General features: G+C 64.0%; 54 protein-coding genes, 1 tRNA gene and 1 riboswitch (1 of these 56 cut by a window edge). Of the genes, 41 read left to right on the forward strand and 14 right to left on the reverse strand.

All coding sequences use genetic code 11. The annotated features are described in order from the left end of the window. From DH08_RS20015 to DH08_RS20120, 22 genes are all read left to right on the forward strand, one after another. Nucleotides 1–71, forward strand: the 3' end of a protein-coding gene (locus DH08_RS20015; RefSeq protein ID WP_192180958.1) for an NADH-quinone oxidoreductase subunit C. The gene continues 535 nt to the left of window position 1, outside the view; the window shows 71 of its 606 coding nt (coding positions 536–606); its start codon lies off the left edge, out of view; its stop codon occupies nt 69–71. Nucleotides 72–80: 9 nt separating this feature from the next. Beyond that, nucleotides 81–1,271, forward strand: coding sequence for an NADH-quinone oxidoreductase subunit D (locus DH08_RS20020; protein WP_192180959.1), 1,191 nt, complete (start codon nt 81–83; stop codon nt 1,269–1,271). Further along, a complete protein-coding gene (locus DH08_RS20025) occupies nt 1,272–2,549 on the forward strand; it encodes an NADH-quinone oxidoreductase subunit E (protein WP_192180960.1) in 1,278 nt (425 codons plus the stop codon). Between the two features lie 10 nt (nt 2,550–2,559). After that, nucleotides 2,560–3,864: an NADH-quinone oxidoreductase subunit NuoF gene (gene nuoF, locus DH08_RS20030; protein ID WP_192180961.1), complete on the forward strand. Its 1,305-nt coding sequence runs from the start codon at nt 2,560–2,562 to the stop codon at nt 3,862–3,864. 75 nt (nt 3,865–3,939) lie between these two features. Continuing rightward, a complete protein-coding gene (locus DH08_RS20035) occupies nt 3,940–4,653 on the forward strand; it encodes an NADH-quinone oxidoreductase subunit E (RefSeq protein WP_192180962.1) in 714 nt (237 codons plus the stop codon). Between the two features lie 3 nt (nt 4,654–4,656). Next, on the forward strand, nt 4,657–4,968 hold the full coding sequence (locus DH08_RS20040) for a pentapeptide repeat-containing protein (protein WP_192180963.1): 312 nt from the start codon (nt 4,657–4,659) through the stop codon (nt 4,966–4,968). After that, nucleotides 4,968–7,049, forward strand: coding sequence for an NADH-quinone oxidoreductase subunit NuoG (gene nuoG, locus DH08_RS20045; RefSeq protein WP_192180964.1), 2,082 nt, complete (start codon nt 4,968–4,970; stop codon nt 7,047–7,049). The genes DH08_RS20040 and nuoG overlap by 1 nt, the downstream gene beginning before the upstream one ends. A gap of 2 nt (nt 7,050–7,051) precedes the next feature. Then, nucleotides 7,052–8,095 carry an NADH-quinone oxidoreductase subunit NuoH gene (nuoH, locus tag DH08_RS20050; protein WP_192180965.1) on the forward strand — a complete coding sequence of 348 codons (1,044 nt, stop codon included), beginning with the start codon at nt 7,052–7,054 and terminating at the stop codon, nt 8,093–8,095. Beyond that, nucleotides 8,095–8,586 carry an NADH-quinone oxidoreductase subunit NuoI gene (gene nuoI, locus DH08_RS20055; protein ID WP_192180966.1) on the forward strand — a complete coding sequence of 164 codons (492 nt, stop codon included), beginning with the start codon at nt 8,095–8,097 and terminating at the stop codon, nt 8,584–8,586. The genes nuoH and nuoI overlap by 1 nt, the downstream gene beginning before the upstream one ends. Nucleotides 8,587–8,708: 122 nt before the next feature. Continuing rightward, the gene (locus tag DH08_RS20060; protein WP_192180967.1) at nt 8,709–9,329 is read left to right on the forward strand and encodes an NADH-quinone oxidoreductase subunit J; all 621 of its coding nucleotides are present in this window, start codon (nt 8,709–8,711) and stop codon (nt 9,327–9,329) included. A 1-nt stretch (nt 9,330) separates the two neighbouring features. Then, nucleotides 9,331–9,639: an NADH-quinone oxidoreductase subunit NuoK gene (gene nuoK / locus DH08_RS20065; protein ID WP_192180968.1), complete on the forward strand. Its 309-nt coding sequence runs from the start codon at nt 9,331–9,333 to the stop codon at nt 9,637–9,639. Nucleotides 9,640–9,650: 11 nt separating this feature from the next. Then, a complete protein-coding gene (gene nuoL / locus DH08_RS20070) occupies nt 9,651–11,624 on the forward strand; it encodes an NADH-quinone oxidoreductase subunit L (protein ID WP_192180969.1) in 1,974 nt (657 codons plus the stop codon). Then, the gene (locus DH08_RS20075) at nt 11,624–13,129 is read left to right on the forward strand and encodes an NADH-quinone oxidoreductase subunit M (RefSeq protein WP_006203235.1); all 1,506 of its coding nucleotides are present in this window, start codon (nt 11,624–11,626) and stop codon (nt 13,127–13,129) included. Before nuoL ends, DH08_RS20075 begins: the two co-directional genes overlap by 1 nt. A gap of 19 nt (nt 13,130–13,148) precedes the next feature. Next, entirely contained in the window at nt 13,149–14,585 is a 1,437-nt protein-coding gene (gene nuoN, locus DH08_RS20080; protein ID WP_192180970.1) for an NADH-quinone oxidoreductase subunit NuoN, read from the forward strand. 4 nt (nt 14,586–14,589) lie between these two features. Further along, nucleotides 14,590–15,411 (forward strand): biotin--[acetyl-CoA-carboxylase] ligase, encoded by an 822-nt coding sequence (locus DH08_RS20085; protein ID WP_192180971.1) that lies wholly within the window; start codon nt 14,590–14,592, stop codon nt 15,409–15,411. 20 nt (nt 15,412–15,431) lie between these two features. Continuing rightward, nucleotides 15,432–17,102 carry a ribonuclease J gene (locus DH08_RS20090; protein WP_192180972.1) on the forward strand — a complete coding sequence of 557 codons (1,671 nt, stop codon included), beginning with the start codon at nt 15,432–15,434 and terminating at the stop codon, nt 17,100–17,102. 147 nt (nt 17,103–17,249) lie between these two features. Then, nucleotides 17,250–17,654: a methylmalonyl-CoA epimerase gene (mce, locus tag DH08_RS20095; protein ID WP_192180973.1), complete on the forward strand. Its 405-nt coding sequence runs from the start codon at nt 17,250–17,252 to the stop codon at nt 17,652–17,654. Then, nucleotides 17,651–17,935 (forward strand): DUF1467 family protein, encoded by a 285-nt coding sequence (locus DH08_RS20100; protein WP_192180974.1) that lies wholly within the window; start codon nt 17,651–17,653, stop codon nt 17,933–17,935. Before mce ends, DH08_RS20100 begins: the two co-directional genes overlap by 4 nt. Nucleotides 17,936–18,587: 652 nt before the next feature. Continuing rightward, on the forward strand, nt 18,588–19,916 hold the full coding sequence (proS, locus tag DH08_RS20105; RefSeq protein WP_192180975.1) for a proline--tRNA ligase: 1,329 nt from the start codon (nt 18,588–18,590) through the stop codon (nt 19,914–19,916). Beyond that, entirely contained in the window at nt 19,913–21,199 is a 1,287-nt protein-coding gene (locus DH08_RS20110) for a lipoprotein-releasing ABC transporter permease subunit (protein WP_192180976.1), read from the forward strand. Before proS ends, DH08_RS20110 begins: the two co-directional genes overlap by 4 nt. Continuing rightward, a complete protein-coding gene (locus tag DH08_RS20115) occupies nt 21,196–21,879 on the forward strand; it encodes an ABC transporter ATP-binding protein (RefSeq protein WP_192180977.1) in 684 nt (227 codons plus the stop codon). Before DH08_RS20110 ends, DH08_RS20115 begins: the two co-directional genes overlap by 4 nt. 507 nt (nt 21,880–22,386) lie before the next feature. Continuing rightward, nucleotides 22,387–23,637, forward strand: a complete 1,251-nt coding sequence (locus tag DH08_RS20120) for a site-2 protease family protein (protein ID WP_192180978.1) — start codon at nt 22,387–22,389, stop codon at nt 23,635–23,637. Between the two features lie 107 nt (nt 23,638–23,744). On the opposite strand, the gene lipB is transcribed toward DH08_RS20120, so the two are convergent. After that, complete coding sequence (gene lipB / locus DH08_RS20125; RefSeq protein WP_192180979.1) at nt 23,745–24,488, reverse strand: lipoyl(octanoyl) transferase LipB; 744 nt, start codon at nt 24,486–24,488, stop codon at nt 23,745–23,747. Nucleotides 24,489–24,756: 268 nt separating this feature from the next. Between lipB and DH08_RS20130 the strand changes: the two genes are divergently transcribed. Next, nucleotides 24,757–24,841 (forward strand) — tRNA-Leu (locus DH08_RS20130). Nucleotides 24,842–25,130: 289 nt separating this feature from the next. On the opposite strand, the gene DH08_RS20135 is transcribed toward DH08_RS20130, so the two are convergent. The 6 genes from DH08_RS20135 to DH08_RS20160 all read right to left on the reverse strand — a co-directional run bounded on the left by DH08_RS20135 (nt 25,131) and on the right by DH08_RS20160 (nt 32,981). After that, nucleotides 25,131–27,815: a phosphoenolpyruvate carboxylase gene (locus tag DH08_RS20135; protein WP_192180980.1), complete on the reverse strand. Its 2,685-nt coding sequence runs from the start codon at nt 27,813–27,815 to the stop codon at nt 25,131–25,133. A gap of 103 nt (nt 27,816–27,918) precedes the next feature. After that, complete coding sequence (sucD, locus tag DH08_RS20140) at nt 27,919–28,818, reverse strand: succinate--CoA ligase subunit alpha (RefSeq protein ID WP_192180981.1); 900 nt, start codon at nt 28,816–28,818, stop codon at nt 27,919–27,921. A gap of 14 nt (nt 28,819–28,832) precedes the next feature. Beyond that, a complete protein-coding gene (locus DH08_RS20145; RefSeq protein ID WP_192180982.1) occupies nt 28,833–30,020 on the reverse strand; it encodes a malate--CoA ligase subunit beta in 1,188 nt (395 codons plus the stop codon). 18 nt (nt 30,021–30,038) lie between these two features. Further along, nucleotides 30,039–31,001 (reverse strand): HpcH/HpaI aldolase/citrate lyase family protein, encoded by a 963-nt coding sequence (locus DH08_RS20150; RefSeq protein WP_192180983.1) that lies wholly within the window; start codon nt 30,999–31,001, stop codon nt 30,039–30,041. 14 nt (nt 31,002–31,015) lie between these two features. Further along, the gene (locus tag DH08_RS20155; RefSeq protein WP_192180984.1) at nt 31,016–32,206 is read right to left on the reverse strand and encodes an aminotransferase class V-fold PLP-dependent enzyme; all 1,191 of its coding nucleotides are present in this window, start codon (nt 32,204–32,206) and stop codon (nt 31,016–31,018) included. A gap of 112 nt (nt 32,207–32,318) precedes the next feature. After that, nucleotides 32,319–32,981, reverse strand: a complete 663-nt coding sequence (locus DH08_RS20160) for a LuxR C-terminal-related transcriptional regulator (protein WP_192180985.1) — start codon at nt 32,979–32,981, stop codon at nt 32,319–32,321. Nucleotides 32,982–33,260: 279 nt separating this feature from the next. On the opposite strand from DH08_RS20160, the gene DH08_RS20165 reads away from it, so the two are divergent. The 3 genes from DH08_RS20165 to DH08_RS20175 all read left to right on the forward strand — a co-directional run bounded on the left by DH08_RS20165 (nt 33,261) and on the right by DH08_RS20175 (nt 36,449). Beyond that, entirely contained in the window at nt 33,261–34,274 is a 1,014-nt protein-coding gene (locus tag DH08_RS20165; RefSeq protein ID WP_246800933.1) for a phosphatase PAP2 family protein, read from the forward strand. A gap of 221 nt (nt 34,275–34,495) precedes the next feature. Beyond that, nucleotides 34,496–35,917, forward strand: coding sequence for a magnesium transporter (gene mgtE / locus DH08_RS20170; protein ID WP_192180986.1), 1,422 nt, complete (start codon nt 34,496–34,498; stop codon nt 35,915–35,917). A gap of 145 nt (nt 35,918–36,062) precedes the next feature. Beyond that, nucleotides 36,063–36,449 carry a MerR family transcriptional regulator gene (locus DH08_RS20175; protein ID WP_006203215.1) on the forward strand — a complete coding sequence of 129 codons (387 nt, stop codon included), beginning with the start codon at nt 36,063–36,065 and terminating at the stop codon, nt 36,447–36,449. A 48-nt stretch (nt 36,450–36,497) separates the two neighbouring features. Here DH08_RS20175 and DH08_RS20180 read toward each other — a convergent pair whose 3' ends face one another. Further along, a complete protein-coding gene (locus DH08_RS20180; protein ID WP_192180987.1) occupies nt 36,498–36,974 on the reverse strand; it encodes a methyltransferase family protein in 477 nt (158 codons plus the stop codon). Next, the gene (locus DH08_RS20185; protein WP_192180988.1) at nt 36,971–37,975 is read right to left on the reverse strand and encodes an acetyltransferase domain-containing protein; all 1,005 of its coding nucleotides are present in this window, start codon (nt 37,973–37,975) and stop codon (nt 36,971–36,973) included. Before DH08_RS20185 ends, DH08_RS20180 begins: the two co-directional genes overlap by 4 nt. A gap of 260 nt (nt 37,976–38,235) precedes the next feature. Between DH08_RS20185 and DH08_RS20190 the strand changes: the two genes are divergently transcribed. Continuing rightward, nucleotides 38,236–39,435, forward strand: a complete 1,200-nt coding sequence (locus tag DH08_RS20190) for an MFS transporter (RefSeq protein ID WP_192180989.1) — start codon at nt 38,236–38,238, stop codon at nt 39,433–39,435. Here DH08_RS20190 and DH08_RS20195 read toward each other — a convergent pair. Beyond that, the gene (locus DH08_RS20195; protein ID WP_192180990.1) at nt 39,427–40,611 is read right to left on the reverse strand and encodes an aromatic ring-hydroxylating oxygenase subunit alpha; all 1,185 of its coding nucleotides are present in this window, start codon (nt 40,609–40,611) and stop codon (nt 39,427–39,429) included. The genes DH08_RS20190 and DH08_RS20195 overlap by 9 nt on opposite strands. A gap of 144 nt (nt 40,612–40,755) precedes the next feature. On the opposite strand from DH08_RS20195, the gene DH08_RS20200 reads away from it, so the two are divergent. The 5 genes from DH08_RS20200 (at nt 40,756) to cobO (ending at nt 43,841) form a co-directional block, all read left to right on the forward strand. Further along, nucleotides 40,756–41,448 carry a gamma-glutamylcyclotransferase gene (locus DH08_RS20200; RefSeq protein WP_192180991.1) on the forward strand — a complete coding sequence of 231 codons (693 nt, stop codon included), beginning with the start codon at nt 40,756–40,758 and terminating at the stop codon, nt 41,446–41,448. Between the two features lie 67 nt (nt 41,449–41,515). Further along, nucleotides 41,516–41,709, forward strand: a riboswitch (cobalamin riboswitch). Between the two features lie 36 nt (nt 41,710–41,745). Beyond that, entirely contained in the window at nt 41,746–41,925 is a 180-nt protein-coding gene (locus tag DH08_RS20205) for a CbtB domain-containing protein (protein ID WP_006203276.1), read from the forward strand. A gap of 12 nt (nt 41,926–41,937) precedes the next feature. Next, nucleotides 41,938–42,717, forward strand: a complete 780-nt coding sequence (locus DH08_RS20210) for a CbtA family protein (protein ID WP_192180992.1) — start codon at nt 41,938–41,940, stop codon at nt 42,715–42,717. Continuing rightward, nucleotides 42,710–43,225, forward strand: coding sequence for a bifunctional adenosylcobinamide kinase/adenosylcobinamide-phosphate guanylyltransferase (cobU, locus tag DH08_RS20215; RefSeq protein ID WP_192180993.1), 516 nt, complete (start codon nt 42,710–42,712; stop codon nt 43,223–43,225). Before DH08_RS20210 ends, cobU begins: the two co-directional genes overlap by 8 nt. 1 nt (nt 43,226) lies before the next feature. Then, nucleotides 43,227–43,841 carry a cob(I)yrinic acid a,c-diamide adenosyltransferase gene (gene cobO / locus DH08_RS20220; protein ID WP_192180994.1) on the forward strand — a complete coding sequence of 205 codons (615 nt, stop codon included), beginning with the start codon at nt 43,227–43,229 and terminating at the stop codon, nt 43,839–43,841. A 4-nt stretch (nt 43,842–43,845) separates the two neighbouring features. Here the strand turns inward: cobO and cbiB are convergent, their stop codons facing one another. Further along, entirely contained in the window at nt 43,846–44,823 is a 978-nt protein-coding gene (gene cbiB / locus DH08_RS20225) for an adenosylcobinamide-phosphate synthase CbiB (RefSeq protein WP_192180995.1), read from the reverse strand. Here cbiB and cobD point away from each other — a divergent pair. Continuing rightward, on the forward strand, nt 44,822–45,877 hold the full coding sequence (gene cobD / locus DH08_RS20230) for a threonine-phosphate decarboxylase CobD (RefSeq protein WP_192181053.1): 1,056 nt from the start codon (nt 44,822–44,824) through the stop codon (nt 45,875–45,877). The genes cbiB and cobD overlap by 2 nt on opposite strands. Continuing rightward, nucleotides 45,874–46,380: a tyrosine phosphatase family protein gene (locus DH08_RS20235; RefSeq protein ID WP_192180996.1), complete on the forward strand. Its 507-nt coding sequence runs from the start codon at nt 45,874–45,876 to the stop codon at nt 46,378–46,380. Before cobD ends, DH08_RS20235 begins: the two co-directional genes overlap by 4 nt. Nucleotides 46,381–46,386: 6 nt before the next feature. Here DH08_RS20235 and DH08_RS20240 read toward each other — a convergent pair whose 3' ends face one another. After that, a complete protein-coding gene (locus DH08_RS20240; RefSeq protein WP_192180997.1) occupies nt 46,387–47,190 on the reverse strand; it encodes a creatininase family protein in 804 nt (267 codons plus the stop codon). Between the two features lie 52 nt (nt 47,191–47,242). Then, nucleotides 47,243–47,626, reverse strand: a complete 384-nt coding sequence (locus DH08_RS20245; RefSeq protein WP_192180998.1) for a RidA family protein — start codon at nt 47,624–47,626, stop codon at nt 47,243–47,245. A gap of 254 nt (nt 47,627–47,880) precedes the next feature. Between DH08_RS20245 and DH08_RS20250 the strand changes: the two genes are divergently transcribed. The 7 genes from DH08_RS20250 (at nt 47,881) to DH08_RS20280 (ending at nt 54,809) form a co-directional block, all read left to right on the forward strand. After that, on the forward strand, nt 47,881–48,885 hold the full coding sequence (locus DH08_RS20250; RefSeq protein ID WP_120012821.1) for an ABC transporter substrate-binding protein: 1,005 nt from the start codon (nt 47,881–47,883) through the stop codon (nt 48,883–48,885). A gap of 2 nt (nt 48,886–48,887) precedes the next feature. Next, the gene (locus DH08_RS20255) at nt 48,888–49,712 is read left to right on the forward strand and encodes an ATP-binding cassette domain-containing protein (RefSeq protein WP_192180999.1); all 825 of its coding nucleotides are present in this window, start codon (nt 48,888–48,890) and stop codon (nt 49,710–49,712) included. After that, nucleotides 49,699–50,550 carry an ABC transporter permease gene (locus DH08_RS20260; RefSeq protein ID WP_192181000.1) on the forward strand — a complete coding sequence of 284 codons (852 nt, stop codon included), beginning with the start codon at nt 49,699–49,701 and terminating at the stop codon, nt 50,548–50,550. Before DH08_RS20255 ends, DH08_RS20260 begins: the two co-directional genes overlap by 14 nt. 186 nt (nt 50,551–50,736) lie before the next feature. Beyond that, entirely contained in the window at nt 50,737–52,038 is a 1,302-nt protein-coding gene (locus DH08_RS20265; RefSeq protein ID WP_192181001.1) for a cytosine deaminase, read from the forward strand. Beyond that, nucleotides 52,038–53,435: an FAD-binding oxidoreductase gene (locus DH08_RS20270; RefSeq protein WP_192181054.1), complete on the forward strand. Its 1,398-nt coding sequence runs from the start codon at nt 52,038–52,040 to the stop codon at nt 53,433–53,435. The genes DH08_RS20265 and DH08_RS20270 overlap by 1 nt, the downstream gene beginning before the upstream one ends. A 205-nt stretch (nt 53,436–53,640) precedes the next feature. Continuing rightward, nucleotides 53,641–54,222: an NAD(P)H-dependent oxidoreductase gene (locus DH08_RS20275; RefSeq protein ID WP_192181002.1), complete on the forward strand. Its 582-nt coding sequence runs from the start codon at nt 53,641–53,643 to the stop codon at nt 54,220–54,222. After that, nucleotides 54,222–54,809 (forward strand): NAD(P)H-dependent oxidoreductase, encoded by a 588-nt coding sequence (locus tag DH08_RS20280; protein WP_192181003.1) that lies wholly within the window; start codon nt 54,222–54,224, stop codon nt 54,807–54,809. Before DH08_RS20275 ends, DH08_RS20280 begins: the two co-directional genes overlap by 1 nt. Before the next feature lie 33 nt (nt 54,810–54,842). On the opposite strand, the gene DH08_RS20285 is transcribed toward DH08_RS20280, so the two are convergent. After that, a complete protein-coding gene (locus DH08_RS20285; RefSeq protein ID WP_192181004.1) occupies nt 54,843–55,985 on the reverse strand; it encodes an NAD(P)/FAD-dependent oxidoreductase in 1,143 nt (380 codons plus the stop codon). Nucleotides 55,986–56,039 lie beyond the last annotated feature (54 nt).

Genomic DNA, 56,039 nt, shown 5'->3' on the forward strand with positions numbered 1-56,039 from the left:
TCGATTTTCTCTCGCCGTGGGAAGGGACGGATTACGTCCTGCCGGGCGACGAAAAAGCCAAGACGAATTGAGGCGCCAGAATGGCTGAAACCTCCGTCCGCAATTTTAACATCAACTTTGGCCCTCAACACCCTGCAGCGCATGGTGTTTTGAGGTTGGTGCTTGAGTTGGACGGCGAAGTCGTCGATCGCGTCGATCCGCATATCGGGCTGTTGCATCGCGGCACGGAAAAGCTGATCGAGCACAAGACCTATCTGCAGGCGGTGCCTTACCTCGACCGGCTCGATTATTGCGCGCCGATGAACCAGGAGCATGCCTTCGCGCTTGCCGCTGAGCGCCTGCTCGGTATCGAGGTGCCGAAGCGCGGCCAGCTGATCCGGGTGCTCTATTCCGAAATCGGCCGCATCATGTCGCACATCCTCAATGTGACGACACAGGCGCTGGACGTCGGTGCGCTGACGCCGCCGCTGTGGGGCTTCGTCGAGCGCGAAAAGCTGATGGTGTTCTATGAGCGCGCCTCCGGCTCGCGCATGCATGCGGCCTATTTCCGCCCCGGCGGCGTGCATCAGGACCTGCCGCAGAAGCTGGTCGAGGACATCGGCAAGTGGATCGACCCGTTCCTGAAGTCGCTCGACGATCTCGATGCGCTGCTCACCGGCAACCGCATCTTCAAGCAGCGCAATGTCGATATCGGCACGGTGTCGCTGGCCGATGCCTGGGCCTGGGGTTTTTCCGGCGTCATGGTGCGCGGCTCGGGTGCGGCCTGGGACCTGCGCAAATCGCAGCCCTATGAATGCTATCCGGAGATGGATTTCGACATCCCGATCGGCAAGAACGGCGACTGTTTCGACCGCTACCTCGTGCGCATGGAAGAGATGCGCCAGTCGGCGAAGATCATGCGCCAGTGCGTCGATCTGCTGCTCGGCAAGGAAGGCACCGGTCCGGTGTCGAATCTCGACGGCAAGGTGGTGCCGCCGAAGCGCCAGGCGATGAAGCGCTCGATGGAAGCGCTGATCCATCACTTCAAGCTCTACACCGAGGGCTACCGCGTGCCGGCCGGCGAGGTTTACGCCGCTGTCGAAGCGCCGAAGGGCGAGTTCGGCGTCTATTTGGTCTCTGACGGCACCAACAAGCCCTACCGCTGCAAGCTGCGCGCGCCAGGCTTCGCGCATCTGCAAGCCATGGACTTCCTGTGCCGTGGCCACATGCTGGCCGACGTCACCGCCGTTCTCGGCTCCCTCGACATCGTGTTTGGTGAGGTCGATCGCTAAATGTCAGTCCGCCGTCTCGCAGAAGCCAGCGTCCAGCCAGCGTCCTTCGCCTTCAACCGGGCGAATGCGGCTGCGGCCAAGCAATGGATCAAGAAATATCCGAAGGGCCGCGAGCAGTCGGCGATCATCCCACTGCTGATGCTGGCGCAGGAGCAGGATGGCTGGGTGACGAAGGCGGCGATCGAGACGATCTCCGACATGCTGGGCATGCCCTATATCCGTGGCCTTGAAGTCGCGACCTTCTACACGCAGTACCAGCTCAATCCGGTCGGCACGCGCGCGCATATCCAGGTCTGCGGCACGACGCCCTGCATGCTGCGCGGCTCGGAAGCGCTGATGGATGTCTGCCGCTCGAAAATCCATCACGACCAGTTCCACACCAACGACAAGGGCACTTTGTCGTGGGAGGAGGTCGAATGCCTCGGCGCCTGCGTCAATGCGCCGATGGTGATGATCTTCAAGGATACGTTCGAGGATTTGACGCCTGAGCGGCTGGCCGAGATCATCGATCTTTACGGCGCCGGCAAGGGCGCCTCGGTGACGCCAGGGCCGCAGAACGGCCGCACCACCTCGGAGCCGATCACCGGCCTGACCACGCTGACCAGCGAAAAGGCGATCCTCAAGTCGACGCGCGACAAGGAAGCCAAGGCGGCGACAAAGGCCGCCCAGGCGGCGCCGGATGCGATCGTCGCGGCGCCCGTGCCGGCGCCGGCTGCCCCCGTCGCGCCATCGAATGCCGCCAAGCCGAAGACCGACGCACCCGAAACCAGCCCGGCGCTCAAGTCGCCGTCGGCCAAGAAGGTCGCACCCGCGGCGGAAAAGGCAGCGAGCGTCTCCGCCCCGCCGCATTCGGCCGCCAACGCCAACAAGGCTGCACCTGAAGTCGAAAAGGTTTCGAAACAGCGCAGCGGTCCGAAGACCAAGGCCGAGCCTCTTTCCGCCTTCAAGGCGCCGGAAGCCAAAGTGCCGGCGGCGAAGCCCGCTAAGCCTTCGCTCGACGACAAGAACCGTCCGGCCGGCATCGCCAAGCCTGCGCTGGTCGACGATCTCAAGCTGATTTCCGGTGTCGGGCCGAAGATCGAGGGCACCCTGCACGAGTTGGGCATCTTCACCTTCGCGCAGGTCGCGTCCTGGAAGAAGGCCGAGCGCGATTGGGTGGACGGCTATCTGAGTTTCCACGGCCGCATCGAGCGCGACGACTGGGTCAAGCAGGCCAAGGCGCTCGCCAAGGGCGGGGTCGACGAATACATCCGCGTCTTCGGCAAGAAGCCGGTCTGAGGGACGAACAATGCTTCAGGACAAGGACCGCATCTTCAACAACATCTACGGCCGCTTCGACAAGTCGCTGGCCGGCGCGATTTCGCGCGGCGCCTGGGACAACACGCCCGGCATCATCGCCAAGGGGCGCGATTGGATCGTCAACGAGATGAAGGCGTCGGGCCTGCGCGGACGCGGCGGCGCCGGCTTCCCGACCGGCCTGAAATGGTCGTTCATGCCCAAGCAGAGCGACGGCCGGCCGAGCTACCTCGTCGTCAATGCCGACGAATCCGAACCCGGCACCTGCAAGGACCGCGACATTCTGCGCCACGACCCGCACACGCTGGTCGAGGGCTGCCTGATCGCCGGCTTTGCCATGGGCGCGATCGCCGCCTACATCTATGTGCGCGGCGAGTTCATCCGCGAGCGCGAGGCGCTGCAGCGCGCCATCGACGAGGCCTATGAGGCCAAGCTGATCGGCAAGAACAACATTTCCGGCTACGATTTCGACATCTACATGCATCACGGCGCCGGCGCCTATATCTGCGGCGAGGAGACGGCGCTGCTCGAAAGCCTCGAGGGCAAGAAGGGCCAGCCCCGGTTGAAGCCGCCATTCCCGGCCAATGTCGGCCTCTATGGCTGCCCGACGACGGTCAACAATGTCGAGTCCATCGCGGTTGCGCCGACCATTTTGCGCCGCGGTGCGGCCTGGTTCTCGTCCTTCGGCCGGCCCAACAATGTCGGCACCAAGCTGTTCTGCATCTCCGGCCACGTCAACAATCCGTGCACCGTCGAAGAGGCGATGTCGATCCCGTTCCGCGAGCTGATCGAGACGCATTGCGGCGGCATCCGCGGCGGCTGGGACAATCTGCTTGCGGTCATTCCGGGTGGCGCTTCGGTGCCGCTGGTGCCGGCCGAGCAGATCATCGACACGCCGATGGATTTCGATGCGCTACGCGACCTGAAATCGGGCCTCGGCACCGCGGCTGTCATCGTCATGGACAAATCGACCGATATCGTGAAGGCGATCGCCAGGCTCTCCTACTTCTACAAACACGAGAGCTGCGGCCAGTGCACGCCGTGCCGCGAAGGCACCGGCTGGATGTGGCGGGTGATGGAACGGCTGGTGCGCGGCGAGGCGCAGAAGCGCGAGATCGACATGCTGCTCGACGTCACCAAGCAGGTCGAGGGCCACACGATCTGCGCGCTGGGCGATGCGGCGGCATGGCCGATCCAGGGCCTGATGCGGCATTTCCGCGGCGAGGTGGAGCGGCGCATCGACGAGTTTTCGCGCAACGCACACCGGGCGGAGCCGGTGATGGTGGCCGCGGAATAGAAATTGAAATACGGGCGAAAGCCCGAGACGAGGATACCGGGCGGGGCATACGAAGAATCGACCAGGAGACGACCGATGGCGCCGTATTCGATACCCTACCCAATGATGCCCGACATGGACCAGTTCGAGAAGATGAACCAGGACTTGACCAGGATGATGCCGAAGGAGATGGCAAGTGCCGTCAACCTATTCGCTCATCCGGTCGCAAGTGCCGCCGCGATGTCGGCGCTCGGCTTCGGCCTTGCCAACCACGCTTTCGGCGTCTGGATGGGCGCGCTCTCCGGCGCGGCCGAGGCTTCGCAGCGGCTGTTCCACCCGATCGTCGATGATTTCGAGGCAAGAAGCGAACAGTTTGCGGACGCCGCCGAAAGCGCATCCAAGGCACGCAAGGCGACGAAGACGCTGATTGCCGAGGCGCAGACCTTCGCCAGGGATGTGACCGACATTGCCGCCAACACCGTCGAGAAGGCGCAGGACACTGCCGGCGCCGATACGGAATCGGGCAATGCGGCGACCGGGCTGATGCCTGAGGACTTCAGGCAACCCAAGCCCATGGAGCGGCCGGCGAAACCGTCCGATCTCAAGGCGATATCGGGCATCGGGCCGAAGCTGGAGAAGGTTCTCAACGGCCTCGGCATCTGGACCCATGCACAAGTCGCGGCCTGGACGCCGGAAGAGATCGCCTGGGTCGAGGATTATCTGTCGTTGGCGGGCCGCATCGGCCGTGACGACTGGACCCGCCAGGCGGCGGCACTTGTGCTGGCCGCCAAGGCCAAGAGGCAGGGGTAGGGCATGGAGGTCCACGACAAGCGTGACGTTCTCGATGTTCGCAATGCCATCGTCGCCAATTCGAGCTTCGATGACGTGAACATGTCGAACACGCAGTTCCACAACGTCAATTTGTCGGCGGCCAGGATCCAGCGCACCAACCTGACCAACGCCAAGGTGGAAGACGCAAATCTCGCGAATACGTTTTTCACCAATGTGAACATGAGCAACGTGAAGATAGAAAACGCAGAAGTCGCCGGCATGATGATCAATGGCATCAGCCTTGGCGACCTCATCCAGGCATATGAGACGGCGAAGACCGCCGGGGGCAATTGATGGCAAAGCTCAAGGTCGACGGGAAAGAGATCACTGTACCCGACCACTACACGCTGCTGCAGGCGGCCGAGGATGCGGGCGCGGAAGTGCCGCGCTTCTGCTTCCATGAGCGGCTGTCGATCGCCGGCAATTGCCGCATGTGCCTGATCGAGGTGAAGGGCGGGCCGCCCAAGCCGCAGGCGTCCTGCGCCATGGGCGTGCGCGACCTGCGCCCGGGCCCGAACGGCGAGGCGCCGGAAATCTTCACCAACACGCCGATGGTCAAGAAGGCCCGCGAAGGCGTGATGGAGTTCCTGCTGATCAACCATCCGCTCGACTGCCCGATCTGCGACCAGGGCGGCGAGTGCGACCTGCAGGACCAGGCGATGGCCTTCGGCGTCGATTCCTCGCGCTATCACGAGAACAAGCGCGCCGTCGAAGACAAGTATATCGGACCGCTGGTCAAGACGGTGATGAACCGCTGCATCCATTGCACGCGCTGCGTCCGCTTCACCACCGAGGTCGCCGGCATTTCCGAGCTTGGGCTGATCGGCCGCGGCGAGGATGCCGAGATCACCACCTATCTCGAAAGCGCGATGACCTCGGAATTGCAAGGCAATGTCATCGATCTTTGCCCGGTCGGCGCGCTGACCTCGAAGCCCTTTGCCTTCCAGGCGCGGCCGTGGGAACTGACCAAGACCGAATCCATCGACGTCATGGATGCCGTCGGTTCGGCGATCCGCGTCGACAGCCGCGGCCGCGAAGTGATGCGCATCCTGCCGCGCGTCAACGAGGCGGTGAACGAGGAATGGATTTCCGACAAGACCCGCTTCATCTGGGACGGCCTGCGCACGCAGCGCCTCGACCGCCCCTATGTGCGCAAGAACGGCAAGCTGGCGCCGGCAAGCTGGGCGGAAGCCTTCGCCGCGATCAAGGAGCAGGTGTCGAAGACGGCGCCGGAGAAGATCGGCGCCATTGCCGGCGATCTCGCCGCCGTCGAGGAGATCTACGCGCTCAAGCTTTTGATGGCCGCGCTCGGCTCGAAGAATACCGACTGCCGCCAGGATGGTGCAGCCCTCGATCCGTCGCTCGGACGTGCCAGCTACATCTTCAACCCGACCATTGAGGGCATCGAGCAGGCCGACGCGGTGCTGATCATCGGCGCCAACCCGCGCTTCGAGGCCTCGGTGCTCAATGCTCGCATCCGCAAGCGCTGGCGGATCGGCAATCTGCCGGTCGGCGTCATCGGCGAGGTCGGCGACACGCGCTATGAGTATGAGCAACTGGGTGCCGGACCGGATTCCCTGAAGGACCTGGCCGACGGCAATGGCAAGTTCTCCGAGGTGCTGAAGAAGGCGACGCATCCGCTGATCATTGTCGGGCAGGGCGCTCTGGCGCGCGCCGATGGTGCGGCCGTTCTCGGCCAGGCGGCGAAGCTGGCAGCGTCGGTCAATGCGGCCAGGGCCGACTGGAACGGCTTTGCCGTGCTGCATAACGCGGCTGGCCGCGTCGGCGGCCTCGATCTCGGCTTCGTGCCGGGCGAGGGCGGCAAGAACGTCGCCGGTATGCTTGGCGGGACGGATCTCCTGTTCCTGCTTGGCGCCGACGAGATCGACATGGGCAAGACCGGTGGCGCCTTCGTCGTCTATATCGGCACCCATGGCGACCATGGCGCACATCGCGCCAATGTCATCCTGCCGGCTGCCGCCTACACCGAAAAGTCGGGCACTTACGTCAACACCGAAGGCCGGGTGCAGCAGACCAACCGCGCCGGCTTCGCGCCGGGCGATGCGCGCGAAGACTGGGCGATCCTGCGGGCGCTGTCCGATGTTCTGGGCAAGAAACTGCCCTTCGATTCCCTGCCGCAACTGCGCGCCAAGCTCTACGGCGAATACCCGCATCTTGCCCGCATCGACCAGGTCGAGGCCGGCAATGCCGACGACATCGCCAAGGTGGCGAAGCTCGGCGGGCGGCTGAACAAGGGCAGCTTCACTTCGCCGGTGACGGATTTCTACCTGACCAACCCGATCGCGCGGGCCTCAGCCGTGATGGCGGAATGCTCGGCGCTGGCCAAGAGCGGCTTCAAGCAGGCGGCGGAATAAGCATGGACACGTTCTTCTCCATCTATGTACTGCCGGCGCTGATCATCCTGCTGAAATCGGTCGTGCTGATCGTCGTGCTGCTGATCGCGGTCGCTTATCTGCTTTATGCCGACCGCAAGATCTGGGCTGCGGTGCAGCTGCGGCGCGGCCCGAACGTCGTCGGCCCCTGGGGCACGCTGCAGGCCTTCGCCGACCTGCTGAAATTCGTGTTCAAGGAACCGGTGATCCCGTCTGGCGCCAACAAGGGCGTGTTCCTTTTGGCGCCGCTGGTGTCGGCGGTGCTGGCGATCTCGGCCTGGGCCGTCATCCCGGTCAATGAGGGCTGGGCGATCGCCAACGTCAATGTCGGCATCCTCTATGTCTTCGCCATCTCCTCGCTCGAGGTCTATGGCGTGATCATGGGCGGCTGGGCGTCGAATTCGAAATATCCGTTCCTCGGCGCGCTGCGCTCGGCGGCGCAGATGGTGTCCTACGAAGTCTCGATCGGCTTCGTCATCGTCACCGTGCTGCTCTGCGTCGGCTCGCTCAATCTGTCGGACATCGTGCTGTCGCAGCAGGACGGGCTGGGCACGCGGGTTGGCCTGCCCAACACTTTCCTCGACTGGCACTGGCTGTCGCTGTTTCCGATGTTCGTCGTCTTCTTCATCTCGGCGCTGGCCGAGACGAACCGCCCGCCCTTCGACCTCGTCGAGGCCGAATCGGAACTGGTCGCCGGCCACATGGTCGAATATTCCTCGACGCCGTTCCTGCTGTTCTTCCTCGGCGAGTATGTCGCCGTCGTGCTGATGTGCGCCTTGGCCACCATCCTGTTCCTCGGCGGCTGGCTGCCGCCCTTTGACTTCGCGCCCTTCACCTGGGTGCCGGGGCTGATCTGGTTCGTGCTCAAGGTCTGCCTGATGTTCTTCATGTTCTCCATGGTGAAGGCCTTCGTGCCGCGCTACCGCTACGACCAGTTGATGCGGCTGGGCTGGAAGGTCTTCTTGCCGATCTCGCTGGCGATGGTGGTGATTGTCGCTGCCTTCCTCAAGATCACGGGGTTTGCGTGATGTCCGCTTTTTCCCAGGCTGCAAAATCGCTGCTGCTGCAGGACTTCGTCAGCGCTTTCTTCCTGTCGATGCGCCAGTTCTTCGCACCGAAGGAGACGATCAACTATCCGCACGAGAAGGGGCCGATCAGCCCGCGCTTCCGCGGCGAGCACGCGCTGCGCCGCTATCCGAACGGCGAGGAACGCTGCATCGCCTGCAAGCTGTGCGAGGCGATCTGCCCGGCGCAGGCGATCACCATCGAGGCCGGGCCGCGCCGCAATGACGGCACGCGCCGCACCGTGCGCTACGACATCGACATGGTGAAGTGCATCTATTGCGGCTTCTGCCAGGAAGCCTGCCCGGTCGACGCCATCGTCGAGGGGCCGAATTTCGAGTTCGCGACGGAAACGCGCGAGGAGCTCTATTACGACAAGGACAGGCTGCTGGCGAATGGCGATCGCTGGGAGCGCGAGCTGGCGCGCAACATCGCGCTGGACTCGCCCTACCGCTGACATTTGACGCATGGACGAGGCGAGGGGCCTCGTCTAAGGACAACGCAACTTGCCGACCGGAGGCGGTGGCAAAACTCGAACAGGACGAACGTCCTGTTTCGGACAGGAACCCGGGGGTACCCATGCTGAGTGGACTAGAGGCGGCCTTTTTCTACCTCTTCGCCTTTGTCGCCGTGGCATCGGCGTTCATGGTCATTTCATCGCGCAACCCCGTGCATTCGGTGCTGTTCCTGATCCTGACCTTCTTCAATGCCGCCGGCCTGTTCATGCTGACCGGGGCCGAGTTCCTGGCGATGATCCTGCTCGTCGTCTATGTCGGCGCCGTCATGGTGCTGTTCCTGTTCGTCGTCATGATGCTCGATGTCGACTTTGCCGAGATGAAGGAAGGCGCGCTGCAATATGCGCCGATCGGTGCGCTGGTCGGGCTGATCCTGGCGGCGGAACTGATCGTCGTGCTCGGCGGCTACACGTTCGCGCCGCAACTGGCGGCGACGGTGTCAAAGCCCATTCCCGACCTCGCCACGCGCTCGAACACGGCGGCACTCGGCGACATCCTCTACACGGACTACCTCTACTACTTCCAGATTGCCGGCCTCGTGCTGCTGGTCGCCATGATCGGCGCCATCGTCTTGACGCTGCGCCACAAGCCGGGCGTCAAGCGGCAGTCGATCGCCGCCCAGGTCGGCCGCACGCCGGCGACCGGAATGGAAATCCGCAAGGTCAAATCGGGCGAGGGCATCTGAGATGGTCGTCGGCATCGCACATTTCCTCACCGTATCGGCGATCCTGTTCACGCTCGGCGTGTTCGGCATCTTCCTCAACCGCCGCAACATCATCGTCATCCTGATGTCGATCGAGCTGATCCTGCTTGCGGTCAACATCAATTTCGTCGCCTTCTCGGCGGCGCTCGGCGATCTCGTGGGCCAGGTGTTCGCGCTGTTCGTGCTGACGGTCGCTGCCGCCGAAGCGGCCATCGGTCTTGCCATTCTTGTCGTCTTCTTCCGCAACCGCGGCTCGATCGCGGTCGAAGACGTGAACACGATGAAGGGTTGACGGAAACCACCATGTACCAGGCCATCGTCTTCCTTCCGCTGCTCGGCTTCCTGATTGTCGGCCTGTTCGGCAATTCGCTCGGCGCCAAGGCCTCCGAATACATCACCTCCGGCTTCCTGGTGATCTCGGCGGTGCTGTCGTGGGTTGCCTTCTTCTCGGTCGGCTTCGGCGAGGGCGAGGTGTTCACCGTGCCGGTGCTGCGCTGGATCCAGTCGGGCGGGCTCGACGCCGCATGGGCGCTGAGGATCGACACGCTGACGGTGGTGATGCTGGTCGTCGTCAACACGGTGTCGGCGCTGGTCCACATCTACTCGATCGGCTACATGCACCACGACCCGAACCGGCCGCGCTTCTTCGCCTATCTGTCGCTGTTCACCTTCGCCATGCTGATGCTGGTGACGGCCGACAATCTGGTGCAGATGTTCTTCGGCTGGGAAGGCGTGGGTCTCGCGTCCTATCTGCTGATCGGCTTCTGGTACAAAAAGCCGTCGGCCAACGCCGCGGCGATCAAGGCCTTCGTCGTCAACCGCGTCGGCGATTTCGGCTTTGCGCTCGGCATCTTCGGCGTCTTCGTGCTGTTCGGCTCGGTCAACCTCGGAACCATCTTCGCCAATGCGGCGACATTCATTCCGGCCGAGGGCGCCGAGCACGGTGCGGCCGTGCTCACCTTCCTCGGCTATGCGCTCGACAAGCACTCGGCGATGACCGTGGTCTGCCTGCTCCTGTTCATGGGCGCCATGGGCAAGTCGGCGCAGGTGCCGCTGCACACCTGGCTGCCGGACGCCATGGAAGGCCCGACACCGGTCTCAGCACTCATCCATGCCGCGACGATGGTGACCGCCGGCGTGTTCATGCTGGCGAGGCTGTCGCCGCTGTTCGAGCTGTCGCACACGGCGCTGACGGTGGTGACCTTCATCGGCGCCTTCACCGCCTTCTTCGCGGCGACGGTCGGCCTCGTCCAGAACGACATCAAGCGCGTCATCGCCTATTCGACCTGCTCGCAGCTCGGCTACATGTTCGTGGCGCTCGGCGTCGGCGCCTATGGCGCGGCGATCTTCCACCTGTTCACGCATGCCTTCTTCAAGGCGCTGCTGTTCCTCGGCTCGGGCTCGGTCATCCATGCCGTCTCCGACGAACAGGACATGCGCAAGATGGGCGGCTTGAGGACGCTCATTCCGAAGACCTACTGGATGATGGTGATCGGCACGCTGGCGCTGACCGGCGTCGGCATTCCGGTGACCGTCATCGGCACCGCCGGCTTCTTCTCCAAGGACGCCATCATCGAAAGCGCCTTTGCCGGCCACAACATGTTTGCCCCCACCGCTTTCGTCCTGCTGGTCATCGCCGCCTGCTTCACCTCCTTCTATTCCTGGCGGCTGATCTTCATGACCTTCCATGGCGAGCCGCGCGCCAGCCATGAGGTGATGCACCATGTCCATGAATCGCCGCCGGTGATGCTGGTGCCGCTGTTCATTCTGGCGGCGGGCGCGCTGTTTGCCGGTATCATCTTCCATGGCGCCTTCATCGGCGAGGGCTATGCAGAGTTCTGGAAGGCGTCGCTGTTCACGCTGCCTGACAACCACATCCTGCACGATATCCACGAACTGCCGCTGTGGGTCGAACTGGCGCCGTTCTTCGCCATGCTGATCGGCTTTGGCGTTGCCTGGAAGTTCTATATCCGCTCGCCGGAATTGCCCCGGAGCGTCGCCGCCAACCATCGCCTGCTCTACGCCTTCCTGCTCAACAAGTGGTATTTCGATGAGCTCTACGACGTGCTGTTCGTGCGGCCGGCAAAGGCTCTCGGCAGATTCCTTTGGAAGACCGGCGACGGCACGATCATCGACGGTCTCGGGCCTGACGGTGTTTCGGCGCGCGTCGTCGACGTCACCAACCGCGTCGTCAAGCTGCAGACCGGCTACCTCTATCACTATGCCTTCGCCATGCTGATCGGCGTTGCCGCACTCGTCACCTGGATGATGCTCTGATGACCGCCGTGCCAATCCTCTCGCTGGTCACCTTCCTGCCGCTGGTGGGTGTGCTGCTCATCCTGTTCATCAACGATGACAGCGAAAATGCACGCCGCAACATCCGCGCCATCGCGCTGTGGACGACGAGCATCACCTTCATCGTCTCGCTGTTCATCTGGACCGGCTTCGACAATTCGCAAGCCGGCTTCCAGTTCGTCGAGAAATTCGCCTGGCTGGATTCCGGCATCTCCTACCATCTGGGCGTCGACGGCATCTCGATGCTGTTCGTCATCCTGACCACCTTCCTGATGCCGCTCTGCATCCTGGCGTCGTGGGAATCGATCGAGAAGCGCGTCAAGGCCTATATGATCGCCTTCCTGCTCTTGGAAACGCTGATGATCGGCGTGTTCTGTGCGCTCGACATCGTGCTGTTCTACGTCTTCTTCGAGGCCGGCCTGATCCCGATGTTCATCATCATCGGCGTGTGGGGCGGCAAGCGGCGCGTCTATGCCTCGTTCAAGTTCTTCCTCTATACGCTGGCCGGCTCGGTGCTGATGCTGCTCGCCATCATGGCGATGTTCTTCCAGTCGGGCACCACCGACATCCCGACGCTCTTGACGCATAATTTCCCGGCCAGCATGCAGACCTGGCTATGGCTCGCCTTCTTCGCCTCCTTCGCGGTGAAGATGCCGATGTGGCCGGTGCACACCTGGCTGCCCGACGCGCATGTCGAGGCGCCGACGGCGGGCTCGGTCATCCTGGCCGCCATCCTCCTGAAGATGGGCGGGTACGGCTTCCTGCGCTTCTCCCTGCCGATGTTCCCGCTGGCGTCCGAAATGTTCGCGCCGCTGGTGTTCACGCTGTCGGTCGTCGCCATCATCTACACCTCGCTGGTGGCGCTGATGCAGGAGGACATGAAGAAGCTGATTGCCTATTCCTCGGTCGCCCATATGGGCTTCGTCACCATGGGCATCTTTGCCATGAACCAGGAAGGCGTGCAGGGCGCGATCTTCCAGATGCTGTCGCACGGCCTCGTCTCCGGAGCGCTGTTCCTGTGCGTCGGCGTCATCTACGACCGCATGCACACGCGCGACATCGACGCCTATGGCGGCTTGGTCAACAACATGCCGAAATATGCCACCGTGTTCATGGTCTTCACCATGGCCAATGTCGGCCTGCCCGGCACCAGCGGCTTCGTCGGCGAGTTCCTGACCATGCTTGGCGTGTTCCGGGTCAACACATGGGTGGCGTTCTTCGCCGCCACCGGCGTCGTCCTGTCGGCCGCCTACGCGCTCTGGCTCTATCGCCGGGTGATCTTCGGTGCGCTGACCAAGGAAAGCCTGAAGGGCCTGCTGGACCTGTCGCCACGGGAGAAGGCGATCATCTACCCGCTGGTCGTGCTGGTCATCTTCTTCGGCGTCTATCCCGCACCGGTCTTCGACGCGACGGCCGAATCGGTCAAGGCGCTCGTCACCAATGTCACTGCATCCATCGGCTCCGCGCAGACCGCGGCGGCGAATTAACCCAAGGGTTTTGCGAACCATGACGCCGGACCTTCTCTCCAGCCTTTCGCTCTCGACGCCGGAGCTGATCCTCGCCGTCGGCGCGCTGGCGCTCTTGATGGTGGGCGCCTATTCGCGCTCCGACAGCACCAAAACGGTGACTGGCCTTGCCGTTGCCATCCTGGTAATTGCCGGACTATGGCTCGTCACGTCCAGCGGGCAGGGTACCGCCTATGGCAGCGCCTTCGTCCAGGATCCGTTCGCGCGCTTCATGAAGATGCTGTCGCTGATCGGTTCGGCGGTGACGCTGGTCATGTCGATGCGCTTCGCCAAGCAAGAGCATTTCGACAAATTCGAATATCCGGTGCTGATCCTGCTCTGCACGCTCGGCATGATGCTGATGATCTCGGCCAACGGCATGATCGGGCTCTATCTCGGCCTCGAATTGCAATCGCTGGCGATCTACGTGCTGGCGGCGATCAATCGCGACAATCTGCGCTCGACCGAGGCCGGCCTGAAGTATTTCGTCCTCGGCGCGCTGTCGTCGGGCATGCTGCTTTACGGTATCAGCCTCGTCTACGGCTACACCGGCAATACCGGCTTCCAGGAGATCGCCACCGCGCTCGGCAGCGGCGAGCGCCAGCTTGGCCTCGTCTTCGGTCTGGTCTTCGTGCTGGCCGGCCTTGCCTTCAAGATCTCGGCGGTGCCGTTCCATATGTGGACGCCCGACGTCTATGAGGGCGCGCCGACCCCGGTGACGGCCTTCCTGGCGGCGGCGCCGAAGATGGCGGCGATGGCGCTGATCGTGCGCGTCACCATGGGCGCCTTCAAGCCGATCGCTTCCGACTGGCAGCAGATCATCGTCTTCATCTCGATCGCCTCGATGGCGCTCGGTGCCTTCGCGGCGATCGGCCAGACCAACATCAAGCGGCTGATGGCCTACTCCTCGATCGGCCATATGGGCTACGCGCTGGTCGGCCTTGCCGCCAACAGCCAGGCCGGGGTGCGCGGCGTCGCCATCTACATGCTGATCTACCTGGTGATGACGCTCGGCACCTTCGCCTTCATCCTCGCCATGCGGCGCAAGGAAGGCAATGTCGAACAGATCGGCGACCTCGCCGGCCTGTCGTCGACCAACCCGGTCATGGCGACGATCCTCACCATCCTGATGTTCTCGCTGGCCGGCATTCCGCCGCTCGCCGGCTTCTGGGGGAAGTGGTACGTCTTCCTCGCCGCCATCAACGCCAACCTCTATGCGCTGGCGATCATCGGCGTGCTGGCCTCGGTGGTGGGTGCCTACTATTACCTGCGCATCATCAAGATCATGTGGTTCGACGAGCCGGTCGGCGGCTTCGTGCCGATGGCGAGCGAACTGCGCCTCGTGCTCGGCGTCTCCGGCGCCTTCGTGCTGTTCTATGTGCTGATCGGCGGGCCGATCGGCACCTATGCCGAAGCCGCCGCCAAGACATTCTTCTGACGGGATGGCATTTCGGCTGGCTCCAACCGCAGCGTCGGAAGGCTTCCGGCTCGAGGCCCATGAGGCGGTCGGCTCGACCAATGCGCTGGCGCTTGCCCATGCGCGAGCGGGCGATCCGGGAAAGCTCTGGGTCGTCTCCAGGAAACAGGAAAGCGGGCGGGGTCGGCGCGGCCGCGTCTGGGCAACGCCCGAAGGCAATCTGGCGGCGACGCTGCTCGTCGTCACCGGCGGCGAGCTTCGGCTTGCCGCGACGCTCGGCTTCGTCGCCGGACTGGCGCTGGCCGACGCGCTCGACGCCGTCGTGCCGCAAGGCAGGATCGCCATCGGGCTCGATGGCGGGAGCCAGGGGAAGAACCGCTTCGAGCTGAAATGGCCGAACGACGTGCTCGCTTCCGGCGCCAAGCTTGCCGGCATCCTGCTGGAATCGGCGATCCTCGAAGGCGGCCGCTTCGCGGTGGCGGTCGGCATCGGCGTCAATGTGGTGGCATACCCCGAGGATTTGCCTTATCCCGCGACATCGCTCAGAACATTGGGGGCGTCCTGCGATGCCGAGACCTTGTTCCTGGCGCTGTCGGATGCCTGGAGCGAGAACGCCCGGCTGTGGAGCGAAGGGCGCGGACTGTCGGCGATCCGGCAGCGCTGGCTGGCGCGCGCGGCGGGCTTGGGCAGCCAGGTTGCTGTCAGAATTGACGGTAGTGTGGTGCGCGGGACGTTCGAGACCATTGACGAGGACTGTCGTTTCGTGATCCGCGACGATGAGGGGACAGTTGTGACGATCGCCGCCGGCGACGTGCATTTCGGTGCCGTTGCGTCGGCAGCGGTTTGACCGGCCAGGAAGGGAATATCATGGCGAAAGCGGAAAACGCCGAACTCGTCTTCGTGCCGCTTGGCGGCGTCGGCGAGATCGGCATGAACTTCGCCCTCTACGGCTACGGGCCGGCCAATGCGCGCGAGTGGATCGTCGTCGATGTCGGCGTCACTTTCCCCGATGCCGCGCATCCGGGCGTCGACCTGATCCTGCCCGATACGCGCTTCATCGAGGAGAACCTCGACAGCCTGCGCGGCATCGTCATCACCCATGCGCATGAAGACCATTACGGCGCGCTGCTCGACCTGTGGCCGAAGCTGAAGGCTCCGGTGTGGATGACGCCGTTCAGCGCCGGCCTGCTGGAAGCCAAGCGGCAAGGCGAGCAGGGCGCGCCGAAGATTCCGCTGACGATCTACCGGGCGGGCGAGACATTCACCGTAGGTCCGTTCGAGATCGAGGCCATTCCGGTCGCTCACTCCATCCCCGAACCGATGTCGCTGGCGATCACCACGCCGGCCGGCACCGTCATCCACACCGGCGACTGGAAGATCGATCCGGAGCCGACCATCGGGCCGAAGACCGACGAGGCACGCTTTCGCGCCTATGGCGACAAGGGCGTGCTGGCGCTGATCTGCGATTCCACCAATGCGCTGCGGGAAGGCGAATCGCCCTCGGAAGTGGCTGTCGGCGAAGGCCTCAAGGGCGTCATCCAGGGCGCCAAGGGCCGCGTCGCGGTCACCACCTTTTCCTCCAATGTCGGGCGCATCGTCTCCATCGCCAAAGCGGCGCGCGATGCCGGCCGCCAGTGCCTGGTTCTCGGCCGCTCGCTGAAGCGCGTCATCGATGTCGCAGGCGAACTCGGCTACATGGACGGGCTGCCGGAATTCATCGCCGAGGAAGATTACGGTTTCATCCCGCGCGAGAACCTGGTCATCATCTGCACCGGCAGCCAGGGCGAGCCGCTGGCCGCACTGGCCAAGCTGTCGCGCGACGAGATGAAATCGGTGTCGCTGACGGCGGGCGACACGGTGGTGTTTTCCTCGCGCACCATTCCCGGCAACGAGAAGGCGATCCTCGAGATCAAGAACCGCCTCATCGACCTCGGGATGAAGATCATCGAGGACGGCGACGCGCTGGTGCATGTCTCGGGCCACCCGCGCCGCAGCGAATTGCGCAAGATGTATGAATGGGTGCGGCCGCAGATCGGCGTGCCGGTGCATGGCGAAGCGGCGCATCTGGTGGCGCAGGGATCGCTGATGTCGATGTCCGGCATCGGCCAGGTGGCGCAGGTGCGCGACGGCGATATGCTGAGGCTCTATCCCGGTGCCGCCACGATCGTCGACCAGGTGCCGTTCGGCCGCATCTACAAGGACGGCCGCCTGATCGGCTCCGACCAGGCGATGGGCATTCGCGACCGGCGCAAGCTCTCCTTTGCCGGCCATGTCGCGGTCAATGTCGTGCTCGACGACAAGTATGAGCTGGCAGGCGATCCCGATCTGGTTGCCATCGGCGTCGCCGAAGCCGACGCCAGCGGCGAAACGCTGGAAGACCTGATGCTCGACGCGGCAGTCGGCGCGGTGGACTCCATCCCCCACCAGCGCCGAAAGGACCTCGACCTCGTGCAGGAGGCGGTGCGCCGTGCCGTGCGCGGTGCCGCCAACGAAGCCTGGGGCAAGAAGCCGTTGGTGACGGTGTTTGTGACGAGATGAGTGAGTAGTGAATAGTGAATAGTGAATAGTGAATAGTGAATAGTGAATAGTGGGTTGCGTCATTCACTGCCTGGCGCCAGCCGTGCCATTCACCATTCACCATTCACTACTGACTACTGACTACTGCCTACTGCCTTGGAGCCTTGCATGCTTGGACGCCTGAACCATGTCGCGCTTGCCGTGCCGGATCTGGCCGCGGCGACGGCGGCCTATCGCGATACGCTCGGCGCTCAGGTGAGCGCGCCGCAGGCGCTGCCGGAGCATGGCGTGACGGTGGTGTTCGTCGATGTCGGCAACACCAAGATCGAATTGCTGGAGCCGCTGGGCGCGGGCTCGCCAATCGCGGCGTTCCTGGAGAAGAACCCGTCGGGCGGCATGCATCATGTGTGCTATGAGGTGGACGACATCCTGGCGGCGCGCGACAGTTTGCAGGCCAGCGGCGCGCGCGTGCTTGGCGACGGCAACCCAAAAACCGGCGCGCATGGCAAGCCGGTGCTGTTCCTGCATCCCAAGGACTTTTTCGGCACGCTGGTCGAATTGGAGCAATCATGAGCTGGGTTTCATTCACTGCCCTGTTCTTCGCCACCTGGTGGGTGGTTCTGTTCGCCGTGCTGCCGTTCAGCGTGAAGACGCAGGACGACGACCATGATGTGACGCTAGGTACGGTTTCGAGCGCGCCGCGCGGGCCGCATATGCTGCGCGCCGTGATCAGAACGACGATCGCCACCGCGGTGCTGATGGGTATTTTCTACGGCCTGACGAGAGGGTTGGGGCTCAGCCTCGACGAAGTTCCGCACATCATCCCGGAAGCTGCGCAGACGCCGTCACAATAGGCCTTGGGCGACAGTTTCATGACAGGCGGGTCGGGCATCGAGCCCGGCCAAAGGCAACCGCCCGGGATTGTGAGCCGGCGCACTGACGCTACGTCATGCGATTTGAGAGCTGTTTGCGCTAAGCAGATGTTTGCACAAAAAAAATGCAAGGCACGAGGCCTTGCAATTTAAACGCGTCCGATCTGTTTCCGGTGTCCGGCGGCAGCGAGTAACCGCGCCTAGATCGCATCCTCCCAAGACTTTGACCGCGTAGGAGAGCAGATTTTTCTCTGCCCTCTCGGTTATCGGGGCACACTAGCCTAAGCCAGATGAAAATGTCACGAAGAATTTTGCCCGGAAACAGGCAATATCGTGCTGCACTGCACAATAGTGCGGCAGGCCTTGCTTGTAAATCGATCAACGCAGCCGGCGCAACATTGCCGCGGCCTGGAGCGCCGCGCATCTTTAGCCGCGCCAAGGGCGCTCCAACGCTTTCCATCTCCGCATCGCGGTTCCGAACCGCAAGGCCAGAGCGGTAAAAAAATCGATTCCCGATTGCGGGCCGAGGCGGCAGGTCGGGTTTCCATTCCGTCATGAAATAGCTATGAAGCCGGGGCAAGCAGCCTGCGTTGCGCCGATTCCGGCGCGGCCATCCTCTCTCACGGACCAGTCCATGCGTTTGTCGCGCTATTTCCTGCCTATTCTCAAAGAAAATCCGCGCGAGGCCGAGATCGTCTCGCACCGGCTGATGCTGCGCGCCGGCATGATCCGCCAGCAGGGGCAAGGCAGCTTTTCATGGCTGCCGCTCGGCAAGCGGGTGCTGGACAAGGTTTGCCGGATCATCCGCGAGGAACAGGACCGGGCAGGGGCGCTGGAAATCCTGATGCCGACCATCCAGTCGGCGGAGCTGTGGCGCGAAAGCGGCCGCTACGACGACTACGGCAAGGAGATGCTGCGCATCAAGGACCGGCAGGAGCGCGACATGCTCTACGGCCCGACCAATGAGGAGATGGTCACCGAGATCTTTCGCGCCTATGTCAAGTCCTACAAGGACCTGCCGCTCAACCTCTACCACATCCAGTGGAAGTTCCGCGACGAGGTGCGGCCGCGCTTCGGCGTCATGCGGTCGCGCGAGTTCCTGATGAAGGACGCCTATTCCTTCGACCTCAACTATGAGGGCGCCAAGGCGGCCTATAACCGTATGTTCGTGTCCTATCTCCGGACCTTCACGCGCATGGGCCTGCAGGCCATCCCGATGCGCGCCGACACCGGCCCGATCGGCGGCGATCTCAGCCATGAATTCATCATCCTGGCCGATACCGGCGAGAGCCAGGTCTACTGCCATCGCGACTATCTTTCGCTGGATGTGCCGGGCGCGAACACCGACTTTTCGAACGACGTCGAGATCGCCGACATCGTCAAGACGTGGACGACGCCCTACGCCGCCACCGACGAGATGCATGACGAGGCGGCCTGGGAGAAGGTCGGCGACGGCGACAGGCTCTCGGCGCGCGGCATCGAGGTCGGCCATATCTTCCATTTCGGCGACAAATATTCGAAGCCGATGGGCGCCAAGGTGACCGGGCCCGACGGCAAGGATCATTTCGCTTCCGGCGGCTCCTATGGCATCGGGCCCTCGCGCCTGGTCGCGGCGATCATCGAAGCCAGCCATGACGACAACGGCATCATCTGGCCGGAAGCGGTGGCGCCGTTCGATATCGGCCTCATCAACATGAAGGTTGGTGACGCCGATTGCGACCGCCTCAGCGGCGAACTCTATGCAGCGCTCACCGCTGCCGGCAAGGACGTGCTCTACGACGACACCGACCAGCGGCCGGGCGGCAAGTTCGCCACCGCCGACCTGATCGGCCTGCCGTGGCAGGTGATCGTCGGACCGCGCGGCGTGGCCGCCGGCGAGGTCGAGATCAAGAACCGCAGGACCGGCGAGCGCGAGACGCTGCCAATCGCCGAGGCGAGAAAGCGCTTGGGTATTGCCGCATGAGCGAAACGGCTGCAGCCAAGGCCCCGGCCGCCGGCGCCTTTTCGGTGTTCGAGCGCATGGTGGCGTGGCGCTATCTGCGCTCACGGCGCAAGGAGACGGTGATCTCGGTCATCGCCTCTATCTCTTTCCTCGGCATTATGCTGGGCGTCGCGACGCTGATCGTCGTCATGGCCGTGATGAACGGGTTCAGGGCCGAACTGTTGACGCGCATCCTTGGCGTCAACGGCCATCTGATCGTGCAGCCGCTGGACTCACCGCTTGAGGACTATGCGCAAGTCGCCGGCCGCATCAACGGCGTGCCCGGCATCAAATACGCCATTCCGCTGATCGACGGGCAGGTTCTGGCGCAAGGCAATGTCGGCGGCGGCACCGGGGCGCTGGTGCGCGGCATACGCGGTGACGATCTGGGCAAGATCTCGATCGTGGCAGGCAACATCAAGCAGGGCACGCTTGACGGCTTCGACGGCGGCGAGGGCGTGGCCATCGGCAAGCGCATGGCCGAGAACCTCGGCCTTGTGCTCGGCGACACCATCACGCTGATCTCGCCCGACGGCGATGTGACGCCGCTCGGCACGACACCGCGCATGAAGGGCTACAAGATCGCGGCGATCTTCGAAGTCGGCATGTCGGAATATGACAGCTCCATTGTCTACATGCCGTTTTCCGAAGCGCAGCTCTATTTCAACTTGGACGGACGGGCGCAGACGATCGAGATCTATGTCGACAATCCCGATGATGTCGATGCACTGAAGCCGCTGGTCGAGCAGGCGGCGCAGCGGCCGATCGACATCGTCGACTGGCGGCAGCGCAACGAGACCTTCTTCTCGGCGCTCCAGGTCGAGCGCAACGTCATGTTCATGATCCTGACGCTGATCGTGCTGGTGGCGGCGCTCAATATCATTTCGGGCCTGATCATGCTGGTGAAGGACAAGGGTCACGACATCGCCATCCTGCGCACCATGGGGGCCTCGCGCGGCGCCATATTGCGCATCTTCCTGATGACGGGGGCGGCGATCGGTGTCACCGGCACCATTGCCGGCGTGCTGCTCGGCATCGTCATCTGCACCAACATCGAATCGATCCGCCAGTTCTTCTCCTGGATGACCGGCAGGATCCTGTTCAATCCCGAACTCTATTTCCTCAGCCAGCTGCCGGCGAAGATGGATCTGCGCGAGACGACCTATGTTGTCATCATGGCGCTCGTGCTCTCCTTCCTGGCAACGGTGTTTCCGGCATGGCGGGCAGCACGGCTCGATCCGGTCGAAGCCTTGAGGTACGAATGAAGGCCGAGACCCTTATCGAGCTGAAGAGCGTCGAGCGGCACTATGTCCAGGGACCGCGCAAGCTCACCATCCTCAATGGCGCCGATTTTTCGCTGAAGCGCGGCGAGATGGTGGCGCTGGTTGCGCCTTCAGGCACCGGCAAGTCGACATTGCTGCACACGGCGGGGCTGCTGGAGCGGCCCGACGCCGGCGACGTGATCCTTGCCGGGCGCGCCTGCGGCCGGCTTTCCGACGAGGAGCGCACGGCCATCCGTCGCAACGATGTCGGCTTCGTCTATCAGTTCCATCATTTGCTGCCGGAGTTTTCCGCCCTGGAGAACATCATGATGCCGCAGCTGATCAAGGGGCTGTCGCGCAAGGAGGCCGCCGAGCGGGCGGCGCAGCTGCTCGACTACATGCAGATCGGCAAGCGCGCGCATCACCGCCCGTCGGAGCTCTCCGGCGGCGAACAGCAGCGCGTCGCCATCGCGCGCGCCGTCGCCAATGCGCCGCTGGTGCTTCTGGCCGACGAGCCGACCGGCAACCTCGACCCGGTCACCGCTTCCTATGTGTTCGAGGCGCTGGAAGCGCTGGTCCGGCAATCGGGCCTGGCGGCGCTGATCGCCACCCACAACCACCAGCTGGCATCGCGCATGGACCGGCGGGTGACGCTGGCCGAGGGCAAGGTCGTCCCGCTTTAGGGTGCATTGATATTCAGGTGAGGCCGGCCTGCGAAAGGCGGGCTTCTGCGGCTCCGGTGTACTTCAAGTACGCTCGGTTCCGGTTCTCGGAACCCACCATCCTCGGCTCAGCCTGACCTGAATCTCAACGCACCCTGGCTCATCGCCAAGGCGGGTGGTCCGCAGTCCGGGCAGGAACTGGCACCCCGTCAACCTTTCCTTAACCGTGCCGATCTGATCGCCGGAGATTCCGTCGCTGGCCCGGATTTCGGCCGTTGACATTCGAACAAAAATAGAACAAAATACGAACATACTAACAACTGGAGAGAGTTATGACGGATCTTGTTCAGGATGTTGTGTCGCTCGTGTGCATGAGCACGTTTCTGATTTCCATGGCGATCTGGATCGGAGCCATGTGAGGAGGGGGCATGCCGCGCTCCCTCTTTCGGCGGCCAGGAGCCGTCGGCACGTTAAGCCTTTCTTGCCGCCCCGGCGCTAGGTTTCCTCAAAGGTAGGGAGTAGCGTCACGTGTCGCCCATCGTCATGGCCATCCTGGTGGCCAGCAATCTCGGACTGATCTTTCTGCTGATGACCGTGCCGCTCGGGCTGCGCACGGTCAGGCTCAGCCGGCTGGTGGCGGCGGACCGCCACCGCCTCTGGCAGGCGCTGTGGCCGCTTGGCAAGGATGCCGGCTGGTCGGGCGAGATCATCTCCGCCGAGGCGCTCGACGGGCAGGGCACGGCCCGGATCAGGCTGTCCTGGGAAGGGCGCGACGGGCAGCCGATCGAGCGCAAGGTCATGCTCGAGGATGTCGCGGAAGGAAGTCGCTTTTCCATGCGGGTCCTCGATGACGCATCGCTCGACGCGTCCTTCTGGGCCGACTATCGCGAAACCACGGAACTCGTTTCCGAGGGGAGCGGAACGCGGGTTGTCCTTAGTCAGACCGATCGCTATCGCGGCGTCGCCTTTCTGGTCTTCCGCTATTTCGCCATGCGGCGTGAACTCGGCAAGCTGCAGAAATGGGCCAGGACCGGACAGTATCGCAAAGGCGGCTGGTTCGAGCATCCGCTCAGCCAGGTCGGCTTCGCCATCCTTTCGGCTTTCATCCTGTGGCCGTTCTTCGGGCTCAACCTCGGCGGCCTGGCGCTGGCCGCGATCCTGACCTCCGTGGTGGCCCTGCATGAGCTCGGCCATATGGCGGCATTCCGGCTGATGGGGCATCGCAAGGCGCGGATGATCTTCATCCCGCTGCTCGGCGGCATCGCCATTGGCGGCAGGCCTTATGACAGCCGGTTCGAAGTCGCCTTCGTGGCGCTGATGGGCGCCGGGTTTTCCGCCTTCCTGGTGCCGGTGCTGATCGCCGCCAGCGGCTTTGCCAGGGGCGAGGGGCATTATCTCGCCGCGGCGCTGCTGGCCACGCTTGCCGGCTGCTCGGCACTCTTCAACATCGCCAATCTGGTGCCGGTGTGGAAATTCGACGGCGGTCAGGTGCTGCGCCAGATCTGCCCTGGTCCGCTGGTGCTGGCGCTGGCATCGTTCTTCCTGCTCTCGGCCTTGCTGGCGCTCGGCTGGCGCGCCGGCTTTTCATCCGGTTTCCTGCTTGCCGCCGGCGCCGTCTTTTCTGTGCTCAGCCTGCTTACCATGGGCAGTGCGGTGAAACCGCGCCATGAGCTGAAGCCGATCCGCGCCTTCGACCGTTTCGCCATGGCCGGCGCGCTGCTGGCGGTGTTCGCCATCCACGGCTACGGCGTCCTGTGGGCGTCCGCGCTGCTGGCCTGAGCCGCTGCTCCAGAGCGGTTCGTTGAACCGCTCTAACCTTTTGTTTTTACGCAATTCCGGACGGAAAACCGCTACGCACTTTTCCTGGAACTGCTCCAGGGAAGACTTCAGCCGGCCTTGCGGGCCGCTTCGACGCCCAAGATCGTGGCCGGGCCGAACACCTCCTCGAAGGCGGACTTCAGCGCCAGGTCGAGGTCGGCAATCGTGGTGGGAAGGCCGAGGTCGACCAGGCTGGTAACGCCGTGATCCGAAACGCCGCAGGGCACGATGCCGCTGAAATGGCCGAGCTCCGGCTCGACATTGATGGCGATGCCGTGAAAGCTTACCCAGCGCCGCAGCCTGATGCCGATGGCGGCGATCTTGTCCTCGGCCGGCGACCCGTCGGCAAGCGGCGGGCGATCCGGCCGCACCACCCAGACGCCGACGCGGTCCTCGCGCCGCTCACCGCGCACGTTGAAGGCGGCGAGCGTGCCGATGATCCATTGCTCAAGCGCCGCGACGAAGGCGCGGACATCCTCGCGCCGGCGCTTCAGGTCGAGCATCACATAAGCGACCCGCTGGCCGGGGCCGTGATAGGTGTATTCGCCGCCGCGCCCGGCGGCAAAGACCGGAAAGCGGCCGGGCTCGATCAGGTCCTCGATGCGGGCGCTGGTGCCGGCCGTGTAGAGCGGCGGATGCTCGACCAGCCAGACCATCTCGCCGGCGGCACCGCTGCGGATCGCCTCGGCGCGCGCCTCCATGAAGGCGAGCGCGTCGGGATAGGCGGTAAGGCCAGGTTCGACGCGCCATTCGACCGGCGCGGAACCGGGCAAAGGCAGGAACGACGTGGCGATTTGGCTGCGTTCTGTCATGGTCTATCTCGTCTGAAGCGTGCCTGGTTGAAGCTGCGCTCCAGAAGTTTCCTGTGCCTGTCGTGCCCCCAAAACCGCTCGGCGCTCAGGGGCGATATGCATCAGCCCCTCATATGGCTGCAATCGGCCGAAACGTCCAGTTCCCCGCATTTTCCGGGGCTGTGGAGCATTGCCCCGATCCGCGGCGATTATTCCGCGCCGCGCACTTGTTTCGCCGGAAACGATTTGCTACAGGCCCCGAGCCGGTTCGTTCCGGCTCCTACCACGTGCGGTCGTGGCGGAATTGGTAGACGCGCAGCGTTGAGGTCGCTGTGGGGCAACCCGTGGAAGTTCGAGTCTTCTCGACCGCACCAGAACATCCCTGACAATTCGCTTCTGGCAAGCTTGCGGGATCGGAGCAGCCAAGCTCACAATTGGCATGCCAGGGCGCCATGCCGCCGCCGCCTGGCTTTTCCGAGGACCGAAACGAAAGCGGCGCGCCACATGGGCGCGTTACCGTTTTCGCTTTTGCAGGTGCCCGCAGGACAATGTGTCCTTGGGGATCGCGCAGCCTTCTTCGTCCGCGCCAGCGTGTCCGCGCGGTGGACGATGAGCCTCGAACGATGACGCGAGGTGGCGTTGGCAGCTCGACGAAAACCGGGCCTATCCCGTCCACCCAAGGCCAGCCGAGATGCAATTGATCGATACGAGCAGGGCGTCGGTCGCCCGTTTTTGATCCGCCGTGCCGGTATTTGCCCGAACTTCACGCAGCAGCTCGACCTGCAGCCGGTGAATGTCGTCCATCTGTCGCCGCAGATTGTCGAAACGTCGCTTGAACATCGGGAAGCGCGCGGAAAGATCGCCTCCCGTGAGGTCGCCGATCAGGCGTCGCGTCAACTCGTATTCGGCGGCGATGCGGGCGTAGATTCGTCGGGCCGCATCGCTGTCGGCCACCAGGCCGGCGTAGAGCCGCGCGATCTCCATGTCGGACTGGTAGAGTGTCTTCTCGGCCTCGTCGACGATCAGGCGGAAGAAGCGCGAGTGCTCGAACATGCGGGCCAGAAGTTCGCGCCCGGCCTCGCCGCGCACCGCGACGAATGAGCTGAGTGCGCTGCCGATACCATACCAGCCGGTCAACAGATGACGGTTCTGGCTCCAGGCGAACACCCATGGAATGGCGCGCAGGTCGGCAATGCCGGCGGCGCCGAAACGGCGATCCGGCCTCGAGCCCATTTTCAGGAGCGCCAGTTCCGCGACCGGGCTCGCCTGGTTGAAATAATCGAGGAAGCCGGGCTCGGCCATCAGCCTGGCATAGGACGCCTGCGACATGCCTGCCAGCGCTTCCAGCGCTTCGTCGAACTCCGGCGTTTCCTTCGGCTCCACATCACCGGGCGATCCGACACTGTGGGCCAGCACGCCGGCGGCGAGAACCTCGAGCTGGTGGAGGCCGGTGCCGCGATTGGCGAATTTCGAGGATACGACCTCGCCTTGCTCGGTCACCCGCATCGCTCTGGCGACAGTGCCTTGCGGCTGTGCCGCGATCGCCCGGCCGGTCGGCGCGCCGCCACGGCTGACGGAGCCGCCGCGACCGTGAAAGAAACTGATCTGGACGGTGTGCTTGCGGCCGACGGCGGCGAGGCGCTTTTGCGCTTTTGCCAGTTCCCAATTGGAAGCCAGGAAACCGCCGTCCTTGTTGGAATCCGAATAGCCAAGCATGATTTCCTGGCGCGCGCCGAAATCCCGCACCGTCCGCCTCACGAGCGAAACGCCGAGCAATCCATTCAGGATGCCAGGGGCGGCCTGTAGATCGGCGATGGTCTCGAACAATGGCACGATCCGCAGCCTGATTGTGCCGCCGGCACCGGGCGCGGTTGAAAGTCCGCAATATTGCGCCAGCAGATAGACCGCGAGCAGATCGTCGGCCGAGCGGGTCATGCTGAGAACGAAAGAGCCGACAGCGTCGGCATCCGAGCTCGAGATGTGCTCGCGGATGACGGAGAATGTCGACAGCAGTTCACCTGCTTCAGGCGAGAGCCGGTCTGCGTCGATCTCCAGCCGCTCGCCCTGGCTGAGGCTTGAGCGAATGCGCGCCGACCATTGCGGTGTGCCGACTGCGACCGGATCGGCAGGATTTGTCAGCGCAAAGAGTTCGGCCAGCACCCTGTTGACGACCGTGGAGTTCTGCCGGATGTCGAGCGAGACCGTACGGAAGCCGAAGCTTCCGACCTGCCAAAGCAGAGGCTGGACGAAACGCCGGGCTACCGCGCGCCCTCCGATCGCTTCGAGAACGCAAGTCAGCCCGTTCAGATCAGCACGGAACGCCTCTGCCGAGAGGTACGCCGCCGCACCACCGTCTCGCGTGGCCTCCAGCCGGGCAAGCAAGGCCGAAGCGAACTGGCGAAGCGGTTCGTCGGGGTTGCGGGCGGCGATCACGTCCGCCTGTCCGCTTTTATTAAGCGCCGTTTGCAGCACCGGCCTGAAGCTGGCCGGCAGGTCAATGACGTTCGAGCTGGCGCTGAGCACCGTCACCAGCCTCTGCATCTGCGTCAGATACCAGCCTATGGCGGTATTGCGGTATTCGGCCATGGCATGGGCGGTGACTGCGGCCGTCACATTTGGATTGCCATCGCGGTCGCCGCCGATCCACGACGCGTAGCGCATGAAGGCGGGAATTCTGACCGGCTCTCCCGGATAGTGACGCTCGAAGGCGCCTTGAAGCTTGCCATAGAGCTGCGGCGTCGCCTCGAAGATGACTTCGCGAAAGAAATGCAGGCCCCAGGCGATCTCGCGTTCGACCGTCGGGCGCTCCAGTCGCAGCTCGCCCGTCATCCACAGAAGCTCGATCTCGCTCTCCAGATCGGCGACCAACAGGTCGCGTTCGCGCGGCGCCCAGCGCGGCTGGTCGAGCTCGGTCAGCTTGCGATAGATACGGCGGTGGATCTCCAGCACCGTGACGCGTTTGGCCTCCGTCGGGTGCGCGGTCATGGTCGGGCCGACGCAAAGCTCGTCGAGCGCCGCCTGGACTTTCTCCGCCGAGTGGCCGTTCGCTGCCATCTGCGCGATCACGCTGGCGAAGGATCCGGGCACTTCGTCGACACCGGCGCCTTGTTCGAGTTCGCGACGCGCCCGCATGGCAAGCAATTCGTCGGCAATCGTCAGCAACTGGAACCATACGCCGCTCGCCTGAAGCGCCGGGATGCGCTGCTCCGCGGCGAGGGAGACAAGCGACCTGCGTCCGCTCAGAACGGCGGCGATCTCGGGCTCGCGCGCGCTTGCGACCTGAAGCAGCAAGCGCAACAAAAGGCTTCGCTCGTCCTCACGAAATTTGATGCGTCTGCTCTGTTCCAAAGCCGCTTCCTCCTCCGCATCGATTGCCGCTGTAGCCGACCCTCAATCGAGAGCGCCGGCTGTCAGGCACATTTTGCGCAATGCGGCTTTCGCCGGTCGGCCGTCACGCCGCCTTCTTGGTCCGCGCCAGCGTGTCGGCCACGACCTCGCCGAAGGAGGCGGGGGTCGGCACGATGACGACGCCGGCTTCCTTCAGGATTTCGACCTTTTCCTGCGCCGACTCGCCGAAGGCGGAGATGATCGCGCCGGCGTGGCCCATGCGGCGGCCCTTCGGCGCCGAAAGCCCTGCAATGTAGGCGATCAGCGGCTTGCGCATGTTGTCGCGCGCCCAGATCGCGGCTTCGGCTTCCTGCGGGCCGCCGATCTCGCCGATCATGACCACGGCGTCGGTGTCCTCGTCTCGCTCGAAAAGCTGCAGGATGTCCTTGAAGGACGAGCCGTTGATCGGATCGCCGCCGATGCCGACGCTGGTCGAGACGCCAATGCCGAGCGCTTTCATCTGCGAGGCCGCCTCGTAGCCCAGCGTGCCCGAGCGGCCGACGATGCCGACGCGACCGGGGAGATAGATGCTGCCGGGCATGATGCCCATCAGCGCCTGCCCGGGCGTGATGACGCCGGCGCAGTTCGGTCCGATCAGGCGCATGCGGTCCTCGAAGCGATAGCGGCGCATGTAGCGCTTGACCTGCATCATGTCCTGCGAAGGGATGCCGTCGGTGATGCAGACGCAGAGCTTTATCCCGGCGTCCGCGGCTTCCATGATGGAATCGGCGGCAAAGGGTGGCGGCACGAAGACGATGCTGGCCTCGGCGCGGGTTTCGCGCACGGCGCCCTTGACGGTGTTGAAGATGGGCAGGCCGAGATGGGTCTGGCCGCCCTTGCCGGGCGTGACGCCGCCGACCACCTTGGTGCCGTAGCGCTTCATGTCCTCGGCATGGAAGCTGCCGATCTTGCCGGTGAAGCCCTGGACGATGACGCGTGTGCTGCGATTGAGCAGGATTGCCATTTTTTCGACCTCCCTCAGGCTGCTTTTTTCTTCTTGGCGGCCGCGCGCCAGGCGGCGACGGCCTTTTCGGCGGCTTCGGCTAGCGTGTCGGCGACAATCACCGCCTCGCCGGAATCGGCCAGGATTTTGCGTCCTTCCTCGACTTTGGTGCCGGAGAGCCGCACCACCAGCGGCACGTCGACACCGACCTCGCGGATCGCCTTGATCACGCCTTCGGCGACCCAGTCGCAGCGGTTGATGCCGGCGAAGATGTTGACCAGGATGGTCTCGACATTCTTGTCGCCGAGCACGGCGCGGAAGGATTTTGCCACCCGCTCGGGCGAGGCGCCGCCGCCGATGTCGAGGAAGTTGGCCGGCTCGCCGCCGGCGATCTTGATCATGTCCATCGTTGCCATGGCGAGGCCGGCGCCATTGATGATGCAGCCGATATTGCCGTCGAGGCCGACATAGGAAAGGCCGCGGTCGCTGGCGAAGGTCTCGCGTGGGTCTTCCTGGCTCTTGTCGCGCAGCTCTGAGATCTCGGGTCGGCGGAACAGCGCATTCTCGTCGAATGACATTTTCGCGTCGAGCGCGACGAGGCTGCCGTCGCGGGTCACCACCAGTGGATTGATCTCCAGCATCGAGGCGTCGTAGTCGCGGAACACCTGGTAGCAGCCGAGGATGGTCTCGGTCGCCTTGCCGATCAGATTGCTCTCAAGCCCGAGGCCGAAGGCGATCTCGCGTGCCTGGAATCCCTGCATGCCGACACCGGGATCGACCGTGGCGCGGATGATCGAATCCGGCTTCTTTTCGGAGATATCCTCGATCTCCATGCCGCCGGCGGCCGACGCCACGATCATGACGCGCTCTTCCTTACGGTCGAGCACGAAGCCGAGATAGAGTTCCTGCGCGATGTCGACGGCTTCCTCGAGGTAGAGCCGCGAAATCAGCTTGCCGCGCGGACCGGTCTGCTGGGTCACCAGCTTGCGGCCGAGCATGGCTTCTGCCGCGTTGGAGATCTCGTCGTCATTGGCGCACAGCTTGATGCCGCCGGCCTTGCCGCGGGCGCCGGAATGAACCTGGGCCTTCAGCACCCATTTCGAACCGCCGATCTCCCTGGCACGGTAGGTCGCCTGCTCGGGGCTGTAAGCGAGGCCGCCGCGAGGGACATGGACCCCATGCCGGGCGAGCAGTTCCTTGGCCTGATATTCGTGAATGTCCATTTTGTCCTCCCTGAACCGTCAATGCGTGGCGACGCGTGACTGGCTGGCACGTTCGATCGCTTCGTTGACCACCAACACGTTCCTGGCCATGCGTTCCGACGCCGCGTCGATCATCTTGCCGTCCAGCGCTGCCGCTCCCTTGCCTGCCGCCTCGGCCTCCTTCAGCACTTCGAGGATGCGCCTGGCGCGCGTGACCTCCTTTTCCGGAGGCGAGAAGACGTCGTTGGCGAGCGCGATCTGCGAGGGGTGGATCGCCCATTTGCCCTCTATGCCGAGTGCGGCGGCGCGCCTTGCGCCGGCGACATAGCCCTCCGGATCGGAGAAATCGCCGAACGGTCCGTCGATGGCGCGCAGGCCGTAGGCACGGCAGGCAACGGTCATGCGCGACAAAGCGAAATGCCACTGGTCGCCGGGATAATCGGGGTTGAGGCCGCCGATGTTGACGGTGCGTGCCTTGCAGCTGGCCGCATAGTCGGCGACACCGAAATGCATCGCTTCCAGCCGGCCTGGCGTGGCAGCGATCGCTTCGACATTGGCCATGCCGAGCGCGGTTTCGATCAGCGCTTCGAGGCCGACGCGGGTTTTGAAACCCTTGGCCATCTCGATCTGGTTGACCATGGCCTCGACCATGTAGAGGTCGGCCGGAACGCCGACCTTCGGCACCAGAATCGTATCCAGCCTGTCGCCGGCCTGTTCCATCACGTCGACGACGTCGCGATACATGTAATGCGTATCGAGGCCGTTGATGCGCACCGAGACGGTCTTGCCCTTGGCGCGCCAGTCGATGTCGTTGAGCGCCTGAATGATGTTCTTGCGGGCGCGTTCCTTGTCCGGCGGCGCGACGGCATCCTCGATGTCGAGGAAGACGAAGTCGGCGGCGCTGTTGGCCGCCTTGTCGATCATTTCCGGGCTGGAACCGGGAACCGCCAGTTCGCTGCGCTGCAGCCTCAGTTTTTTCAGGTGGTTGATCGTGTGGCTCATGGTGCGCTCCGGGATCAGGCGGCTTCGGCGATGGCGGACTGCGGCGAGCGGCGGAAATGCGCGATCGCGGCACCGACGCCGGAGCCAGGCGCCAGCTTGACGCCGCAGTCGAGCAGCGCCAGTTCGGCGGCGGAAAGCGAAGCCAGCACCATCACCTCGTTCAGCCAGCCGAGATGGCCGATGCGGAACACCTTGCCGAACACCTTGTTGAGACCGCCGCCGAGCGAGGTCTGGTACTTCTGGTAGGCCTGCTTGACGACGTCGCCGCTGTCGATGCCCTCCGGCACGAGGATGGCGCTGACCGTGTCGGAATGCCATTTCGGCGCCTTGGCGCAGAGCTTCAGGCCCCAGGCGTCGACTGCCTTGCGCACGCCTTCGGCCAGGCGATGGTGGCGGGCGAAGATATTATCCAGCCCTTCCTCGGCGATCAGGTCGAGCGAGGCGCGCAGGCCGCGCAGCAGCTGCGTCGCCGGCGTATAGGGGAAATAACCGGCGTCATTGGCGCGGATCATGTCCTCGAACGAGAAGAAGCAGCGCCGGTGGGTAGCCGTCCTCGAGGCGACGAGCGCCTTCTTGCTGACCGACAGGAAGCCGAGACCGGCGGGCAGCATGAAGCCTTTCTGCGAGCCGCTGACGGCGCAGTCGACGCCCCATTCCTCCTGGCGGAAATCGATCGAGCCGATCGACGACACGCCGTCGACGAAGAGCAGCGCCGGATGGTTTGTCGCGTCGAGCGCGGCGCGGCAGCCGGCGACGTCGCTTGTGACGCCGGTGGCGGTCTCGTTCTGCGTGCAGAAGATCGCCTTGATGCGGTGCGCCTTGTCGGCCTTCAGCCGCTCCGCGTAGAGCTCGAGCGGCACGCCGGTTCCCCATTCGCAGTCGATCACGTCGACCTCGAAGCCGAGGCGTTCGGCCATGTCGACCCACAGATGCGAGAATTGGCCGAAGCGCGACATCAGCACGCGGTCGCCGGGGCTGAGCACATTGGTCATCGCCGCTTCCCAGGCACCGGTGCCGGACGAGGGGTAGATGAAGACGCGGCCGGTTTCGTTCTTGAAAACTTTCTTGATGTCCTCGAACAGCGGCAGGGTCAGATCGGGGAACGAGGCGGCGCGCATGTCCTCCATCGGAAGGTTCATCGCTTGCCGGACCTGTTCGGGGATGTTGGTTGGCCCCGGAATGAAAAGATGGGTGAAGCCGGCCATGCTGCGAACTCTCCTCTGATCCAGCAAAACTGATGGGGGGAGTCTCGTTTTTACGGCGGCCGGCAACAACACCTTGCCGGGTAAGAACTCGCCGCGCGCGGGTGGGGAAAGCCTACCCGGTCGTCCTACCCGAATGGCTGCCCTGACTGCGGCGCTTCTCGCTCGAATAGAGCGCGACAGCCATCGCCCGGTTGCGGACATCGAGCTTGTCGTAGAGATTCTTGAGGTGGTACTTCACCGTGTTCTCGGAAATCCCCGTCCGCGTTGCGATCTGCAGGTTGGTCCAGCCGTCGGAAAGCACCGCCAGCAGTTCGCGCTCGCGAACCGTGAGTTGCGACAGCGGCGTGTCGTTGACCTTGTTGATGTCGATATAGGGGATGCAGATGCGGCCATGCGCAACCGCCAGGATCGTCTCGAAGATGATCGGCGGGTCGTCGAACTGGAAGCAATAGCCATGCGCGCCGAGCCGCACGCATTGCTTGAGGATGCCGATATCATGGTCGTTGGAAAACACCGTGATCCGCACGTCGAGCCTGCGGCTCTGGATCTCGGCCAGAACATCGGCGCCGTCCATGTCGGCGAGCTTCCAGCCAATGACGGCGACGTCGAATTGCGGCTCTGCCGCCAGGTCGAGGAACTGCTTGCCGCTTTGCACGGAGCCGAAAAACTCGAAACGCCCGTCGCATTCCAGCATTTCGCGCAGCGCCGATACGACGAGCGGATTGCGTTCGGCGACGATCACGCGGACGCGCCGCTCGCCGGTTGCCTCACTCATTCTCTGCGACTGGATCTTCAAGGGCTTCCGGTTGCTCTGGACCAATTTGCGGCGTGGCGGGTTCCGTTACGACTTTGGATCCACGCGACGGCAATTCTGCCCCAACGGCAAATGGGTGCTCTTTCCCTAGCGACATGCATTGTCGCGCTGCTTGAACCCGGTTTCGTATCTCGGGCAGGCTATAACCACGGCCTGGCACCGCGGAAAATGGTCGGATTTCGTCGGGGCTTCCCTGACCCCTCAGTAACTCAAATGTAAGGTCGACACGCTATTGCTCACTTGGTCACGCATGTTCAATTTCGGCGGATCAGCATGTCCTTATCTTCTGAAGTCTCGGACTACAGTCCGGCCGGCAAATGGTCGGTGAGGCTGGCCTTCTTCATCGGCACATATGTGCTGATCTCATTTTTCTTGAGTCCGGCGACTTTTCTCACTCTCGGCCTGATCTACGTCGACAAGTTCGCTCGTGCGGTCCCGATATTGCTGGTTGGTAGCGCCGCCGTCGCGGGGCTGCTTTATGGCCGGGACGCGCCGACGAAATATGCAATCAACTGGGTTCGGACACGGTGGTGGAACTGCCTGCCGGTGCTCCTGTTCTTTCTCGCCGGCGTGACAGCGTTCTCCAACTTCAAGATCCTGATTCCGACTGTCCTTCCGTTTTACGCCGACACCTGGCTTGCCGACCTGGACGAGTGGATACACCGGGCGGCGCCGTGGGAATTGGCGCATCGCCTCGACAATGGGCTTTGGGCGTCTTTCATCTTCAATATCTATGAGGTGGTGTGGTTCGCGCAGTGGTTCGGCACGATCCTGCTGGTGGGCATGTGGTCGAACCCGATCGCACGCATCCGCTATCTTTGGTCGGTGGCCTTGACCATCTCGATCGTCGGCACCTTGCTCGCGCTCCTGCTGTCGTCGGCTGGTCCCATCTACTACGACCACTTTATCGGCGGCGATCGCTTCGCCGGTTTGAAGGTCGCCCTGGCCGGTCTGGAGTCCAGCGTCGTCGTGCGCGAATATGCCGACTATCTCTTGATGCTCTATACGACCGGGCATACAGGCCTGGGGGGCGGCATTTCGGCCATGCCCAGCCTGCATGTGGCGCTTGTTGTGCTGAATGCCTTTTTCCTGTCGTCCCTGAACCGTTGGGCTGGCGCTGCCGGCTGGATCTTCGCGGGTCTGATCCTGTACGGGTCGGTGTATACCGGATGGCACTACGCTGTTGACGGCTACGTCGCCATCGCCGTGGTGTGGGTGATCTGGTGGGCGACCGGGCGCCTCGTGCGCGAATAGTGAGCGCGGCATTGCCGGCTTCGAAACGCTGGCGACGCGGGGCAGGGCGCGTTTCGCTTGATATTCCCATGCGTTAGAGCAAAAGCTTCTCAAGCCGAATCGTGCTGCCGCCCTATCTTGAGTCCGAGCATCGGATTTTCCCAAAACCGGTTTCCCCTTCGGGTCCAATGCTCTAGACCTGACAGGCACCCTTTCCGGAATCGTGATGGCGGGAGGCGCTGGTGGAAGGCCAGAACGAACAGGAAATCCGGTCCGCCGAGGGCGCCGATATCTATGGCGAGGACGGCGCCGTTCAGTCGTCGTTTCTGGCGCATGTCGGCGCGGCGATCGCCGATCGCGATACGCTGACGCTGAAGCGCGAAGTCGGCGACCTGCACCAGTCGGAGCTCGGCGATCTGCTCGAAGCGCTTCATCCCGAGCAGCGTCGCGCGCTGGTCGAGCTGTTGGGCGCCGACTTCGACTTTTCCGCGCTGACCGAGGTCGATGAAGCGATCCGCCTCGACATCGTCGACAATCTGCCCAACGCACAGATTGCGCAGGCGGTGCAGGAGCTCGATTCCGACGACGCCGTCTACATTCTGGAAGACCTCGACCAGGAGGACCAGGACGAGATCCTGTCGCAGCTGCCATTCACCGAGCGGATCAGGCTGCGGCGCTCGCTGGACTATCCGGAAGAGACGGCCGGCCGCCGCATGCAGACGGAGTTCGTCGCGGTGCCGCCGTTCTGGACGATCGGCCAGACCATCGACTACATGCGCGAGGACAAGAACCTTCCCGATCGCTTCAGCCAGATTTTCGTCATCGATCCGAGCTTCAAGCTGCTCGGCGCCATCGACCTCGACCAGATCCTGCGCACCAAGCGGGCGGTGAAGGTCGAGGAGGTCATGCATGAGACAAGGCATGCCATCCCGGCCACCATGGACCAGGAAGAGGCGGCGCGGGAATTCGAGCAATACGACCTTCTCTCCGCCGCCGTCGTTGACGAGAACGAGCGGCTCGTCGGCGTTCTCACCATCGACGACGTGGTCGACGTCATCCAGCAGGAGGCCGAGGAGGACCTCTTGCGCATGGGCGGCGTCGGCGACGAGGAATTGTCGGATACCGTCGCTGCGACATCGCGCTCGCGCGTGCCCTGGCTGCTGGTCAATCTTGGCACCGCTTTCATCTCGGCCTCGGTGATCAGCATGTTCGGTGCGACGATCGAGGAAATGGTGGCACTTGCCGCGCTAATGCCGATCGTCGCCTCGCTGGGCGGCAATGCCGGCACGCAGACGATGACCGTGACCGTGCGCGCGCTCGCCACACGCGACCTCGATATCTACAATGCCGGCCGCGTCATTCGCCGCGAGGTCATGGTCGGCCTGCTCAACGGCGGGGTCATTGCGACGATCCTCGGGCTGGTCGCCGGCCTATGGTTCCACAATTCCGATCTCGGTTTCGTTATCGCGGCGGCAATGATCCTCAACATGTTGGCCGCGGCACTCGGCGGCATCCTGATTCCGCTGTTCCTCGACAAGCTTGGCGCCGATCCAGCGATTTCGTCATCGATCTTCACGACGATGATTACCGACGTCATCGGGTTCCTCGCCTTCCTCAGCCTTGCGACATGGTGGTTGCATCTGGGCACGGGTGCGGGACCCTGACACGACGCTCCAATTGACTTTTACGTAAATGCCGTGCGAGGCTCGCGCGGGGTTTTATGCCGATTCCGGCATTGAACGGGTTTTGATCGGAGTGGGAGGCGGCTGCGCATGGCGGGCGTCCTGGCCATCCGGCATTGGAGCGAGAATGCGGGAATATTATTCGATCACCGAACTGACCCGCGAATTCGACGTGTCGACGCGGACCCTGCGCTTTTACGAGGACGAGGGCCTGGTCCAGCCGGTGCGGCGCGGCCGCACCCGGCTGTTTCGTCCGTCGGACCGGCATCTGATCCGACAGATCATGCGCGGCAAACGGCTCGGCTTCTCGATCAACGAGATCCGCGAAATCATCCAGATGTACAAGGAGCCGCCCGGCGAGGTCGGTCAGCTCAAGCTGATGATCAAGCGCATCGAGGAAAAGCGCGAGGATCTCAGGCAGAAGCGCCGCGACCTCGAGGAGACGCTCGCCGAACTCGACCAGGCTGAAGAGTCCTGCGTCGAGCGGCTGGTAGAGCTCGGCGTCAACACCTGAACGGCCGTTTTGATAATTCTACTCCAGCGGCCTTGGCGAGCCCTGAACTCAAATCCAGCGCCGCACGCGTTTGGCGTAGTCGCGGTATTTCTTGCCGAATTTTGCCGCCAGTATCTTTTCCTCCTTTTCGATCGCCAGCTTCTGCGTCGCAAAGGCGGCGATGAAGGCGAACAGCAGGAACCAGACGATCCCAGTGATAAAGGCGACGCCGATCAAAAGCAGCGTGTTGGCGAGATACATCGGGTTGCGGCTGACAGAGAAGGGGCCGGAGGTGACCAGATGGTCCGGCACGGCGTTCGGATTGAATGTGGTCTTTGCCCGGAGCATGACGCGGATGGCGGTGAACCACAGCGCGGCGACGCCGAACAAAGCCACCCAGCCGGCGGCGAAGAGGATCTCGCCCAGCAGATCGCCGATCCATGGCAACGGATAGAGCAGGCCGAGCATGACGCTGATGATGATTGCCGCGACATAGATCAGCGGCGGCCATGGGATGAGCCCGGGTTTCGGGGTGACGTCGGTCATTGTTGGCCTCCCTCCATCAATGTGCTGTCGGTCTTGGCGGTGCAGACACCGGCGAGATCGCCCAGATGTGCTTTGAATTCCGGGGTCTGGTCGCCGTTGTAGAGCCGGTCGAATGTCGCTTCGCTCTGCAGCGTATCGAGCATGCACACACAATAGCTGGAGCAGAACTGCGTGTCGCGCTGCTGCTCGCAGGATATCTGACAGGATTTCAGGAAGGTGACTTCGCGCGTTTCGACCGGCGCCGGCGCGATCTGCGAAAGCAGCCAGACGGCGCCGAACAGCAAGGGCTGGTGGATCAGATAGAAGGCGAGGCTGTGCCGGCCGATGAAGACCAGCGGGTTCGACCAGCGGCCGGGTGCAAGGTCGGCCAGCCGGGCAAGCAAGCCGGATGTCGAAGCGAGCTTCGCCGCGGCTATGCCCAAAAGCACGGCGCCGAACCAGGGGAACAGCGGCACATAGTCGTTGGAGCGTGGATTGGTGGCCGACAGGCCGACCCACCACAACGCCGGATGGTCGAAGAATTCGGACCGCAGATAGAATGGCGCTGCAATGACGAGCGCCGCAACGACGATCGTCAGCAGCGCCGGCAGCCGCAGAAAGGCAAGGCCGAGCAGGCTGGCCAGCGCGATCTCATGCAGGATGCCGAAGAAGATGACGCCGCCCGGCGTAACGAAGTGGGTGACCGCCGATATGGCGAGCGCCGCCGCGGCGACCATGGCGAACCGTTTCCAGAAACCCGGCCAGCGAATTTGCCTGCCATGGGCGAGGAACAGGCTGACGCCGACCAGGAACAGGAAGGTCGAAGCGATGCAGCGCGCATAGATCTTCCACCAGCCGAAGGCGGTGAGGCCGGGATCGGTATAGCCGAAATTCTCGAGATCCCAGGTGAAATGGTAGCTCGCCATGGCCAGCAGGGCGATGCCGCGCACGATGTCGATGGTTGTGATGCGCCTCGACTTCGACGGGTCCTGAACGGGTTCTGCCGGCGTTTGAAGGCTCATCGTCTCGCATTCCGATTCACTGGTGCCAAACGACTATCACGGTTGCACAGGGCAAAAGAAGGCGGGCCGCCGCCGCTTCCGCGTCAATCTCCCGTTTGACTTCTTCCTTCCGGTTCGAAGCCGCATCGGAATTCGCTTTAGGCCAGTGGCGGAAAGCCTTTGACCGGTTTCGCTTTTCGGCTTGAGCGGGTCGATTTCCTGCTACCGGCTAGCCACTGGTCCGGCCAGATTTGGCCGGCGATTCCACGGCCGGAGGGTCAATGTCCACCCATGTGCGCCACCCGATCTGGCTTCCGGCTCTCAGGCCGGCGGATGCGCGCACCTTCGCCTCGCTCTATGCGGTCGAATCCTTCGCCCGTGCCACCGTTTCCAGCGTCATCCCGATCCAGGCCTACGAGATCCTGCACAACGAGCAGATCGTCTCGATCCTCTACACCATCGTGGCACTGCTCGGGCTCTCGGTGACCTTGTTCATGCCGATGCTGATCCGCCGCTTTGCCCGGCGCTGGGTCTACACAGCCGGCGCCTGCCTGCTCGCCATAGGCTCGCTGTTCTTCGTCACGCATACGCTGACCGGGCAGCTCATCGGCATGCTCTGCCGCGTCATGGGCGCCAGCGCGCTGTCGATCACGCTCAACCTCTACATCATGGACCACATCCGCAAGACCGACTTCATGCAAGCGGAATCGCTGCGCATGGCGTGGTCGATGTTCGCCTGGACCGGTGGACCGACGCTGGGAATCTTCCTCTACACCAGCTTCGGCATCTATGCCGCGCATGGCGCGGTCGCGATCTTTGCCCTGGCTCTGCTCGCGCTGTTCTGGACCTACCGGCTGGGCGACAATCCGTCGATCCGCCCCGGCAAGAGCCGGCCGGCCAATCCACTCGCCAATATTGGCCGCTTCGTCGCTCAACCCAGGCTGAGGCTTGCCTGGCTCATCGCTTTCGGCCGCTCCTGCTTCTGGACGACGTTCTTCGTCTACGGGCCGCTGTTCATGGTCATCACCGGCGAGGGTGAACTCGCCGGTGGTCTGCTAGTGTCGGCAGGCAATGCGCTTCTGTTCACGGCGATCTTCTGGGGCAGGGCCGGAAAGCGCTATGGCGGCCGGCGGACGATGACATTTGCCTATTTCGCCATGTCGGCCACGCTTCTGGCGGCGGGTGCGGTGGGCGAAACCGTGCCGCTGCTTACCGGCGCCTTCCTGCTGTGCGGGGCCTTCTTCGCCATTGCGCTCGACGCACTCGGCTCGACCGCCTTCATGCGTTCGGTCAGGTTCTACGAGAGGGCGCAGATGGCGGCGGTCTACCGCACCTATCTCGACTTCTCCGAGCTGACGCCGCCGCTGGTCTATTCGGTGGTGCTGGCGTTTTTCGGGCTGGGTTCGGTCTTTGCCACGCTCGGCCTGCTGGCGGCGGCCTGCGGTTTCGTCACCTGGCGCTATTTGCCCAAGTCACTTTGATTGCGGCACACGCGCCGCATGCCGCTCGCGCACCCAGTTGTGAAAGCGGTGCAGGTCATACTCCTCGGGCATCAGCACGCCGGCCTCGTGGCGCAGCGAGCGCAGGCCCTTCTGGTTGACCTCGCAGATCGCTGCGTCTTCCTCCAGCACCTGCCGGCCGAAGGCGACGATGTTGTCGATGTCGGCCTGGGGCGCCGCCAGCGCCTCGGCCGGAAACAGCCACTCGGCGGTGAGTTCGGTCTCCTCCGGGCCAAGCGGCACCAGCCGCACGGTGCGGACATAGTCGACATGGCCGACGATGAACATCGACGGCAGGCTGGTGGCGTAGGTCTGCCCGGCGGCGCGTTCGGCCGGCGTCAGGCCGGCAAAGACCGGGCCATGTGCTTGCCCGTCGCGCGACCAGGTTTCGGCGCCGGCGCGCAGGCCGCCGGAAAATTCCGGCGCATCATTGTCGGCGTGACGGGCCCATTCGGGGTCATCGTGCCTGCCCATCAGGCCGCGGCCATAGATCGGCACCAGCCGCGACAGGTCCTTGTGGACGCCGGGGCAGTGCAGGCATTCGTTGAAGTTTTCCCAGAAGATTTTCCAGTTGCAGTTCATCATTTTGCGCAGCACATGACCTGATACCAGCGTTTCCAACGGCCAGTTGGCGAGGTTGCCGGACGCGGGATCGAAGGAGGTTTCCGCCGAGCCGCCGGCATCTTGCTGCAGATTGACGAAGACGAAACCGCGCCATACCGACAGCGCCACGAGGTAGAGCGGATGATCGGCCTTGTCGAAGCCGTCGGGCAGCGACTTCGACGGCACGCGCACCAGATCGCCGCGCAGCGAATAGGACCAGGCGTGGTAGGGGCAAGTGATCAGCCGCGCCTTCAGCCGGCCCTCGCTCTCCTGGCAAAGCTGCGAACCACGGTGACGGCAGGTGTTGTGGAAGGCGCGCAATTCGCCGGTGTCGTCGCGCAGCACGACGATCTCCTGGGTGCCGACGCGAAAGGTCCTGAACGCCAGCGGCTGGCCAAGGTCGGCCTCACGGCAGACCAGCAGCCAGCTTTTGTACCAGATGGCGTCGAGATCGCGCTGGTAGGCATCGGTGTCCCAATAGGCCGATGACGGCAGCGTCGGCTCGAGACGCGTCAGGCCATTATAGAGGTCGCGTTCCGTCTGATCGGGTTGCATGGCTGGCTCCCTGGATGGAGCAGCCGACACCCGGCCGGGACCTTTGTCAATTGGCGCTCGCCGCCGCCATTGTGGCTCGCGATCGCGAACTTTATGGTCGATTCATCCTCTCCGGCATTCCGCAGGTCGCCCAGGTCGCAAGTCATGTCCGCAAGAACGATGTCGCTCACGCAAGAGCTGGTCGCCCGCTGCCATCGGCAGGTCGAGGACACCGGACCAGACCCGGACGCCGCGCATCTGGGCGACAGCGACTATGAGGCGATGGTGGACGCGCTCGAGGCGGAACTGCCCGCCACCGAGCCACTGTGGCTGTTCGGCTACGGGTCGCTGATCTGGAAGCCCGAAATCGATCATGTCGAGGAGCGGGTGGCGCTGGCGCGCGGCTGGCACCGCTCCTTCTGCATGAAGATGACCCGCTGGCGCGGCACCAAGGATCAGCCCGGCCTGATGATGGCGCTGGACCGCGGCGGGCAATGCAAGGGCGTCGCCTTCCGGCTGGGCGATGGCGATCGGCGCCAGCAACTCGACAAGCTTTTGCGGCGCGAAGTGACGCTGAAGCCGACCAGCTACCATCCGCGCCTGCTCACGCTGGCGAGCGACAGCGGGCCGCTCAAGGGCCTGGCTTTCGTCATCAACCGCAAGGGCACTACCTATGCCGGGCCGCTCGACGAAGACGAGGTGGTCGAAAGGCTGGCGACGTCTTGCGGGCACTGGGGCTCCGGCGCCGACTATCTCTACAACACGGTGAAGAACCTCGAGCAGCGCGGCATTCACGACCGCCATCTATGGCGGTTGCAGCATCTTGTGGCTGAGCGGATCGCTGCATTGCGGGGGTAGGGCCATGCGCCGCTTTCGCGATGGCCGGTGGCGGAATTTGGTTTGCCGGGCGCGGCGATTCTCCGTATAGTCACAAATTGTCGTCGGTTCCGTTTGGAGCCAAGAGGGAATGCGGTGCGGGCAAAAAAGCCCAATGCCGTGGCTGCCCCCGCAACTGTGTGCGGTAGTCCTCTCCATAAGCCACTGAAGATTTTTCTTCGGGAAGGTGGGGAAGGGCGCTGATCCGCGAGCCAGGAGACCTGCCGGCGACAGGGAACTGACTTCTGTGCCCTCGGGTGGAGGGCGAAAGGACAAGACATGAATACCGCTTCGGTCTCTCTCGGCGCTTCCGTCTCCTCGCAGTCGCGCTTCACGCAGCTCGTGCTGAGCGCGTTTCTGGGCATTTTCGTCATCGGCGTTGTCGGCTTCTCGCATATCGAAGCGGTCCACAATGCCGCGCACGACTATCGCCATTCGATGGCGTTTCCCTGCCACTGACGAGGATCTGACATGAATCTGTTTCGCAACGTCGTGTTCATCGCGGCGATCGCAGGGCTCGTGGCCGGCGTCGTTCTCGCCTGCATGCAGGCCTTCGCCACCGTGCCGCTCATCCTGAAGGCCGAGGTCTACGAACAGGCCGGAGGCGGCCACCAGCATGAGTATGCCGCAGCGCCGGCCGCCAACGCTACGGATACCAATGCCATGAGCAGCGCCGCACCGGCGCCGGCTGAGGCGGCGGCTCCGGCGGAAGACGAAGGCTGGGCGCCGGCCGATGGATTCGAGCGCTTCGCCTTCAGCGTGCTGGCCAACATCGTCACCGGCATCGGCTTCGCACTGGTCCTGGTCGCGGTTTCGGAGTTTGCCGGCGGCATCGGCAACTGGCGCCAGGGCGTGTTCTGGGGGCTGGCCGGTTTTGCCGCGTTCACGCTGGCGCCGGGCCTCGGCCTGCCGCCGGAACTGCCGGCCATGCCGGCAGCCGACCTCACCGAACGCCAGATCTGGTGGTGGGCAACGGTGGCGGCGACCGCGGCCGGTCTCGGCCTGATCGCCTTCCGCAAGTCGCTGCCGCTGGCGATCCTGGCCGTGGTCCTGATCGTGGCGCCGCATATCGTCGGCGCGCCGCAGCCGGACAGCTTCGAGACGCCGATCCCCGAAGGCCTGCACCACCAGTTCGTTGTGGCGGTCACGGTGACCAACCTGGTGTTCTGGCTGGTGCTCGGCGCCGTCGTCGGCGTGGTGCGCGGACGATTCACCGGCACGGCGACCAGCCTGCGCGACAGCTTTGCCTGATCGCAAAGGATTGACCTTCATCATCGGCGGGGCGCGCTCCGGCAAGAGCGCGCATGCCGAAACTTTGGTGACGGCAGGGCCGGCGCCCTGGACCTATATCGCCACCGCGGAAGCCTATGACCAGGAGATGCGCGAGCGCATCGCGCTGCACCGCTCGCGGCGTGGTGAAGGCTGGGCGACCGTGGACGCGCCGCTCGATCTTGCCGGCGCGCTCACGGCTTTGCCCGACGGGCAGCCGGTGCTCGTCGACTGCCTGACGCTGTGGCTGACCAACCACATGCTGGCCGAGAACGACGTCGAGGCCGAATGCCTGCGGCTGGCGGATGTGCTGTCGCGGCCGCGCGGGCCGTGGTTCGTGGTTTCCAACGAAGTCGGCCAGGGTATCGTGCCGGACAATGCGCTTGCCCGTCGGTTTCGAGATGCTGCGGGCCGCCTCAACCAGCAGGTTGCGGCAATTGCCGACACGGTACTGCTGATGGTGGCGGGGCTGCCGCTGAAGGTGAAGTGAGATGAGCGATATCGACCCCAAGGACGAGGAACGCCATCGCGCCAAGATGGCCAAGCGCAAGGCGGTGCAGGACGCCGAGGTGGCGGGCAAGACGATCGAGAAAGGCCTGCTGATCGTCAACACAGGTCCGGGCAAGGGCAAGACCACGGCCGCTTTCGGGTTGGCGCTGCGGATGGTCGGCTACGGCAAGCGCGTCGGCGTCGTCCAGTTCATCAAGGGCAAATGGCATACCGGTGAAAAGGCGGCCTTTGCCGCCTTCGGCGACCGCGTCGTCTGGCATGCGATGGGCGAGGGTTTCACTTGGGAAACGCAGGACCTGAAGCGCGATATCGCCGCCGCCGAGGCCGCCTGGGCCAGGGCGCTCGAGCTGATGGCCGATCCGTCGATCAGCCTCGTGGTGCTCGACGAACTCAACATTGCGCTGCGCTATGACTATCTCGATCTCGACAAGGTGGTCGCAGCGCTGAAAGGCCGGCGTGAAGGCCTGCACGTGGTCGTCACCGGACGCAACGCCAAGCCGGCGCTGGTCGAGGTGGCTGATCTCGTCACCGAGATGGGGCTGACCAAGCACCATTTCGCGGCGGGCGTGAGGGCGCAGCAAGGGATCGAGTTCTGATATCTCAGAATGTCAGGTAGATAACGAGCGCCGACAGGATGCCGGCCAGCGCGATCAGCAGATAGTCGGCGATCCGGTAGAGCTTCAGTGCCCGCCTGATATCGGTGCTATCGGCCTCGCGCCGGCCGCCTTCGCCCATGAACGCATCCTCGACGACAACGCCGCCATAGCTGCGCGGTCCGGCCAGCGCCAAGCCAAGCGCGCCGGCCATTGCTGCTTCCGGCCAGCCGGCATTGGGCGAGCGGTGCTTTCTCGCGTCGCGCCGCACGGACTGCCAGGCGTTGCGCGGGTCGGCGCCTTTGACGATGAAAGCGGCAAGCACGATCAGCAGCGCCGTCAGCCTGGAGGCCGGCAGGTTGATGAAATCGTCGAAACGCGCGGCCGCCCGTCCAAAAGCCTCATGGCGCGGGGTGCGATGGCCGATCATCGAATCGGCGGTGTTGGCGGCCTTGTAGGCGACGCCGCCGGCCAGCCCGCAAACACCGGTCCAGAATGCGGGCGCGACGATGCCGTCGGAAAAATTTTCGGCCAGGCTCTCGATCGCGGCGCGGGCAACGCCCGGCTTGTCGAGCTTTTCCGGATCGCGGCCGACGATGCGCGAGACGGCGATGCGGCCGAGCGTCAGCCCGCCTGTATCGAGCGCATCGGCCACTGCCTCGACATGCTCGGCCAGGCTCTTCTGCGACAGAAGCGACGATGCCAGGATTGCCGTGACGAGCAGGCCGGCGGGAAAGATCTGCCAGAGGAGGATTTGTATGGCGAAAGCGATGGCCGCCGGCACCAGAACGATAACCAGCAATGCCCTGACGCCCCGGCGGCGACGCAGCGCGTCGGAATCAGTGGCGTGGTTGAGCCTGCGGTCGAGAAAGGATATCAGCCTGCCAAACCAGGTGACGGGATGGCCGATGGCGCCAAACAGCCAGTCCGGGTAACCCAGGATACGTTCGATGGCTAGCGACAGGAAGGCAATCAGGATCGACATGAAGCTTTCTGATGGAGCGATGGCTGCATTGGATCATGGCGGAAGCCTTGGCCGGGCGAGCGCGCTCTTCCCTCACGCGCCACAGCCTTTCGTCGATCTCTCGACGGGTATCAATCCGCACTCCTATCCGCTTTTCGAAGTGCCCGCCACCACCCTGTCGCGATTGCCTGAAACCGCGCGAGCCCGTGAACTGGCCGAGGTCGCGGCGCGCGCCTATGGCGCGCCGTCGGCGGCGCATGTGGCGGCGGCGCCCGGTACGCAGATCCTGTTGCCGCGCGTCGCCTCGCTGGTGAGCTCCGGCAAGGCTCTCGTGTTCGGGCCGACCTATGCCGAGCACAAAAGGGCCGCCGCGATCGCCGGCCATGCGGCGGCCGAGGTCGATGATTTCGAGGCGCTTGCCGGGGCCGATCTCGCCATCGTCGTCAATCCCAACAATCCCGACGGGCGTGTCGTCGAGCGCGGCAGGCTGCTCGATCTTGCCGGAAAACTGCGCGGCAGAGGCGGCCTGCTGGTCGTCGACGAGGCGTTCATGGATGTCGGCCCACGCGCCGAAAGCCTGGCCGGCGATGTCGGGTCGGGCAATATCGTGGTGCTGCGCTCCTTCGGCAAGTTCTTTGGCCTTGCCGGCCTGCGGCTCGGCTTTGCCCTGGCCGACACGCTGACCGTCGAGAGGCTGGAGGCGCAATTGGGGCCGTGGGCGGTCGCCGGCCCTGCGCTCGACTACGGCATCCGCGCGCTGGCCGACACGGATTGGCAGACCACCATGCGGCTGCGCCTGGCGCAGGATGCGGCGCGGCTCGACGCGCTGTTCGGCCGCTTCGATGTGCCTGTCGCCGGCGGAACGACGCTGTTCCGTTATCTTCGCCTTACCGATGCGGCCGGGTTGTTTTCGGCGCTTGGCGAGCGTGGCGTGCTGCTTCGTCATTTTGCCGACCGGCCACAGGTATTGCGCTGCGGGCTGCCGGGTTCCGATGAGGAATGGCAGCGGCTCGAATCGGCGCTTGCCGACTGGGCCGCGCGGCGCGACGATAGCGCCAAGGAGATCGCGCGATGATCCATGTCTGTTCGCTGGCGAAAGTCGAGGAGACCGTGGCGAGAACCGGCGCCGAGCGGCTGCTCTCGCTGCTTGCCGCCGGCACCGAAGTGACACGCCCGGCCTCGATCGCCAGCGAGAACCATCTGCATCTGGTGATGCACGACATTGCCGTCGCCCAGGAAGGCATGACCATGCCGGGCGAAGAGCACGTGCGCAATTTGCTCCAGTTCGCGCGCCGATGGGATCGCGTGAAGCCTATGGTCGTTCATTGCTATGCCGGCATTAGCCGCTCAACCGCCTCGGCCTACATCATCGCCGCAGCACTGGCACCGAAGCGCGATGAGGCGGAATTGGCGCAGACGCTGCGGGCGCTGTCGCCCTCGGCGACGCCCAACCCGCGGCTGATCGCCGTCGCCGATGCCTTGCTTGATCGCAATGGCCGCATGATCCAGGCGATAGAGGCGATCGGGCGTGGCGCCGACGCTTTTGAGGGCACGCCCTTCGAGTTCAGGATCGACTAGTTCCGATCAGGCCAGCCAGTCGGCGAGCTTCGCCCTGCGGACATCCTTCAACAGCGTGATGAAACCGTCGGCCTGATGCTCGGCGGTCAGCCGGCCTTTCTCGGCCGTGGCGATGCTGGCGTCGCCGACCACGCCGTTCGGGTTGAGATCGCTGGCGATCCAGGCGAAGGCGTGCGTGCCGGTGTGGCGCAGTAGCCCGAATTCCTTTTCCGCCCGGCCGACATTGGAAGCGAAGTTGGCGGCCTTGCCCATGTCGACGAGCTCCGGGCGGAAGTGCAGCATCAGCGAGGTCTCGACATCGCCGCCATGAATGCCGTGGCGGTCCTCCAGTTCGGTGTACATGCCGGACGGGCGGCCAAAGCGCTGCCAGCTGGTCTTCACCGCCAGCATCCTGTCGCGCACGCGCAGTTCGCGCGTGATGATGCCCATGATCTCCTCATTGCCGCCATGCGAGTTGACGACGATCAGTTTTCGCACGCCGGCGCGGGAGACCGACAGGCCAAGCTCGGTCCAGGCATCGACCAGGGTCGTCGCCGGCAAAGTGAGTGTGCCGGGCGCATGCAAATGCTCGTTCGACTTGCCCACCGCTTGCACCGGCAGGATGCGGATGTCGAGATCGTCGGGCAGGCGGGCAATCACCGTTTCCAGCATGCCGTTCATGATAGAGGTGTCGGTCGAAACCGGCAGATGCGGACCGTGCTGCTCGATCGCCGCCACCGGCAGAACGGCGATCGTCGCTTCCGGGTCGATCGTGGCGTATTCGGTGGTCCGGTAGTCACCCCACCACACGCGTCTGTTTGCAACGGTCATGTTTGCCTCTTTCATGTGACCGAGACCTAGCGCGCCAGACAGCGCCTGTCGATCATGCCGCCGCGATGACCTCGATCTCGACCTTGAATTCAGGACGGGCAAAACCAGAGACGATCATCAGCGTCGAGGCCGGCGCCGGGCTGGAAAACAGCCGATCGCGGACGTCCATGTAGGGTCTGAGAAATGCGCGGTCGGTGACGTAGGCGTTGATGCGCATGATATCCCCGAGTCCGAGCCCGGCTTCGCCCAGAATCGCCGCTATGTTCTGGAAGCAGAGTTCGGCCTGGGCACCGGCATCCTCCGGGATCTGGTCGTCGGCGGTGATCGCGACCTGGCCGGAACACAGCACCAGGCGTTTGCCTGCAGGCACTTCGACGCCATGGCTGTAGCGGGCGAAGGGCGGCTTGATCGACTTCGGCGTGAGAAATTTGAACATGGCAATCTCCGGTTTTCGGCAGCCTAAGGCCGGATCGCACGCCGCTTCAAGATGCGGTGCATGTGATCGGGGCGATTGTGGACAGCCGTTCAAAAAATAGGCACGATGCCTCCCATACGGCATGACCCGTCATGGCTTGGCGCACGCCTGCTGCGCAAGCGGACGGCCCCCGGCGGTGGCATGTGTCTTGCTTCTTGAATCAATGGTGTCGAGCCCGGCGCGCGGCGCGCCGGAGCAAACAGAGGGTGGTGTCGATGTACGGAAAAGAGAAGATCACGGCGGGCGCAATCGTCCTGCTTGCCGCAAGCACGCTTGGGGCTGCGGCGAACGAGAAAGTCACCTTCGGCACCAATTGGCTCGCCGAGCCCGAGCATGGTGGCTACTACCAGGCGGTGGCGGACGGCACCTACGCCGCCTGCGGCCTCGACGTCACCATTTCGCAGGGCGGTCCGCAGGTTAGCGGACGGCCGTTGCTGCTCGCCGGCAAGCTCGATTTCTATATGGGCGGCAATCTGCTGTCGGCTTTCGATGCCGTGCAGCAGGGCATTCCGATGCGCGTCGTGGCCGCCGACTTCCAGAAGGACCCGCAGGTCATCATGTCCCAGCCTGGGCAGGGGCTGGACAAGTGGGAGGACCTGAAGAACGCCGAGCAGTACATCCTCGGCGACGAGGGCGCGCAGACCTTCTTCCAGTGGATGGTCACCGAGCTCGGCTTCGATGCCGCCAAGCGCGTGCCCTACACGTTCAATCCGGCGCCGTTCATCGCCAACAAGAAGTCGATCCAGCAGGGCTATGTCACGTCTGAACCATTCGCCGTGCAGAAGCAGGGCGGCTTCGTGCCGAACCAGTTCCTGCTTGCCGACTATGGCTGGGACACTTACGCCACCACGGTCGAGGTCATGCAGGAGACGATCGACAAGCGGCCGGAGGTTGTCCAGTGCTTCGTCGATGGCTCGGCCAAGGGCTGGTACAACTATCTCTACGGCGACAACAAGGCCGCCAACGACATGATCAAGAAGGACAATCCGGACATGACGGATGAGCAGATCGCCTTCTCGATCGAGCAGCTGAAGAAATTCGGCGTGGTCGATTCCGGCGACACGGAAAAGCTCGGCATCGGGGCGATGACCGAAGCGCGCATCCAGAGTTTCTACGACAAGATGGTCAAGGCCAAGGTGGCGCAGCCCGGCATCGACATCAAGAAGGCCTATACGCTCGCCTTCATCAACAAAGGTGTCGGGCTGGACCTGAAGAAGTAATCGTGAAGCTGGAGACAGTGGCGCAGGCGCCTGCAATGGCATCGGGTGAAGGCCCGATGCTTTTGGCGCTGCGCAATGTCGGCAAGGTCTTTTCCAACGGCGTGACGGCGCTGAGCGACGTCGATCTCACCATCCGGGAAGGCGATTTCCTCAGCCTTCTCGGTCCGTCGGGCTGTGGCAAGTCGACGGCGCTGAGGCTGATCGCCGGCCTGTCGACGCCGACCTCCGGCGTGCTCGACTGGCGCGGTTCGATCGACCGCTCGAATATCGGCTTCGTCTTCCAGGAGCCGACGCTGCTGCCCTGGGCTGACGTGTTCGACAATGTCTGGCTGCCGCTCAGGCTGAAGGGCGTGTCGCGGGCCAAGGCGGCGCCGGCGGTGATGGAGATGCTGGAACGCGTGCATCTGACCGGCTTCGAGAACGCCGTGCCGCGCGAGTTGTCCGGCGGCATGAAGATGCGCGTCTCGATTGCCCGCGCCATGGTGACCAAGCCGCGTATTCTGTTGATGGACGAGCCTTTTGCGGCCTTGGACGAGATCACCCGCTTCAAGCTCAACAACGATCTTCTGGAACTCTGGCAGGACGAGCGCTTCACGGTCGTCTTCGTCACGCACAGCGTCTTCGAAAGCGTGTTCCTGTCGAACCGGGTGGTCGTCATGGCAGCGCGGCCGGGCCGCGTTCATGCCGAACTTGCCATCGATGCGCCCTATCCGCGCGACGAGGCGTTTCGCACCTCGCCCGACTATGCAGCACTCTGCCGTGAGGCGTCCGACGTGCTGGTCGGCGCCATCAACTCAACCGCCGGACCGCATCATGACGGCCAGTGAAGAGACTGTGCTCAAGCTCGACCCCGAGGAGGCGCGCCGCGTGCGCCAGGAGCGGCTCGAGCGGATCGGCCGCTGGGTGCTGCCGCTGGCGATCATGATCCTGGCGATCTGGCTGTGGGACCGCGTCTGCGTCTGGAACGAGATCCCGAAATACATCCTGCCGCGCCCGGGCGTGGTGCTTCAGACGCTCTATGACGATGCCGGGCTGCTGTTCTCCTCGCTGCTGGTGACGCTCAGGATCACCTTCCTCAGCCTGCTTCTCGCCGTGATCGGCGGAGTCGGGCTGGCGGTGCTGTTCGCGCAATCGAAATGGGTGGAGATGTCGTTCTTCCCTTTCGCCATCGTGCTGCAGGTGACGCCGATCGTGGCGATCTTTCCGCTGATCAACATCTATGTCGACAATCAGACGGTGAAGCTTTTGCTCTGCGCCTGGATCGTCGCCTTCTTCCCGATCCTGTCCAACACCACGCTCGGCCTCAATTCAGTCGACCGCAATCTGCGCGACCTGTTCAAGCTCAACGGCGCGACCCGCTGGCAGCAGCTGCGCTACCTCAGGCTGCCGGCGGCGATGCCCTATTTTCTCGGCGGGCTGAAGATCGCCGGTGGCCTGTCGCTGATCGGCGCCGTGGTGGCCGAGTTCGTCGCCGGCGCGCAGGGACAGTCGTCCGGGCTGGCCTCGCGCATCATCGAGGCCGGCTACCGGCTCAACGCGCCGCGCCTGTTCGCGGCGCTGATCCTGATCTCGCTCGCCGGCATACTGATCTTCCTGGTGCTGTCGCTGGTGTCGCATCTCATTTTGCGGCGCTGGCATGAGAGCGCGCTGAAGCAGGAGCGATAGGGTGGGTGAAATGTCGGCGCGAAACACCCCCCTTTGTCCTGCCGGACATCTCCCCCTCAAGGGGGGAGATTGGATGTCATTTCGGATTTCGCCAACTACAGAAGTTGCAAGAAGTGCGCCACGGGTGAAGTTGCCAATCTCCCCCCTTGAGGGGGAGATGTCCGGCAGGACAGAGGGGGGCAAGACTTGATACCCGACTCTGGTTCATATCGTCTCGCCAACGCTCGCGTTCATCAGTCACTGACGCCGGGCCTTGCTGCTGCTTTTGACAGCGACGGCTTCGCGCTTGCCGACATCACCGTCGCTGACGGCAGGATATCCAGCATTGTCGCGCATGGCCGGTCGAAGGTGCCGGCGGACGCCACCGACCTTGGCGGCCGTATCGTGCTGCCGTGTTTCGTCGACTGCCATACCCATATCGACAAGGGCCATATCTGGCCGCGCAGACCCAATCCCGACGGCACCTTCATGGGCGCGCTCAACGCTACAGGGGCCGACCGCGCCGCGCGCTGGAGCGCCGAGGACGTCGCGCGGCGCATGGATTTCTCGCTGCGCTCGGCCTACGCGCACGGCACCAAGGCCTTACGCACGCATCTCGACAGCGTCGCGCCGCAGGAGGAGATCTCCTGGCCGGTGTTCGAGACGATGCGGGACAAATGGCGTGGGCGCATTGAGCTGCAAGCTGCCTGCCTGCTCGGCATCGAAGGCGTGCGCGAGACAAAATGGTTCGAGAAACTGGCGAAACGTGTCGCCGCCGCCAAGGGCGTGCTCGGCGTCGTCACCTATATGGTGCCGGACCTCGAGGAGCTTCTCGATAAGGTGTTTTCTGAGGCGATCAAGCATGGGCTCGACCTCGATTTCCATGCCGACGAGACCGACGATATCGCGGCGATCTCGCTGAAGAAGATCGCCGAAGCGGCGCTCTGGAACGGTTTCGAGGGCAACATCCTGGTCGGCCATTGCTGCTCGCTGGCGCGCCAGCCGGATCTCGACGTGCTTGACACGCTGGACAAGGTGGCGAAGGCGGGGCTCGCCGTGGTGTCGCTGCCGATGTGCAACCTCTATCTGCAGGATCGGCGCGGCGACAACACCACGCCGCGCTGGCGCGGCGTGACGCTGCTGCACGAGATGAAGGCGAGGGGCATTCCGGTGGCGGTCGCATCGGACAATACGCGCGATCCGTTCTATGCCTATGGCGATCTCGACATGCTGGAAGTCTACCGCATGGCGACCCGCACCCTGCATTTCGATCACCCAGTCGGCGACTGGCCGCAAACCGTGGCGTCGACGCCGGCCAAGGTGATGCGGCTCGACGATTTTGGCACGCTTGCCGCCGGTGGTGCGGCGGACTTTGTCGTCTTCAAGGGCCGGAGCTGGACGGAATTGCTGTCGCGGCCGGAATCGGATCGCATCGTGGTGCGCGACGGCAAGACGATCGAACGCAAGCTGCCCGACTATGCCGAACTCGACGAACTGATGGTGGGATGATGGACATTGCGGCGCTGAAGCGCGACCTCGACGGTCTGAAGGTCGACGACCATCCGGCAATCGTCCAGCAGAAGAGCCGTGACTTCTACTGGTACAGCCCGGTGCTGAAACAACAGCTCGACCATGTCACCGGCGACCTGATCGTGACGCCGAAGAGCGAGGAAGAGGTCATCCGTGTGCTCGCCGCCTGCCACCGGCATGGCGTCCCGGTGACGCCGCGCGGCAGTGGCACCGGCAATTACGGACAGGCGATGCCGCTGTCGGGTGGCGTGGTGCTCAATCTCTCCGAGATGAATGCGGTCAAGGCGATCGCGCCGGGTCGCGTCGTCACCGGACCGGGAGCGGTGCTGGCCGACATCGACAAGGCGACGCGGGCGCATTCCGGCCAGGAGCTGCGCATGTCGCCGTCGACCTACAACACCGCCTCGATCGGCGGTTTCGTCGCCGGCGGTTCGGGCGGCGTCGGCTCGATCCGATGGGGCGGGTTGCGCGATCTCGGCAATGTCATCCGGCTCAGGACGGTGACGATGGAGGCCGAACCGCGCGTCATGGAACTCACCGGCGAGGACGTGCTGAAGGTCATGCACGCCTACGGCACCAACGGTATCATCACCGAGGTCGAGATGCCGCTGACGGCGAGCTATGACTGGATCGATGTCATCGTCGGTTTCGACGATTTCATGGACGCCGCCGGTTTCGGCAACGACCTCGCCATCCAGGACGGCATATTGGCGAAACTGATCACGCCGATCGCAGCGCCCATCCCTTACGACTATTTCAAGCGGCACCAGAAATTCTTCCGGCGCGAGCAGAGCATCGTGGTGTGCATGATCGCGCCGCATGCAATGGACGCCTTTGACGCCTTCGTCAGGAGCAGCAAGGGCGAGATCGTCTTCCGCGCCGACCAGGGGGTCGACCTCAAGGGACTGCCGCCGGCCTATGAGCTGACCTGGAACCACACGACGCTGCGCGCCATCCGGGTCGACCCAACGATCACCTATCTACAGGCACGCTATCCGTCGCCGGACCATCTCGCCCACGTCAAGGCGATGGTCGACCGCTTCGGCGACGAGGTGCCGGCGCATCTCGAGTTCATCCGCTTCGACGGCGCTATTGGCGCGGCCGGCCTGCCGCTGGTTCGCTTCACCACGGCGGAGCGGCTGGACGAGATCATCCGCATCCATGAGGACAATGGCTGCTGGATCTTCAACCCGCACCGCTACACGCTGGAAGAGGGCGGCATGAAGCAGACCGACGAGGTGCAGCTTGCCTTCAAGCGCGAGACCGACCCGCAAGGGCTGCTCAACCCCGGCAAGATGATCGCCTGGGAAAACCCTGATTACGACTACCGTTCGGGCAAGTCGTTCCTGTTCAAGGGGCTGCAAAGGGCGGGGTGATGAGAGGTTTGCGCCCGTCCACCCCCCTCTGGCCTGCCGGCCATCTCCCCCTCAAGGGGGGAGATTATTCGCTCCGCCGCTTTCGCCGATCTCCAATGTTGGAAGGACAGGCGCGGCGAAAACGCTGCCAATCTCCCCCCTTGTGGGGGAGATGCCCGGCAGGGCAGAGGGGGGTGCCTCGCGCTGACCTGGGCAATGCTTTCCCATGAAAGTCCTGGTCCTCTACGCGCATCCGGTCGAGACCAGCTTCAATGCCGGCCTGCACCGGACGATCGTGGAGCGGCTGACGGCGGCCGGCCATGCCGTAGACGACTGCGATCTCTATGCCGAGGATTTCGACCCGCGGCTGACACGGGCCGAGCGGCTCGGCTATCACGACCAACGCGGCGAGGGCGATGCGGCCGCCTTCTATGTCGAGCGCCTGGTGCGGGCCGAGGCGCTGGTGTTGTCCTATCCGGTCTGGAACTTCGGCTTTCCGGCGATGCTGAAAGGCTTTTTCGACCGCGTTTTCCTGCCCGGCGTGTCGTTCAGGCTGGTCGACGGCAAGGTGCAGCCGTCGCTGCACAACATAGGCAAGCTGGCCGCCGTCACCACCTATGGCGGCAGCCGTTTCCGCGCCATGCTGATGGGCGATCCGCCGCGCAAGCTGGTCAACCGCATGCTGCGCGCGACGATCAAGCCCGGCGCTTCCGTCTCCTATCTCGCGCATTATTCGATGAACCTGTCGACCGACGAAACGCGCAAGGCATTCATGGCGAAGGTCGGCGCCAGCATGGACGCGTTCTGATGCGCGTGCTGGTGGTCTATTGCCATCCGGTGCCCGAAAGCTTCTGCGCCTCGATCCGCGACTGTGCCGTCGAGGTGCTGAAGGCGAGGGGCTGGGAGGTGCGGCTGCTCGACCTCTATGCCGAGAATTTCAATCCGGTGATGGGCTGCGACGAGCGGCGCTTCTACAATGAGCGCGCACCGCAGGATCCGGCGCTCAAGCCGCATTTCGATCATCTCGGGTGGGCGCAGGCGATCCTCTTCGTCTATCCGACCTGGTGGTATGGACTGCCTGCAATGCTCAAGGGCTGGCTCGACCGGGTGTGGGCGACCGACGTCGCCTTCAAGCTGCCGCCGGGCAAGGGGCGGATCAAGTCGCTGATGACGCATGTGACCAGGGTCGGCGTGATCACCACCTGCGGCGCGCCGACCTGGTGGAGCGTCGTCGTCGGCCAGCCGGGCCGCAAGACCATCCTGCGCGGCATGCGGGCGCTGTGCGCCACGCGCTGTCGGACCTTCTTCCTGGCGCACTACCGCATGGATTCCTCGACGCCGGCGACCAGGGCGGCGTTTCTGGGCAAGGTGCGGCGCAAGCTGGAGCGATTCTAGGCTGCTTGCCTTATCGGCTGCGGACTTCGAACGTTACAGTCCGAACCAGCGGGCACGGCGGCTCGATTTAAAAACCTCCTTGTCCGCGCGCAAGGCGACCGACGGCTCGTGGTAGGTTCCGGTCGGCTTTGGGCCGGAGAAGAAATCCACCTCGACCTTGCCGATGCGTCCGCCGCCGAACTCGATATAGCAGGTGCCGAACCCATCATACTGCGTTCCGTTGCCGGTCTTGCGCAGCCTGGCGATCAGGTCGCTGGCCACGGCGCGCGCGGCCCCTTCGGCGAACACACCGGCTTTCGGCGTGCCGGTGTTGGCGCCGTCGCCTACCGCGTAGACGCCGGGATAGCGGGTTTCCAATGTCCGCGGATTGACCGGGATCCAGCCGTTCTCGGCCATGCCGCTGTCGATCACCACGTCGGGCACGCGATGCCTGGGGACGCCGAGGAACAGGTCGAATTGCATCTCGACCCCGTCGTCGAGAATGGCGACCTTCCGGGCATTGTCGATCGAGGCGATGCGGCGGCCGGGGATGAAGCCGATATTGCGCTCGACGAAGGCGGCCACCAGCGCACGGGAGGTTTCGGGCGATGGTGGCACCGGGCTCGGCAGCGGCAGCACGAAGCTGATCTCGCAGGCACCGCGCACACCGCGATTGACCAGATAGTCGTGCAGCATAAGGGCGCATTCGCTGGGCGCCGGCGGGCATTTGTAGGGCGCGCCGCAGACCCCGACCAATGCCTTTCCTTTGGTGAAGGTGGGCAGCACGTCGCGCAGGCGCTCGGCGCCGGCGACCGTATAGAATTCGTTGGCGCCCGCCAGCCCCGGCGTGGCGTCGAAATCATAGTCGGCACCAAGCGCCACGATCAGGAAGTCGGCCTCATGCACGCCGCCATCGGTGGTGACCCGCCGGTTTTCGGCATCGATGGCGGTGACCGTCTGCCTGAGCAGGCGCACGCCCGGTTTCACGAAGTTGCGGTACGGCATGCGCACAGCATCCGCCGTCTTGTGGCCGAACATGACGTCGAGCTTTGAAAAACCGAAGACGAAAGCGTCGCTCTTGTCGATCAAGGTCACGTCGATGTCCGCACCGAAAGTCTCGGACAACAGGGTGGTGAGTTCGAGGCCGCCAAAACCCGCCCCAAGGACAAGGACGCGCGGCTTGCTTGTTGTGTTCATTTTCCCCTCCTTTGTGTTGCCGCATGCAAAATGCGGCCCCTGTGGCCGTCCGGC

The organism is Mesorhizobium amorphae (assembly GCF_014843845.1).
Taxonomy (GTDB): Bacteria; Pseudomonadota; Alphaproteobacteria; order Rhizobiales; family Rhizobiaceae; genus Mesorhizobium; species Mesorhizobium amorphae_A.

What these genes read in the sequence shown, in the direction of transcription:
- DH08_RS20205 (WP_006203276.1), top strand. Translation starts at nt 41,746, where the DNA reads ATGAATACCGCTTCGGTCTCTCTCGGCGCTTCCGTCTCCTCGCAGTCG.
- DH08_RS20060 (WP_192180967.1), top strand. Translation starts at nt 8,709, where the DNA reads ATGCTGAGTGGACTAGAGGCGGCCTTTTTCTACCTCTTCGCCTTTGTC.
- DH08_RS20020 (WP_192180959.1), top strand. Translation starts at nt 81, where the DNA reads ATGGCTGAAACCTCCGTCCGCAATTTTAACATCAACTTTGGCCCTCAA.
- DH08_RS20190 (WP_192180989.1), top strand. Translation starts at nt 38,236, where the DNA reads ATGTCCACCCATGTGCGCCACCCGATCTGGCTTCCGGCTCTCAGGCCG.
- lipB (WP_192180979.1), bottom strand. Translation starts at nt 24,488, where the DNA reads ATGACAGAACGCAGCCAAATCGCCACGTCGTTCCTGCCTTTGCCCGGT.
- DH08_RS20085 (WP_192180971.1), top strand. Translation starts at nt 14,590, where the DNA reads ATGGCATTTCGGCTGGCTCCAACCGCAGCGTCGGAAGGCTTCCGGCTC.
- DH08_RS20090 (WP_192180972.1), top strand. Translation starts at nt 15,432, where the DNA reads ATGGCGAAAGCGGAAAACGCCGAACTCGTCTTCGTGCCGCTTGGCGGC.
- DH08_RS20075 (WP_006203235.1), top strand. Translation starts at nt 11,624, where the DNA reads ATGACCGCCGTGCCAATCCTCTCGCTGGTCACCTTCCTGCCGCTGGTG.
- nuoN (WP_192180970.1), top strand. Translation starts at nt 13,149, where the DNA reads ATGACGCCGGACCTTCTCTCCAGCCTTTCGCTCTCGACGCCGGAGCTG.
- proS (WP_192180975.1), top strand. Translation starts at nt 18,588, where the DNA reads ATGCGTTTGTCGCGCTATTTCCTGCCTATTCTCAAAGAAAATCCGCGC.
- nuoG (WP_192180964.1), top strand. Translation starts at nt 4,968, where the DNA reads ATGGCAAAGCTCAAGGTCGACGGGAAAGAGATCACTGTACCCGACCAC.
- nuoL (WP_192180969.1), top strand. Translation starts at nt 9,651, where the DNA reads ATGTACCAGGCCATCGTCTTCCTTCCGCTGCTCGGCTTCCTGATTGTC.
- cobO (WP_192180994.1), top strand. Translation starts at nt 43,227, where the DNA reads ATGAGCGATATCGACCCCAAGGACGAGGAACGCCATCGCGCCAAGATG.
- nuoH (WP_192180965.1), top strand. Translation starts at nt 7,052, where the DNA reads ATGGACACGTTCTTCTCCATCTATGTACTGCCGGCGCTGATCATCCTG.
- DH08_RS20185 (WP_192180988.1), bottom strand. Translation starts at nt 37,975, where the DNA reads ATGAGCCTTCAAACGCCGGCAGAACCCGTTCAGGACCCGTCGAAGTCG.
- DH08_RS20180 (WP_192180987.1), bottom strand. Translation starts at nt 36,974, where the DNA reads ATGACCGACGTCACCCCGAAACCCGGGCTCATCCCATGGCCGCCGCTG.
- cobD (WP_192181053.1), top strand. Translation starts at nt 44,822, where the DNA reads ATGAAGCTTTCTGATGGAGCGATGGCTGCATTGGATCATGGCGGAAGC.
- DH08_RS20040 (WP_192180963.1), top strand. Translation starts at nt 4,657, where the DNA reads ATGGAGGTCCACGACAAGCGTGACGTTCTCGATGTTCGCAATGCCATC.
- DH08_RS20155 (WP_192180984.1), bottom strand. Translation starts at nt 32,206, where the DNA reads ATGGCCGGCTTCACCCATCTTTTCATTCCGGGGCCAACCAACATCCCC.
- DH08_RS20270 (WP_192181054.1), top strand. Translation starts at nt 52,038, where the DNA reads ATGGACATTGCGGCGCTGAAGCGCGACCTCGACGGTCTGAAGGTCGAC.
- DH08_RS20245 (WP_192180998.1), bottom strand. Translation starts at nt 47,626, where the DNA reads ATGTTCAAATTTCTCACGCCGAAGTCGATCAAGCCGCCCTTCGCCCGC.
- DH08_RS20110 (WP_192180976.1), top strand. Translation starts at nt 19,913, where the DNA reads ATGAGCGAAACGGCTGCAGCCAAGGCCCCGGCCGCCGGCGCCTTTTCG.
- DH08_RS20260 (WP_192181000.1), top strand. Translation starts at nt 49,699, where the DNA reads ATGACGGCCAGTGAAGAGACTGTGCTCAAGCTCGACCCCGAGGAGGCG.
- cbiB (WP_192180995.1), bottom strand. Translation starts at nt 44,823, where the DNA reads ATGTCGATCCTGATTGCCTTCCTGTCGCTAGCCATCGAACGTATCCTG.
- DH08_RS20150 (WP_192180983.1), bottom strand. Translation starts at nt 31,001, where the DNA reads ATGAGCCACACGATCAACCACCTGAAAAAACTGAGGCTGCAGCGCAGC.
- DH08_RS20240 (WP_192180997.1), bottom strand. Translation starts at nt 47,190, where the DNA reads ATGACCGTTGCAAACAGACGCGTGTGGTGGGGTGACTACCGGACCACC.
- DH08_RS20210 (WP_192180992.1), top strand. Translation starts at nt 41,938, where the DNA reads ATGAATCTGTTTCGCAACGTCGTGTTCATCGCGGCGATCGCAGGGCTC.
- DH08_RS20160 (WP_192180985.1), bottom strand. Translation starts at nt 32,981, where the DNA reads ATGAGTGAGGCAACCGGCGAGCGGCGCGTCCGCGTGATCGTCGCCGAA.
- DH08_RS20275 (WP_192181002.1), top strand. Translation starts at nt 53,641, where the DNA reads ATGAAAGTCCTGGTCCTCTACGCGCATCCGGTCGAGACCAGCTTCAAT.
- DH08_RS20280 (WP_192181003.1), top strand. Translation starts at nt 54,222, where the DNA reads ATGCGCGTGCTGGTGGTCTATTGCCATCCGGTGCCCGAAAGCTTCTGC.
- DH08_RS20175 (WP_006203215.1), top strand. Translation starts at nt 36,063, where the DNA reads ATGCGGGAATATTATTCGATCACCGAACTGACCCGCGAATTCGACGTG.
- nuoK (WP_192180968.1), top strand. Translation starts at nt 9,331, where the DNA reads ATGGTCGTCGGCATCGCACATTTCCTCACCGTATCGGCGATCCTGTTC.
- DH08_RS20035 (WP_192180962.1), top strand. Translation starts at nt 3,940, where the DNA reads ATGGCGCCGTATTCGATACCCTACCCAATGATGCCCGACATGGACCAG.
- DH08_RS20285 (WP_192181004.1), bottom strand. Translation starts at nt 55,985, where the DNA reads ATGAACACAACAAGCAAGCCGCGCGTCCTTGTCCTTGGGGCGGGTTTT.
- mce (WP_192180973.1), top strand. Translation starts at nt 17,250, where the DNA reads ATGCTTGGACGCCTGAACCATGTCGCGCTTGCCGTGCCGGATCTGGCC.
- DH08_RS20100 (WP_192180974.1), top strand. Translation starts at nt 17,651, where the DNA reads ATGAGCTGGGTTTCATTCACTGCCCTGTTCTTCGCCACCTGGTGGGTG.
- DH08_RS20025 (WP_192180960.1), top strand. Translation starts at nt 1,272, where the DNA reads ATGTCAGTCCGCCGTCTCGCAGAAGCCAGCGTCCAGCCAGCGTCCTTC.
- nuoI (WP_192180966.1), top strand. Translation starts at nt 8,095, where the DNA reads ATGTCCGCTTTTTCCCAGGCTGCAAAATCGCTGCTGCTGCAGGACTTC.
- DH08_RS20200 (WP_192180991.1), top strand. Translation starts at nt 40,756, where the DNA reads ATGTCCGCAAGAACGATGTCGCTCACGCAAGAGCTGGTCGCCCGCTGC.
- nuoF (WP_192180961.1), top strand. Translation starts at nt 2,560, where the DNA reads ATGCTTCAGGACAAGGACCGCATCTTCAACAACATCTACGGCCGCTTC.
- DH08_RS20195 (WP_192180990.1), bottom strand. Translation starts at nt 40,611, where the DNA reads ATGCAACCCGATCAGACGGAACGCGACCTCTATAATGGCCTGACGCGT.
- DH08_RS20235 (WP_192180996.1), top strand. Translation starts at nt 45,874, where the DNA reads ATGATCCATGTCTGTTCGCTGGCGAAAGTCGAGGAGACCGTGGCGAGA.
- DH08_RS20250 (WP_120012821.1), top strand. Translation starts at nt 47,881, where the DNA reads ATGTACGGAAAAGAGAAGATCACGGCGGGCGCAATCGTCCTGCTTGCC.
- sucD (WP_192180981.1), bottom strand. Translation starts at nt 28,818, where the DNA reads ATGGCAATCCTGCTCAATCGCAGCACACGCGTCATCGTCCAGGGCTTC.
- DH08_RS20145 (WP_192180982.1), bottom strand. Translation starts at nt 30,020, where the DNA reads ATGGACATTCACGAATATCAGGCCAAGGAACTGCTCGCCCGGCATGGG.
- DH08_RS20115 (WP_192180977.1), top strand. Translation starts at nt 21,196, where the DNA reads ATGAAGGCCGAGACCCTTATCGAGCTGAAGAGCGTCGAGCGGCACTAT.